The following is a 51644-nucleotide window of genomic DNA, read 5'->3' as shown; positions in this document are numbered from 1 at the left end:
GGGCGACCACGAAGCCGTTGAACGCCCCGACGGCGGCGCCCGCCGCGATCCCCACCAGCACGCCGATCGCCACGCTGCCGCTGGTGGATGTCACCATCGCCGCCACCACGCCGGAAAAGGCGACGATGGAGGCGACGGAGAGGTCCACCTCTCCCAACGCCAGCACCATCATCATGGTGGTGGCAATGGTGCCGATCAGCGTCACCGACAGCAGCAGGCCGACGATGTTGCGTCCGGTCAGGAAGTCCGGCACCAGCACCGAGAGGCCGATGAACAGCAGGATGAAAACGGCGATCAGCCCCGAAGTGTCCAGCAGCGTGCGTAGCGGTTTGGGAAGTCCCCTGCGCCCCTCGACGGGCACCGTCGACTGGGTGGCAGCTTTGTCGTTCATGTTGTGGAATCCTCTTGCGATTCAGGGCTCTCGTGGAAATCCGTGGCCAGTCTCAGGCCGGCAGCGCCAGGCCCAGCAACCTCTCGGGCGTCGCATCTTCACGCGGGACGATGTCGATGAGTTCACCGTCCCGCATCACCCCGATGCGATCGCAGATGGAGCTGACCTCCGCCAGGTCGCTGGAGATGACCAGTACACCCTTGCCCCGCTCGGCAAGGTCGTAGAGCAGCGAGTAGATATCCCGGCGCGCGCCGACATCGATCCCGCGGGTCGGCTCGTCCATCACGAACAGGTCGATCTCCTCCGCCAGCCAGCGCGCCAGAATCACCTTCTGCTGGTTACCGCCGGAGAGGTTGGCGATGGGGGTCTTGGGCCCCGGCGTCTTGATACGCAGCTGCCGGATATAGTCCTGGGTATTGCGGGTCTCGCGCGCCGGGTCGCGAAACCCTCCCCAGCGCTTGAAGAAGCGACGGCAACTGATATTGAGATTGTCGGACACGCTGGCCACGGGAAAGATACCCTGGGACTTGCGGTCCTCCGGACACATCGCGATACCGGCACGGATCGCCTGCTGGGCCGAGCCGAACCGGCGGCTGGTGCCAGCGAACGAGACCTGGCCGGCCGAGGCGCGCTCGACCCCGCAGACCAGCCGCATCAACTCGCTGCGACCGGCGCCGACCAGCCCGAACAGTCCCAGCACCTCGCCGCGATGCACCTCCAGACTGACCGGAGCCCTGACGCCCCGCCCCTCGATTCCCTCGAGGCGCATCAGCACATCGCCGCGTTCCCGCGGACGGTAGCCGTAGACGTCCTCGATCTCCCGCCCCACCATCTCGCTGACCAGGGTGTCGTGATCGAGTCCTTCGAGGGTGTCGTGGGTACGGATGTGGCGGCCATCGCGGAACACGGTGACCGCATCGCACATCTCGAACACCTCCTCCATGCGATGGGTCACGTAGAGCACCACGCGCCCCTCGTCGCGGAGCCGCGAGACGATCCGCTTGAGGTGCCGGATCTCCTGGACCGAGAGCGAGCTGGTCGGCTCGTCGAAGGCGATGATGCGGGCGTCGCGCAGCAGCGCCCTGCCGATCTCGATCATCTGCTGCTGGCCGATCGAGAGATCCCGCACCTTGGTCGAGGGGTGGATATCCCCCTCGCCCAGCTCCTCCAGGATCGTCATCGCCCGCTCCCGCAGCCGGCGCCGGTCGAGAAAGCCGCGCTTGACCGGCAGTTGCCCCAGCAGCAGGTTCTCCGCCACCGAAAGATTGGGCGACAGCGTCAGCTCCTGGTAGATGATCGAGACACCATGGCGCAACGCTTCCCGCGCATTGGCGAAAACGATCGGTTCGCCTCCGATCCAAAGCTGTCCGCCGGTGACCCGGTTGACGCCGCTCAACACCTTGAGCAGCGTCGACTTGCCGGCCCCGTTCTCGCCCATCAGGGCATGGACTTCCCCCCCGCGCGCCGCGAAGCTGACACCATCCAGCGCACGGACCCCGGGAAACTCGACGGTGATGCCATCGATGCGAAGATAAGCTTCCGCCATTCCAGCCTCCTCAGCGGTAGGGAGTGCGGTTTCGCGAGAGGGCCTTACAGGCCCAGGTCTTCGCGAACCTGCTGCCAGTTGTCACGCGTCATCAGCGTGCCCGTGGTCTCGGTATTGGCCGGCGGCTCCTTGTCTTCGGTGATCCAGGTATAGAGATTGTCGGCGCTCTGGCGACCGTGCATGGTCGAGCTGACGGCGATCGTGCCGTAGAAGCCGGTCGGCTTCTCGCGGGAGAACTCCGCGAACGCCGCGCCGGAACCGTTGATGCCGACACCGATCACCTGATCGGGCGACAACCCGTACTGCTCGCTGGCCCTGACGCCACCCAGCACGCTCTCCTCGTTGAGCGCGAAGATCACCCAGTGCTCGAAGCGGCCATTCTTGGACAGCACCGGCGACGCCGCCGCGAAGGCGCTGCTGGTGTCGGTGTTCTGCTGCGGCGCATCGAAGATGTTGCCCTCGACGAAGCCGGCGTCCAGCAGCGCGTCGGTGGCGCCGTCGGTGCGTTCCTTGGCGGTGGGCAACTCGTTGTTGCTGATGCGCAAGGCTGCCACGCTCTGCGGGTCCCAGCCCCGCGCCTTCATCTCCTTGGCGATGGTCTCGCCGACCTGTCGGCCGATCTTGTAGCCCGACATGCCCAGGTGCGGCACGGAGGCCATGGGTTTGCCATCCGCGCCGAGGAACTGGTCGTCGACGGTCACGACCTTCATGCCGTACTGCTTGGCGCGGTTGGCGATCGCCGGCCCGAGTCGCACGTCCGGCGGGCAGATCACGAAGCCCTGCGCGCCCTGGGAATTCAGGTTGTCGATGGCACTGAGTACCTGCTGGCCATCTTCACCGGCCAGCCGCACCACCTCGAACCCCTTCTGTTCGCCCAGTGCACTGGCGGCATCCTGTTCATTGATGAACCACGCCTGCTCGGGCTTCTTGACGATGAACCCGATCTTGACGTCGTCCTGGGCATGGAGCGGCGCGGAGGCGACCCCCAGGCCGGTCACGCCGAGTACGAATAGTGACGATTTCAGAAAGCGAATCATTGGCGGCCTCCAGCCCTTCAAGGGCCATCGAGTTTGTTATTGGATGACGTTTGCCACGTCACGGCTGTCGTGACATTAAGCGGTTGTTCGATAACCGGCTAATAACGATCCAGCGGCAAAGCGATATATGATTTGCTATCAGCAAACCGGGAGTACAACGCGCAGGCGGGGCGAACGCCAGCGGACTGGCCTGTCGGGCCGACTAAAGTCGTTTTACGACTTTGGTTAAAACAGCTGTTTCAAACCGCCAGAGCCGCCGCGATGGCGACTCTGGCGGAATCCGCAGGCTCTCGCTGCCGGCGTTCGCCGGGCGGGGTTCAGTCGGCGTGGGGCAGGTCTTCCGACGCTGTCGTCGAGAAGCGATAGACGGTCTGCGAGTGATAGGTCTCGTCGGGCTTCAGGATCGTCGAGGGGAAGTTCGGCTGGTTGGGAGAGTCGGGAAAGTGCTGCGTCTCCAATGCCAGGCCGGAACGGTGGGTGTAGGGGCGTCCGCTCTTGCCGGTGAGGCTTCCATCGAGGAAATTGCCCGAGTAGAACTGGAGTCCGGGCTCGGTGGTGGCCACTTCGAGCACCCTGCCGCTGCGGGGTTCGATGACCCTGGCCGCCAGTGTCGGCAGATCGCCCTGGCCGGGGGTCTTGCTCAGCACGAAGTTGTGATCGTAACCCTTGGCGTAGGCCAGTTGGGTATTCTTCTGGCCCATGCGTGCGCCAATGAGGGTCGGCTGGCGAAAGTCGAATGGCGTGCCGCTGACGTCGGCGATCTCGCCGGTGGGGATCAGGGTTTCATCGATGGGCGTGTAGGCGCTGGCATTGATCATCAACTCGTGATCCAGCACGCTGGCGCTCCCCTCGCCCTTCAGGTTGAAATAGCTGTGCTGGGTCAGGTTGACCGGCGTGGCACGGGTCGTCCTGGCGCGGTAGTCGATGGCCAGCTCATTGTCATCGGTCAGCGTATAGCTGACCCGCGTCGAGAGCCGACCGGGAAATCCCTGCTCGCCATCCGGGCTGGTGTAGGTCAGCACCAGTCCTCGCCCCTCGGCGGAGGAGAAAGGCTCGACGTGCCACAGCCGTTGGTTGAACCCGACATCGCCGCCATGCAGCGTGTTCGGTCCATCGTTGGTCGGCAGGCGGTAGGTTTCCCCGTCGAGCGTGAAGCGACCGTTGGCGATCCGATTGCCGTAGCGCCCGATCAAGGCACCAAAGTAGGGGTTGGCCTGACGATAGGTGTCGGAGAGATAATCGCCGATCGAGTCGAAGCCCAGCACGATGTCATCCAGCCGTCCGGTTCGGTCGGGTGTCTTCAGCGACACGATGATGCCGCCGTAGTTGATGACCCGCATCTCGATGCCGTTGTCGTTGGTGATGCGGTAGCAGTCGACCTCGCGGCCATCCGCAAGCCGGCCGAACGAGGAGCGCTCGATTCCCGGCGGCATGGCCGATGACGAGGTGGCGGACATCGTCTGTGCCTGAGCTTGAAGACAGGCCGGGCCGATCAGCACTCCCAACAGGCCGATGCCGAGACATCGAGGAAGAGAAAAGAGATGGCGAGTCATAGCGAACTCCTGTTTTTCGTTTGAGCTTCACGTTCCGATTGTCGTTCCTGACGTTCCGGCCGACTCCTCTCCGCCGACACGATCGTTTAAACCCTAGACCGGGCGCCCCGATCTGACTATGCGAGAACAGCGCAACATGCCTTATAAAAACGTCGAATCCATGAGCGGGACGGTCGCATGAAGTCTCACTCCACCGAGCTGCTGCCGCCGGACTGGTTCCTGCGCGTCAGGCTCAAGTTTCGCCATCTCCAGCTGTTCGTCGCCCTCGACGACTGCCGCAACCTTCATCGTGCCGCCGAACGGCTGGGCATGAGTCAGCCCGCGGCTTCCAAGCTGCTGGGGGACCTCGAGCACCTGCTCGGCGTCTCGCTTTTCGACCGGCATTCACGGGGGGTGACGCCCAACTGGTACGGGGAGAGCCTGATTCGCCATGCCCGCGGCATGTTGACATCGCTGACCCAGGCCAGCGAGGAGATCAACGCGCTCAACGACGGCAACGCCGGGACGGTCTCCATCGGCACGGTCCTCGCGCCGGCCGTGACGCTGCTGGCCAGCGCGGTGGAACGCGTACACCGCGACAGCCCTCACCTGGAGGTCAACATCGATGTCGACGTCAGCCGCAACCTGGTGCCGCGGTTGCGCGATGGCGAATTCGACTTCGCCATCGCCCGGATCCCCAGCGGCATGCCGGCCGGCGATTTCGTGTTCGAGGAGATCGGGGAGGAGGCGCTGTGCTTCGTGTGCCGGGCGGATCATCCGCTCACCGCCCGGGAGAGCTTCGACCTGACGCCGATGCTGGACTACCCGTGGGTGCTCCAGCCCCCGGGGGCGCTGATGCGTCAGCGCGTCGAGCACCTATTCCTGCACCACAAGGTCGCTCCCCCTCAACGCATCATCAATACGCCGGACATCTACATGGCGCTCGCCATGGTCGACAAGTCGGATTCGGTCACGGTGACGACCCGGGAGGTCGCCGACCTGCTGTGCACGCAGCCCCGTTTCGCGATCCTGCCGTCGACGGATGCCATCAGCGTGCAACCCTTCGGCCTGATCAGTTTGCGCGAACGACGCATGTCACCCGGTGCCGCGAAGCTGATGAGCACGCTTCATCAGTTGATCCGCGAGCGCAAGGCGGCCGATGGCGGCGGCCAGGCCAGGGAGCCGGCCCATTACAGGGACGTGACGCTGTGAGCGCCGCTCGAGCCCGCCTCCCCTTCCGCCAGCCGCCGTTGCCAACGCAGCGCCACGGTCCGGGCCCGCGAAAGATCCCTGCAGTAGGTCAGCGCCCCGTCTCTGCGAGTGCCTGCACGCCGGAGCTTGACGATGATGCGCGCCGGCAGGCCGACCAGAATGAGGGCAACCTGCTGTCGCTTCATCGCCTCGATCAGGGCCTGGAATGCCACGATGGCGGTGCCATCCATGCTCGGCACGCCCTCCATGTCGATGATGACGATGCGTACCTTGGGATCGACGCGATGCAACGAGGTCAGCGCCTTCTCGGCAACGCCGAAGAACAGCGGGCCATCGATGTCGTAGACCGCGACCTCTGGCGGCAGGCCAAGGGTCGCGGGATGGCTCTCGACATCGACACGATCGGTGCGCGTCAGCAGCGCCATGCGCCGAATGAACAGCGCCGCCGCCAGTCCGATGCCGACAGCCACCGCCAGCACCATGTCGAAGAGCACGGTCAGCGCGAAACAGACGACCAGGATGACGACATCGCCGGGGGGCGATGAGCGCAGCACCCGCAGGACGTGCCGGGCCTCGCTCATGTTCCAGGCGATGACGAACAGCAGCGCGGCCAGGGATGCCATCGGCACCAGCCCGAGCAGCCCCGCCAGTGCCATGACCGCGAGCAGGACCACCCCGGCGTGCACCAGCGCGGCGATCGGGGAGCGGGCACCGCTACGAATGTTGGTGGCCGTTCTCGCGATGGCGGCCGTGGCCGTGATACCGCCGAACAGCGGAGCCACGATATTGCCCATTCCCTGCCCGATCAGCTCGGCATTGGGATCGTGCTTGCTGCGGGTCAACCCGTCCGCCACCACCGCGCAGAGCAGCGACTCGATCGCACCGAGCATGGCGATCGCGAGCGCCGGCCCGAGCAGTGCGCGGATCAGGTCGAAGCTCATGTCGAGGGGTTCGCCGCCGGGCCCCGACAGCAGCCAGGGAAGCGCGAACGAAGGCGCGATGGGCGGGATCCCGGTTCCGCTCGTCCCGTTCGCTTCCCAGCTGAAACGCGATGCTATCGTCTCGACGTCGGCGCCCGCCCAGTGATTGGCGCAATAGGCCGCCAGCGCGCCGGCGACGAGACCGATCAACGGCGCGGGAACGGGAATCCTGGCGCGTGGCCACAGCAGCATGACCGCCAGGGTGAAGATGCCGATGCCTGTCTCCAGCGGGTCGAGACTCGGTAGCGAGAGGGCGATTCGGCTCACGTTGTCGAGGAAATGTTCGCCCAGCTCGGCGACGGAGAGTCCCAGAAAGTCCGGAATCTGCAACGCCGCGATCACCACCGCGATGCCCGCCGTGAAGCCCAGCACCACGGGATAGGGGACGAATTCGATCAGCCGTCCCAGGCGGAATATGCCCAGGATCACCAGCATGACGCCCGCCATCATCGAGGCGATCAGCAAGCCGCCCAGGCCATGCTGCTGAACGATGGGAAACAGAATGGCCACGAAGGCGGCGGTGGGTCCGGAGACGCTGAAACGGGCGCCCCCGGTCAGTGCAATGACGGCACCGGCGACGATTGCCGTGTAGAGCCCGTGCTGAGGAGGCACGCCGGTGGCGATCGCCAGCGCCATGGACAGCGGCACGGCCACCGTGCCGACGGTGAGCCCCGCCATCACGTCCTTGCGAAGGTCGGCGATGCCGTAGCCTTCACGCCAGACCGCACGCATGGCGGTGGCGATTCCGGGCGGGTCCAGCGCAAAACGACGACGAGCCATAAGGGATCCTTGAGTCGAATTCCCGCTACCGGGGCCCGATATCGGTGTCAACAGCGTGCGTTACAGTACGACGACCGACCGGCTCGGCTCACCACTCCAGCGCCTGTTTGACGAAGGGAATGGTCAGCTTGCGCTTGGCGGACAGCGAGGCGCGATCGAGCCTAGAAAGGATCTCGAACAGCGGATCCAACTGGCGCGGCCCGCGATGGAGGATATACCGTCCCACTTCCGCCGGCAGTTCCATTCCGCGAACCCTGGCCCGGAGCTGGAGGGCGGCCAGCCGCTGAGCGTCGTCCAGCGGCTGGACATGGAACACCATACCCCAGCTCAGGCGGGAGGCCAGGTCCGGCAGCTTGACCTCGAGTTGACGCGGCGACCGGTCGGCAGCGATCACCAGCCGTTTGCCGGCATCGCGCAAGCGGTTGAAGCCGTGGAACAGCGCCTCCTCCCAGCGCTTGCGCCCCACTACCAGTTGCAGGTCATCGATGGCCAGCAGGTCGAGACGCTCCGGCTCTTCGAGAATGTCGGGCGGGAAGTGCCCCAATGTATCCAGCGGGAGATAGAGCGCGCGCTTGCCCTGGGCATCCGCCTGGTGGCAAGCCGCCTGCAGCAGGTGGCTGCAACCCACGCCCTCGCCCCCCCACAGGTAGAGGAACGCTTCACCGCCCTCTTGCAGCTGCCCGGTCAGATGCGACACCAGCGACGCATTGTCGCCCGGCAAGTAGTTGGCGAGAGTCGCATCGTCGCGGAGACCGACACCCAGCGGGAGTTGTGACGGCCCGACGCTCATGCTGATACGCTCCCCCCGCGAGGGTCCCGGACGACGTAGACGCTTTTCGGCCGGCCACGAAACGGCAAGCAACCCCCCATGGCGGCCGCGACCACCCCTCCGATCGCGCCGACGGGGAACGGCGTCGCCACCGGCGCCGGCGGGGCAGACAGCCAGATCGCCGGTGCAACCCCGATCACGCTCCAGATTTGCTGTGTTGTCATCGCGCTCTCGTCGCCCTTCGGCTGTTCCCTCAATGAAGCAATGCTACAATGCGCCCCGCCGAACATCATCCCCATTCAGAAAGGTCCTCCCATGACGCGCTCCTCTTCCGACACACCGAACGCGCCCGGTTCGTCTGGCCGGCACTCCCTGACCTATCGTGACGCCGGCGTCGACATCGATGCCGGCAATGCGCTGGTCGAGAGAATCAAGGGCGTCGCCAAGCGCACCTCGCGTCCGGAAGTCATGGGTGGGCTCGGCGGCTTCGGTGCGCTGTGTGAAATCCCCAGCGGCTACCGCCAGCCGGTGCTGGTGTCCGGCACCGACGGCGTCGGCACCAAGCTGCGCCTGGCCATGGACCTGGGTCGCCATGACACCATCGGCATCGACCTCGTCGCCATGTGCGTCAACGACCTGATCGTCGCCGGTGCCGAGCCCCTGCAGTTCCTCGACTATTACGCCACCGGCAAGCTGGACGTGGATATCGCCGCCGACGTCGTCACCGGTATCGGCGAGGGCTGCAGCCAGGCGGGTTGCGCGCTGGTGGGGGGCGAGACGGCGGAGATGCCCGGCATGTACGAGGGCAGCGACTACGACCTGGCGGGCTTCTGCGTGGGCGTGGTCGAGAAGTCCGAGATCCTCGACGGCAGCAAGGTCGGCGCAGGCGACGTGCTGCTGGGGCTGGCCTCCTCGGGGCCGCACTCCAACGGCTACTCGCTGATCCGCAAGATCCTCGAAGTCGGTGGCGGCAAGCTCGACGAGACCCTCGACGGCAAGCCGCTGGCCGACCTGCTGATGGCACCGACCCGCATCTACGTCAAGCCGCTGCTGTCGCTAATCCGTTCCGGCGCCGTCGACGTGCACGCCCTCTCCCACATCACCGGCGGCGGCCTGCTCGAGAACGTGCCGCGCGTGTTGCCGGACGATCTGGCGGCCCGGATCGATGTCACCCGCTGGCAACGTCCGGCCATCTTCGACTGGCTGCAGCAGCAGGGCAATGTGGAAGAGCGTGAGATGTATCGCGTACTCAACTGCGGCATCGGCATGGTCATCGCGATCGATCGCGACCAGGCCGACCAGGCCATCGCCCATCTCGAGGCCAGCGGTGAAAAGGTCTATCGGCTGGGCGATATCGTCGCCCGCCGTGATGGCGCCGAGGCCGTGCAGCTGGAGAATCTGCCGGCATGAGCGGTGACTATCCTTCACAGCAGCACGATACGCTGAACGATTTCGAGGCCGCCGCGGCCGAAAAGCCGCGGGTGGTGGTGCTGATCTCCGGCAACGGCAGCAACCTGCAGGCCCTGCTGGACGCCCAGCAGCACGAGGAGCTCGGTGGCGGCGAGATCGTCGCCGTGGTCTCCAACAAGGCCGATGCCTACGGTCTCAAGCGCGCCAGGGATGCCGGCGTCGACGCCGTCGCCCTGCCCCATCGCGAGTATGACTCCCGCGAAGCCTTCGACGCCGCGCTGATCAAGGTCATCGACCGCCACGAACCTCACCTGGTGGTGCTGGCGGGCTTCATGCGCATCCTCACGCCCGCTTTCGTCGATCACTACCGTGGGCGCATGCTCAACATCCACCCCTCGCTGCTCCCCGCCTACCAGGGTCTGGATACGCACCGGCGCGCGCTGGCCGACGGTGTCTCGGAGCATGGCGTCAGCGTGCACTTCGTCACCGAGGAACTCGACGGCGGGCCGGTGGTGATCCAGGCCGTGGTCAACGTCGAACCGGATCAGGACATCGACGCCCTGATCGAAAAGGTCCATGCCCGCGAGCACTTGATCTATCCCATTGCGGTACGCTGGTTCCTGGAAGGCCGGATCAAGCTGTCGCCCGATGGCAAGGTGGCACTGGACAACATGCCGTTGCCGCCGACGGGCCTTCGTATGTCCCACGCCGACGCCGCCGAAGAGCTGGACGAGGATCTCGACGACTGACCCCTCGCGCGCCGGTTCCGGCGTACCGCGGTCGCGCCGTTGCCATTGGCCTCTCCCCTGGCTTGCCCTGACGCCAATCTTTGCCAGACTGACATGACGCAATCGCCCGGCGCCTCGCCGGGCGAATCGTTTCAGTCGGCCACTGTTTCGGCAAGCAAGGAGGAGAAGCGATATGGATTATCGTCCGCTGGGCAATTCAGGACTGATGGTGTCGACGTTGACGCTGGGTACGGTGCCCTTCGGTGGCGCCAACGGTTTCGAGAAGGCCGCGAGCGTCGACGTCAAGGGCGCCAGGAAGCTGCTCGACATCGCCTTCGATGCCGGCGTCAACCTGATCGACACCGCCGATCTCTACTCGATGGGCCTGGCCGAGGAGATCACCGGCAAGGCGCTGGGCGGCAAGCGCAACGACATCATTCTTGCCACCAAGGGAAGAAGCCCGCTCGGCGACGACCCCAACGCCAGCGGTGCTTCGCGATACCACCTGATCCGCGCCGTCGAGGCCAGCCTGGAGCGGCTCGGCACCGACCATATCGACCTTTATCAGTTGCACAACTGGGATGGCGTCACCCCCATCGAGGAGACGCTGGAGGCGATGCACCATCTGGTCTCCAGCGGCAAGGTACGCTACTGGGGCACGTCCAACTACACCGGTTGGCAGATGATGAAGACCCTCGGCAAGGCCGAACTCCACGGTTTCAACAAGCCGATCAGCCAGCAGATCTACTACACGCCGGAGTCCCGCGAGGCGGAGTACGAGCTGATGCCACTGGCGCTGGACCAGAACCTCGGCTCGCTGATCTGGGGACCGCTGGGCGAAGGCTTCCTGACCGGGAAGGTCCGCCGAGGCCAGAAGACGCCGCCGGACACCCGTCAGGGCAACGGCTGGCCGGAGCCCTATGTCCACGACATGGAGCGCGCCTACGACATCATTGAGGCGCTGGCCGCCATCGGCGAGGCCCACAACTGCTCGATCCCGCGGGCCTGCCTCGCGTGGCTCAAGGATCGCCCGGGCGTTACCTCGCTGATCGTGGGCGCCCGCAGCGAGGAGCACCTGCGCGACAACCTCGCCGCCGCCGACCTCGAACTGAGCCAGGAGGAGCACCAGCGTCTCGAACGGCTGACCCGTCCGGCACCGCTCTATCCCTACTGGCATCGGGTGGTCTCCGGCATGGATCGACTCGATCCGGCGGAGAAGCCGTTCTTGGACGGTTTCGGCGAGACCATCAGGAATCGTACCGACGACCGCTCGGCTTCATGATAATCAGCTAACTACCGAAGAACGTAAGCGAGGCAGGCAAGACAAGGAGAAAACGGCCGAAAAAGCGCAGTTTACGAGTTTGTAAATGAGCATTTTAAGGCCGTTTTTGACGCAGTATTGTCAACGCAGGTAGTTCTTTCAGGTGCGCGGTAGCGTTACACCGCGCTGCCCCATGTACTTGCCGCCGCGATCCTTGTAGGAGACGTCGCAGACCTCGTCGGATTCCAGAAACAGCATCTGCGCCACGCCTTCGTTGGCGTAGATCCGAGCCGGCAGATTGGTGGTATTGGAGAACTCCAGGGTGACATGCCCTTCCCACTCCGGCTCCAGCGGCGTCACGTTGACGATGATGCCGCAGCGCGCGTAGGTCGACTTGCCCAGACAGATCGTCAGCACGCTGCGCGGAATACGGAAATACTCCACCGTGCGCGCCAGGGCGAACGAGTTGGGAGGGATCACGCAGGCGTCGCCCTTGATGTCGACGAAACTCTTCTCGTCGAACGCCTTGGGATCGACAATCGCCGAGTGGATATTGGTGAACACCTTGAACTCGTCGGCACAGCGCACATCGTAACCGTAGCTGGACGTACCGTAGGAAATCACGCGCTGGTTGTTCACGTGGCGGACCTGATCGGCTTCGAACGGCTCGATCATGCCCTCCTGCTCCGCCATACGGCGAATCCACTTGTCGGATTTAATGCTCATGCAGGCGTCCTTGAGACAGGGGCAGACGTCGTCACGACGTCGTGAAATCATCGGGGAAACTTATCGGTGGGCGACATGATAGCGGCCCGCTTCCGTGAAGGAAACGACGCGCCCGAAAACGCCCGCCCAAGGGGAACCTCCACCGAAAATGGCGGGAAGGCGCGTCTGCCCGAAGCCGCCAGCCCCGACAGGACGAGGCAGGCGGCGGCTCGGGCGCCGAACGGGATCAGTCGCTGAATGAAATCGAGGGGCCAGCGGTGTCTTGCCCGGCGACACCGCTGGCGACCGTGCGGGCCATGGCACGAAACGTGGCGGCGACTTCGCCATCCGGCTCGGCCACCACGCTGGGCTTGCCACCATCGGCCTGCTCGCGGATCGACAGCCGCAGCGGAAGCTGGCCCAGCAGCTGGGTGCCGTACTGCTCGGCAATGCGCTCGCCCCCACCGGCGCCGAAGATCGGCTCGCTATGGCCGCAATTCGAACAGACGTGCAGGCTCATGTTCTCCACCACGCCCAGTACCGGCACGTTGACCTTGCGAAACATCTCGATGCCCTTGCGTGCGTCCAGCAGCGCGATGTCCTGCGGCGTGGTGACGATCACCGCGCCATCCACCGGCACTTTCTGGGCCAGGGTCAACTGGATGTCGCCGGTGCCCGGCGGCATGTCGATGAACAGGAAGTCGAGATCGTCCCACAGCGTCTGGTTGAGCAGCTGCTGGAAGGCACCGGAGACCATCGGCCCACGCCACACCATGGGCTGATTGATATCCACCATGAACGCCATCGACATCGCCTGGATGCCATGTGCCATCACCGGCTTCATGCTCTTCTCGTCGATCACCTCGGGGCGGGTGTTCTCCGGCAGCCCCAGCATCCGCGCCTGGCTCGGACCGTAGATGTCGGCGTCGAGAAGGCCCACGCGGTAGCCTTCCGCTGCCATCGCCAACGCCAGATTGGCGGTGACGGTCGACTTGCCGACACCGCCCTTGCCGGAAGCGACGGCCACGATATGCTTGATGCCCTCGATCACGAATCTCTCCTTGCAACGGTCACACCATGATTTGGCGCCCAGTATAACGAGACGTGCCGCCGATACCCTAGTGGCGCGGTCGGAATTACTGGCGCGCCACGCCAGCAGTACCGGCGGGCAGGTGGTACAGTAATCCGAGATCCGCCCGCGCTCGGGCGCCCCGTGACAGCCTGGAGACACAGGGATGTGCCCCACGACGCTCGCCGGCCAATCCGCGGCTCACGCCACCGCGATCTCTTCCGCCGTGATGCCCTCGCCCGCCACTCCCTGGTGGCGAGGTCCGTTCGCGGCGCCAAGGGCCGGCGGCCGGATCGACGCCATCGACCTGGCCCGCGGTTTCGCCGTCGTGCTGATGATCCTGAGCCACGGCATCAAGGGGCTGCTGCCATTCGATCAGTTCCCCGACTGGGGCATCGTGCCGATCCATCTGATCACCAAGTTTTCCTCCTCGCTGTTCGTGATCGTGTTCGGTATCGCCCTGGCCGTGGTCTTCCTGCCCCGCGTGGGAGAGCCGGACTGGCCGCGCCGACGCTGGGGCCTGATCAAGCGGGGCGTGGTCGTCTGGATCTGGTACAAGATCCTCACGATCGTCGAGATGAGCCATCTTTTTCCGACGGCGGATATCCTCGACGCGCTTCGGTACCAGCGCTTTCCCAGCTTCGTCGAGATACTCGGTTTCTACGCCATCGCCCTGCTCTGGATGCCGTGGTTCCTCTCCGCATGGAAGCGATTTCCCGGTTGGCTCCGACTGGCCAGCCCGGTCCTGATGGCCGGATTCGGCCTCTGGCTCGCTCGTGAGTTCGATTTCTGGGAGCTGCCGCAGCTCAAGGCGCTGGTCGTCGAGCACCCGGACTACTACGTCTGGGGACAACTGACACGCGGCCCCCTGGTGCTGCTGGGCCTGCTGATCGGGGAGTGGATGCTCTACGGCTTCGCAAGCCCCGCTGTCAGACGAGTCCTGATCGCCTCGCTAGTAGCCACCTCCGCGACGCTGTTCGCGCTGTTCTTCTGGCTCGCGCTGCCCACCCTCGACGACACCCTAGCGGCCCTGGCCCGTAACGTCGGGAAGCACCCGCCGGCTCTCGGCTTCATGCTGTTCAGCCTGGGAGGGGCCCTGGCGCTACTGGCAATCGCCGTGGTCGGAGGAAAGACGCTGGCGACATGGCTCAGGCCGGTGACCCTGATCGGCAGCGATGCCCTGCAGGCGTTCATCTTCCATATCAGCGTGATCTTCCTGCTGTTCCGCACCGCGCTCGGTTACTGGCACAACATCGACTATTCGACGGCTCTCGGCCTGACGCTGGCCCTGATCGCCGCCACGGCCGGCTGGATCCAACTGGTCCACTTCCTGACATCGAGACGGGGCGCTTCATGATCCGTCATCGCCGACGACTGGTACTGATCGGCTGCCTCAGCATCCTGCTCTGGGCGCCACCGACATTGGCCAACGCCTGGCAGGCTCGGCTCGAGAAGCAGCTGGCGGTGATCGATCAGCGCTATCGCGACCACACGGTCGCAGGGGAGATCGGCGTTCACGTTCGTCGACTCGATGACGGAGAACGAGTCGGATGGCGCGACGCGGAGCGCTGGTATTGGGCCTCGCTGGTCAAGGTCCCGGTGGCGGTGGAGTTGCTCGACCGGATCTCCAGTGACGGTGTCGATCTCGACGACACCATGACACTTCACGCCAGCGACTACGTCGACGGCGCGGGCGCCACCAACTGGGCCGCCCCCGACACCAGGATCCCCCTGCGGACCCTGCTCGAGCGAATGCTGATCGACAGCGACAACACCGCAACCGACATGTTGATGCGAAGGGTGGGAGTGGAAGCGGTCAATCGCCGGGCGAGATCGTTGATGGACGAAGGGATCGGCCCGATTACCACCCTGATCGACGTGAGACGACATCTCTACGGCGTCTTCACGTCCAAGGCGCAATCGCTGACCGGCAGGCAACTGATCGACCTGCGACAGGCCGACTTCGGCGAACCGCGCCTGACCCGGCTCGCACAGTTGACCGATAGCCGACGGGAGCAATTTCCACCGCTCGATCTCGCCGCAGCCTACCAGCGCTATTACGCCACCGGGCTCAATTCGGGTCGGCTGGATCGCTACGCGGACATGCTGGAGAGGATCGACAAGGGCGAGGCGCTACCCGCCGCGGCCACCGCCACCCTGCTGTCGATCATGCAGCGTGCCGACACGGGCCATCGGCGCCTATCCGCCGGGTTCCAGCGGCAGTGGCCCTTTGCCCAGAAAACCGGAACCCAGTATGCGCGCTTCTGCGACGCCGGCATTCTCGACCCCGGGACACCGGGAGCGGTCGTCGTCGTCAGTTGCCTGCGGGGCGCGCCCTCGCGGCGGGAGGCCGAGCGCACCTTCCAGGCCATCGGTCGCGCGGTCGAATCCAGCGGCGTGCTGGCGCACGACGACTCCGCGGAAGACCACTGAACGTCGGTCACCCCCGCCTCAGTTCGTCCTGCACCGCCAGCTTGGTGCGAATGAAATCGCTGTGGGTCACGTAGAGCAGATCGGCCAGACGGCGAATCCGGTGCTCTTCCAGCGCCGCCAGCTCATGATCGGCATAGGCCAGACGCCACATGGCGGCAATCAGCTCGACGCGCTGATCGTAGTCGTAGCGCTCGTTGAGCAGCGACACGTACTGGAAGTGATCCACCGCCTCGTCGACCTGCCGTTGCGCCTGCTCGACCAGTTCGTCGACGGCCCCCTCATCCAGCGAGAACTGCGTCATCAGCATCCGACGCAGCATGGCCAACTCTTCGGGATCGGTCTGGTAGTCGGCGCGCAGGATCTCGCTCAATAGCGCGGCGACCGCCAGCTGTGGCGTGATCACGTCCCGGCTGTCGGATTGCGGCGTGGCGAGAACGCGATGGAAGAACTGCTGAACGGTATCGAGCATCGGTCAATCCCCTGCGGTGAACGGCGAACAATCGGGTAACGTTTTGACACCGATTGCACCAAAGGTTCGTCCAAGTGGGTCGCGCCCACGAAAAAACCCGCAGCCAGGGCTGCGGGTCCGATATGTCGTCAGCACTGTCATGGCGGGCTGACATGGGCGCCGCGCTTCACGCCCCGTGGGCGGCGAGGAACTCCTCGGTCAGCTTGAGCTCGCTGTTGGAGTTGACACCGATACCGCGCGTCGTCACGTTCCTGGCGATCTGCTGCGCTTCGTCGAGGGAGTGCATCTCCGCCGTGCCGCACTGGTAGATGTTGAGTTCGGGGATCGACTTCTGGTCCGTCAGCGCCAGCACGTCTTCCATCGCGGCGTTCCAGGCTGCGCCCACGGTAGGTTCGTCGACCTGCCCGATCAGGCTCATGTAGAACCCGGTGCGGCAACCCATCGGCGAGATATCGATGATCTCGACGCCGTCGCCATTGAGATGCTGACGCATGAAACCCGCGAACAGGTGCTCGAGGGTGTGGATCCCCCGCTCGGACAGGATCTCTTCGTTGGGAATGCAGAAGCGCAGGTCGTAGACGGTGATATTGTCACCGCCCGGCGTCTTCATCTGCTTGGCGACACGCACCGCCGGTGCATTCATCTTGGTGTGGTCGACCATGAAGCTGTCGAGTAATGGCATGCCTTGCCTCCTTGTTGACGTGTCCAGACATGTGTCTACTTTAGCACGCTAACCGGCGCTGTCATGCGCCGACGCCGAATCGTCATCCGTCCAGTTCGGGGTAGTGACGGAACACGCCGCCCTCGTTGAAATCCAGCCGCCGGTCGGACGTGAGATAGGCGGCAAGCTTCGGTCGCTGACTGACACGATCGACCAGCGCGGTCACTTCGGGTATTTCCGGCTCCAGTCGCTCCATCGCCCGGGGGAAGGCATAACGCAGCCCCGTCACCACCTGAAACAGCGACAGGTCGACATAGCTGTGCGCCGTCCCCACCAGATAGGGCTCGTTACCGGCATTGGCCGCCAGCACACGTTCGAAATAGTGGAGGAACCTGGGCAGGCGCTCCTGCACGAAGACCCGGGCACGCCGCTTCGCCTCGTCCTGCTGATCCTCGTAGTAGAGCGAACTGCCAACCGGGTGGTGGGTGTCGTGGATCTCGGCGACGAAATCCGTCAGCGTCAACTGCAGTCCGTTGGCCCAGAAGCGGCCGGCCTCATCCTCCGGCACCAACCCCAGCCGGGGGCCGAGAAACTGCAGGATGTTGGCGACGTGGGAAATGACGAACCCTTCGGCCTTCAACACCGGTGGCGCGAAATGCGGCTGTCCCAGGTCGCTACCGTGGATGAATTCGCTGACGGCACCCGCGCCGCCCCCCTTGTCGGGGGACCGCTTGCCGACATCGATATAATCCGCGCAGGCATCCTCCAGCGCCAGGCGGACGAATTCGCCACGACCGGGAATGCCCGGCCAGTAGTAGAGCTCGTAGGTCATCCGTTTCCCTCCCCTTTTCGGCACCGTTCGCGTGCGTGCCAGCTGTTGGGTACATGGCGACGCGATCGTCGGCAGACAACCCCAGGCGAGCTTGATCCACCGATCGGACACGCCCCTCAGCATAGGCCAAAAAAAGGCTCGAACCCGTTACGGTTCGAGCCTCTTGTACCGTGCCGCTGGCGACGCCCCGCGGGCAGCCGACCGAAGGCCGAGGACTCAGTGGCTCAGCGACACGCCACCGCCTGGCGCAGCGTGCTCTTCACCCACAGACGCTGACCGTCCGGCGTCTTGCCTTGATCGTTCCATTGTTGGTTGGTCTGGACACAGAACGAGCCAAGATCCTCGACGGCTGGGGCTGCGGCATCGGGGCGCTCACCACCGATCCGCAGGACATCGGTATTGTTCGACTGGTAATTGGGCGCGAAGGTATTGGAGGCGCAGCCGGCCATCGCCACGACCAAACCAGACGCCATCAGAATACGGCGGAATGCCATCTTGCATGAATCCTCGAGGGGCACCCGGCACCGCGCACCCACGTGCCCGGTTGCCTGGCGCAGCACCGGCACGATTGCCGGCAGCGCGTATTTAGCACCGCGCCCGGAGGCTGTCAATCGGCAGGTGGCGTCAGTGGCGCCGGGATAGATCGATCGCGGTCATTCAGAAAAGCCCCAGCTGTCGACCGGTGATCTTTTCGAAATCGTCGCCCACGAACGGCAGGATGCCATCGGCAACCGGTTGGAGCTGCCGACTGATGTAGTGCTCGTAGTCGATCGCCGAACGCCGATTTTCCAACGGCTCCGGGCCGGCGACCGTGATCAGGTAGCGTATCCAGCCCCCATTCTGGTACTGGAGCGGGCGCGCCATCTGGCGGTTGAACTCGTCGGCCAGGCGCGCCGCGCGCACGTGGGGCGGGACGTTGCGCTGATAATCTTCCAGCTTGCGCCTGAGCCGTTTGCGATACACCAGTTGATCGTCGTTCTCCCCGGCCAGTGTCTGCTGCACGGTCTCGCGCACGTAATCGCGATAGGGTTCGTCGGCGAAGATCCGCCGGTAGAGTTCGCGCTGGAAAGCCTGGGCCAGCGGCGACCAGTCGGCACGCACCGACTCCAGCCCCTTGAAGACCAGTCGCTCGCTCCCGTCCGCCTCGCGGACCAGGCCGGCATAGCGTTTCTTGCTGCCCTCTTCCGTGCCACGAATGGTCGGCATCAGAAAGCGTGTGAAGTGCGTCTCGAACTGCAATTCCAGGGCGCTTTCGAGCTGTAGCTCGTCTCGCAGATGCCGCTGCCACCAGGCATTGACCCTGGCCACCAACCGTTTCCCGATCGTGTTGGCGGCTTCGGCCTCGTGGGCTTTGCCCAACCACACGAATGTCGAGTCGGTATCGCCATAGATAACGGTATAACCCTCAGTCTCGATCAGCTCTCGCGTGCGGCGCATGATCTCGTGACCGCGCATGGTAATCGACGAAGCCAGCCGCGGATCGAAGAACCGGCAGCCCCGCGAGCCGAGCACGCCATAGAACGCGTTCATGATGATCTTCAACGCCTGGGCCAGCGGCGCGTTGCCCTCGCGCTTGGCCGCCTCGCGCCCTTCCCACACCTGCTCGACGATCGCCGGCAGCGCATGGGCGGTTCGGGAAAACCTCGCCCCCAGGAACCCCGCCACCGAGTGTGCGTCATCCGGCGTGCGCAACCCTTCCACCAGGCCGACCGGATCGATCAGAAACGAGCGGATGATCGAGGGATAGAGACTCTTGAAATCGAGCACCAGCACCGAATCGTAGAGGCCCGGACGCGAGTCCATCACGTAGCCGCCCGGGCTGTCGTCGCCGTCGCGGCTGCCCAGGGTCGGGGCGACGAACCCGAGCCGGTGCATGCGCGGCAGATAGAGATGGGAAAATGCCGCGACGGAGCCACCGCTGCGATCGGCGGAGAGCCCGGTGACGCTTGCCCGTTCGAGCAGGAAGTCGATGATCCGGGTGTGCTCGAAGATGCGCGTCACCAGCTCGCAATCCTTGAGGTTGTAGCGGGCCAGCGCCGGCTTGTCCTCCGCGAACATGCGGTTGATATCCGCCATGCGTTGATAGGGGTTGTCGATCGCCTTGCCCTCGCCGAGCAGCGTCTGGGCGACGTTTTCGAGGCTGAAGGAGGGAAAGCTCCAGGTCGCCGAGCGCAGCGCCTCGATACCGTCGATCGCCAGCCGCCCCGGAATGGTGACGAAATAGTGATTGGGCTGGTGACCATGCGCCCGCCACTCCACCGGCGCTCCGCCTCGCCCCAGCCGCAAGGCGACATTCAGGCGATCTGCGTGACGCTGCAGCTGGCGCAGGTCGAACTGGATCACGCTCCAGCCGATGATCGCATCCGGGTCGAAGCGCGCGAACCAGCCGTTCAGCGCGTGCAGCAGATCGGCGCGGGAGTCGCAGTAGACGAGTTCGAAATCCCGCTCGCGATCGGCCTTGCTCCCGTTGCCCGCCAGCGGCCCCAGCATGTAGACGATGCGCTGGCCGCATCCATGCAGGCCGATCGAGTAGAGCTCGCCGCGCTCGCTGGTCTCGATGTCCAGCGAGCAGAGTGTCAGCTGCGGCCGATAGTCCGGCGCCGGCTTCAACTGGGCATCGACCAGGGAACCGTCGGCCGCCTGGGTCGCCATTGCCACGACCGGCGCGGTAATGAAACGCTCCATCAGATAACGGTCCGGCGGTCGGATATCGGCCTCGAGCAGATCGACACCGGCGTCGGCGAGACGTCGCTCCAGGTTCATCAACTGCCGATGCTGGCGACAGTAGAGGCCGAGCACCGGACGGAGATCGAAGTCCTTCAGCTCGAGTTCGCGCAGTTCGACATCGCGCTCATGGCGAATCGAGCGCTCGACGCTCTCGCGCTGATCAGCCGGGACGAAAGCCACCGATCTCTGCGGCGGCAGGCGCACCAGTCGCGGCCCGTCATCGGTGGCCAGCCAAAGCGATACATCGGTACCGGTCGGCGTGTCCTGCCATTGGCGGGTCAGAATGAAACCCTGTTGCGTCACGCTATTCGATTGCACGGTGGTCGACACCCGTCCCTTTCCGTTCGGAGAGCACTCAGAAGGAGAGCACCCACGGCAGCGCGAACCCGAGATAGACCGGTATCAGCAAGGGTGCGGCCAGTGTGGTGATCAGTACGGCGATGGCGCCCTTCTCGGGGCGAATCTCCAGCTCCATGGCGATGACCACCACATTGGCGGCCATGGGGACGGCGCCGATGAGCAGAAATGCCAGCGCCAGCGAGTCCGAGACGCCCACGCTCATCCGCAGCAGCAGCACCATCATTAGCGTCGCCAGTGGCCAGACGACGAAGCGCACCAGCACGCAGCCGGCGACGAAGCGCAGGTCGAACTCCCGCCACGTCACGCGCCCCAGCGTCATGCCGATGATCATCATCCCCAGCACCGTGAAACAGTACTTGAAGTAGTCGAGCCCATCCGCGACGACGTCCGGCACCTGCCAGCCGAGAGCGCTGACCAGCATGCCGGCCGCGAACGCGTAGATCAGCGGCAGCCTCGCCAGTCGGGTCAGGCTCTCCTTCACCGAGAAACGTCCCCTGGCGCTGACATAGAAACCGACCGTGAACTCGTAGAGCGAGACGCCCAGCATGCAGAAGAGATAGAGCGTGACCCCCTCCGGCGGCAGCAGCACCAGCGCGATCGGGAAACCGAAATAGCCCGTATTGCCGGTCCCGGCGGAAAAGGCCAGTAGCGCCCGTTCCTGTTCGGCAAAAAAGCGGCTGGCTACCCAGTTGACCGCAAGACAGAGGCAGGTCGCCAGCAGCAGCACGCTGAGCGTCAGTACCAGCTTGTCGGCACTGGGCTGCCCCTGGGTCAGGCCATGGAAGAAGGTCAGCGGTGAAATGATGTAGACGAGTAGCGTCGCTATCGGCCGAGGATCGACCCTCAATCGCCGCGCCGCCAGCCAACCCAACGCGACGAAGAAGAGCAGCATCCATAGTGACTGGGAAAGATCGATTTCGGCCATCCGGGGTTCCTTGAGCAACGGTCGGCGGTAACGGTTTGGCCGCTAACTGTAACACCCTAGAAGATGTGAACTGGATCCTAGTCTTGCGTAGATGCTGGCCAGCCGGGAAACCGGCGCTGCGTCGAAGCCAAGATGCACAGCAGCAGCAAGACCTGGAACGGCAATCGCCACAACAGCAGCCACTCGGGGACCTGGGGAAACCGCTCTGGATGGAGCCACATGTAGACATTGGCCGGCGTCACGCAGATGGTCAGCACCACCAGTCCCCAGCCTGCCAGCGCGCGAAAGCGCGGCAGCAAGATGCCGACCGCCCCCAGCAGTTCGAAGAAGCCGCTGATCAGCACCGCCGCGTCGGGCCAGGGCAAACCCGGCGGGATGATCGACGCGAAGGCGTCCAGCATCACGAAATGGCCGATGCCGCCGATGGCGAACCAGATGAAGACGACGGAGAGACCGGCGGTGCGCCAGCCATGACGATGGAGAGCGATGGGAATCACCTCTGTTCAGGGATGGGGGCCCACATGGGAGGAGAGATCGTAACCGGCAGCATAGAACATAAACGGTCCGGACCGCCCTGAAGGCCCTCGCCCGCGGCCAGCCGGGACAATGCCCATGACCCCGCTCGCACCCGACGCAAAGCCCCCGCCATCGGTGCTACAATCGTCGACCACGTTTACAGCCTATCCACCCGGCGGGGCCTTCGATACCGCGCCGCCTCGGGTTTCGTTACGGGAATGTTCCAGTCGCCATGTCGAACAACGCCTCGCTTTCGCGCCAGATCCTCGTCACCAGCGCGCTGCCTTATGCCAACGGCTCGATCCACCTGGGCCATCTGCTGGAGTACATCCAGACCGATATCTGGGTACGCTTTCAGAAGAGCCGCGGCCACGAGTGCCACTACGTCTGCGCCGACGACGCCCACGGCACCGCGATCATGCTGCGGGCCGAGCAGGAAGGCATCACCTCGGAGCAGTTGATCAGCAAGGTCAGCCAGGAGCACCAGGCGGACTTCGCCCGGTTCGGCGTGGCCTTCGACAACTACCACTCGACCCATTCCGAAGAGAACCGCCTCCACAGCGAGCGCATCTACACCGCACTGCGCGATGCCGGCCATATCAGCACCCGCGACATCGAGCAGATGTACGATCCGGTCAAGGGTCTGTTCCTGGCCGACCGTTTCATCAAGGGCACCTGCCCGAAGTGCGGCAGCGAGGACCAGTACGGCGACAACTGCGAAGTGTGCGGTGGGACCTACACCCCGGCGGAGCTGATCAATCCGGTGTCGGCGATCAGTGGCGCCACGCCGGAAGTGCGCACTTCGACTCACTACTTCTTCAAGCTGCCGAACTTCGAGGAGTTCCTCAAGCAGTGGACGCGCTCCGGTCGCGTGCAACCGCAGATCGCCAACAAGCTGCAGGAGTGGTTCGAGGCCGGTCTCAACGAGTGGGACATCTCCCGCGATGCGCCCTACTTCGGCTTCGAGATCCCCGATGCGCCGGGCAAGTATTTCTACGTCTGGCTGGACGCGCCGATCGGCTATCTGGCGAGCTTTCAGAACCTGTGCGACCGCGAAGGTCTCGATTTCGACAGCTACTGGAAGGCGGACTCCAACGCCGAGGTCTATCACTTCATCGGCAAGGACATCGTCTACTTTCATGCGCTGTTCTGGCCGGCAATGCTCGAAGGCGCCGGCATGCGCACGCCGACCGGCGTCAACTGCCACGGTTTCGTCACCGTCAACGGCGCCAAGATGTCGAAGTCCCGCGGCACCTTCATCAAGGCGCAGACCTACGCCGAGCATCTCAACCCGGAATACCTGCGCTACTACTTCGCCGCCAAGCTGACCTCCCGGGTCGACGATCTCGACCTCAACCTCGAGGATTTCGCGGCGCGGGTCAACTCGGACCTGGTCGGCAAGGTGGTCAATATCGCCAGCCGCTGCGCGGGCTTCATCAACAAGCTCGCCGACGGGCAGCTCTCTTCGACCTGCGCCGAACCGGAACTCGTCGCCAGGTTCATCCACGCCGGCGATGAGATCGCCGCCGATTTCGAGGCCCGTGAGTTCGGCCGCGCCATGCGCAAGGTGATGGAACTCGCCGACGAGGCCAATACCTACATCGCCGACAAGGCGCCGTGGGTGCTGGCCAAGGAAGGCGGTCGCGAGCAGGAAGTGATCGATATCTGCTCGGTGGGGATCAATCTGTTCCGCACCCTGATGGTCTACCTGCAGCCGGTGGTGCCGGCAATGGCCGAGCAGGCGCGACGGTTCCTGCAGGTCGACAGCCTCGCCTGGGCGAGCCGCCAGCAGGTACTGGAAGGTCATGTCATCGGCAAGTTCAAGCCGCTGATGACCCGTGTCGAGAGCGATAGGATCGAATCGATGATCGAGGCCTCCAAGGAGGTGCTCGAGGAGGAGAAGAAATTGACCGGAAAAGCCCCCTCGAACCCCGCCGAAGCGCTCCAGAATACGCCACTGGTGGACGAGCCGATCGGCGACGAGATCGCGTTCGACGATTTCATCAAGGTCGACCTGCGCATCGCCAGGATCGAGAAGGCCAGCTATGTCGAAGGCTCCAACAAGCTGCTCGAGTTGACCCTCGACCTGGGGGGCGAAACGCGCACCGTGTTCTCCGGCATCCGCAAGGCGTATGCGCCGGAGGCGCTGGAAGGCCGGCTGACGGTGATGGTCGCCAACCTGGCGCCGCGCAAGATGCGCTTCGGCGTCTCCGAAGGCATGGTGCTGGCCGCGGGCGATGAAGACGGAATCTATCTGATGTCGCCGGACAGCGGCGCCAAGCCCGGCCAGCGAGTCACCTGATTAGCCGGCGGAGTCATATTCGATGAACGCGCGGCCTCGGTCGCGCGTTTTGCTTGGGCCCAATTGCAGGCCAGAATCTCGAAGCGTACGTGGCAAAAGTCTATAATGCCGCGCTGTCCCTGCCAGGGGGCGGCCGTTCGTCCCGCTATTTCGGAAACCTCATGACAGCCGCTATCACCGTCGAACGTATCGATGCCGAACTGCCGCAGACCCAATGCGGCAAGTGCGGCCATGACGGCTGCCGCCCCTACGCCGAGGCGATCGTGGAGGGCGAGGCGATCAACCGCTGCCCGCCCGGTGGCGAGGCCACGCGTGACCGACTGGCAGCGCTCACCGGCCAACTGCCTCTCGAACTGATCGAGCCGCCCCAGACACCGTTGCTGGCCGTGATTCGCGAGGCCGAATGCATCGGCTGCACCAAGTGCATCCAGGCCTGCCCCGTCGATGCCATTCTCGGTGCCGCCAAGCAGATGCACACGGTCATCGAATCCGAATGCACCGGCTGCGAACTGTGTATCGCGCCCTGCCCGGTGGACTGCATCGATCTCGTCGCGCATCCGCAGTGGCAGAACGCCGCCGATACGGCCGAGCGTCAACGCTATCTCGACTGGCGGGCCGCCAACGGACGCCGACGCTTCGAGGCGCGCAACCGGCGACTGGCCGTCAGAGCGGAAGAGAAACGCCGCAAGCGCGAGCGACGCCGCGCCGCGGCGGCACGGCAGGTGACCGAGGCACCACCGGCATCACGTGAACGGCCCGCCGATGTGGACGTTACCGCCTTGAAGGCACAGGTGGCGACCCTGACTGCGCGTCGAAAACGCCTGCAACGCCAACTGGACAGAGCCGAGGAGGCGCAGCGCCCCGCACTTCTCGAGCGCCTGGCGGGATTCGACGATCAGCTCGACGCCTTGAACCGACGACTCGACTCCGCGCCGGCACCGGACCGGAGCGCCACGCGCGATCACCAGCATATCGCCGTGGCGGCAGCGGAGCAGGCAATGCGCAAGGCGCGCCAGGAGCTCGCCCATTTCCAGCGTCAGGGCGATCAGGCGGGCATCGGGCAGGCGTGGGACAAGATACACGAGGCGGAGCGGCTGATCTCCCTGGCCAGCCGAGCGCCCGCCAACTCGCCTGCCGGAGACGCGGGCGACCATCGGGGAACGACATCATGAACGCCACCAAGCGAGAGCAGATCTTTGCCCGCCTCAAGGCCAACAACCCCGAACCGACGACCGAGTTGAACTGGTCGACCCCGTTCGAGCTACTGGCAGCGGTACTGCTGTCGGCGCAGGCGACGGACGTGGGCGTGAACAAGGCGACCGCGAGGCTGTTTCCGGTGGCCAATACGCCGCAGGCGATCATCGATCTCGGACTCGACGGGCTGAAGGAGCACATCAAGACCATCGGCCTCTACAACACCAAGGCCGAGAACCTGATGAAGACCTGCCATATCCTGGCCGAGCAGTACGACGGAGACATTCCGCGCACCCGGGAAGGACTGGAGGCGCTACCCGGCGTGGGGCGCAAGACCGCCAATGTGATTCTGAACACGGCATTCGGCGAGCTGACCATGGCAGTGGATACGCACATCTTCCGCGTTGCCAACCGCACCCGGCTGGCCCCGGGCAAGAATGTGCTGGAGGTCGAGCAGAAGCTACTCCGCCATGTCCCCAGGGCTTATCTCAAGGATGCCCACCACTGGCTGATCCTGCATGGCCGCTACACCTGCCTGGCACGCAAGCCGCGCTGCGGGAGCTGCGTGATCGAGGACCTGTGCGAATACCCGGACAAGATCGATATCGCCTGATGTCGATGGCCGTTGTCAGGGGCTCGATTCCGGCTCCTGCCCGGCCTCTCCATTCTCGGGCTGCCGGGTCGGCACCGCGTCCTGGCCCATGGATTCCGGCGCGGTGGGCGTGGTCTCCGGCAAGCTGCTGCCATCACCGTTCGCGGCGCTGCCCGAGGCATCGGTGGTCGATGCCTCCTCTCTCGGTGGCGTAGCGCTCATTTCGGTCGCTCCGTCACGGCTGTAGACGATCTTGCGCGTGCCGCCATCACAGCTGCCGACCACTTCGGCGCCGGCAAAGGCTTCCCCCTCTCTCACCACGTCATCGTCGACCTGGGCGTTGTCGACGATCTCGAGCAGGAAATGCCGGGCCCCATTGTCACGGATGGTCTGGTCGATCTGTGTCTTGAGTCTTTCGCAGGCCAGGCGCGCCTCGGGTTGCTGGTCGAACGGCGAATCGCTCTGCTGCGCCTGGGCCCAGGCGAGAGACGATGCCAGGCCGGCACTACTCAACCCCATCACGACGGCGGACTTCCAGGTAAAAACACGCATAGACACTCCTCAATCCATGGCAATGCACGGATGACGGACAATGCCGCCAATTCGCGCGGGAAATACCGCTCCGATCCCCCCGCCTCGACCGACGTGGATTCGGAAGGCTTCACAACCGGAATTCCCCGCCCTTCTCGATCGCTCGTTGATAGGCCGGACGATCGCGTATCTGTTGCAATACTCTTTTGATATTAGGACGCTGGGCCAGATCGGCACGACTTTCCGCCGCCAGCAGCGGAAAGCTCATCTGAATGTCGGCCGCGCTGAATTCATCGCCTGCGAACCACGGGTGCTGACGCAGTTCACTCTCCCAGTAGTCGAGATGCAGCCCAAGCTGGGGGTCGAGGAATTTCTGGCGGACGCCATTGGCCAGCAGCCGGCCGATCGGTCGAATGACCGCGGGCACCGGCGGCTTGCCCAGCTTCGAGAAGACCAGCTTCATCACCAGCAGCGGCATGGCCGACCCTTCGGCGTAGTGTAGCCAGTAGGTGTAGCGCAGCCGCTCCGGCGTGCCGGCCTCCGGCACCAGGGCATCGCCACCGTAGCGGGAGACGAGATACTCGACGATCGCACCGGATTCGGCGACGGTGTGAGCGTCGTCGGTGATGATGGGCGACTTGCCGAGCGGATGGATCCGCTTCAGCTCCGCGGGTGCCAGCATGGTCTTGGGGTCGCGTCGATAGGTCCGAATCTCGTACTCGACACCCAGCTCCTCCAGCAGCCACAGGATACGCTGCGAGCGGGAGTTCTCGAGATGATGAACAGTGATCATGTCAGCGCTTCCTTGCCGTTTTTTCAACTCTCCTGGCCGCCAGGACATTCAGCGGCCGGCGGAAATGCCCTTAACCATAGGAAGTTATCGCTGAAGCCGCCACTGACGAAAACGGCGCCACCCAGGCGCCGTCCTCGAGTTCGACCGGTCGTCGTCAATGCTGCTGCTCGAACATCTCATCGCCGACATCGTCGATATATCGCTGGCTCTTGGCGATCGTCAGTTCCACGCAGGCATCTTCGCCCGGCACCACATCCGAACGCTCGAAGCGGCGCTCCAGGGTCTCGCCGCCCTCGACCGGTTTGCGAATCCAACCACTGACCCGATGCTGGCCTCCGACATCCTGCGGCTCGGGGACGATCAGGAACCCCTTGTACTCGACCGGCTCGCGCTCTTTTGTGGGCGTGGCGGGTTTGGCATTGCCACCGCCCAGCAGCCCGGAGAACAGTTTCTTCAGCATACGTTGCTCCCGATTCGGATGCCGACACGGCAGGTATCGGCATCAAGGGTTGGACCGGACGGCGCTAGCTCGCGGAGCGGCCCTTGCCTGCCGCGATCCGCAGACGCAGCGCATTGAGCTTGATGAAGCCTTCGGCATCCTTCTGGTCGTAGGCGCCGGCATCATCCTCGAACGTGGCAATCGACTCGTCGAACAGCGACTGCTCGGACTTGCGCCCGACCACCGTCGCGCTGCCCTTGTAGAGCTTCATTCGCACCACGCCATTGACGAACGCCTGGGTTTCGTCGATGGCGGCCTGGAGCATGCGGCGCTCCGGGCTCCACCAGTAACCGTTGTAGATGGTCTTGGCGTACTTGGGCATCAGTTCGTCCTTGAGATGCGCCGCCTCGCGGTCGAGCGTCAACGACTCGATGGCACGATGCGCCCGCAGCAGGATGGTGCCGCCAGGCGTTTCATAGCAGCCGCGGGACTTCATGCCGACATAGCGGTTCTCGACGATATCGAGACGGCCGATGCCGTTGTCGCCACCCAGCTTGTTGAGCCTGGCCAGCACCTCGTGCGGCTTGAGCGGCTCGCCGTCGATGGCGACGACGTCGCCATTCTCGTAGGTCAGCTCGATGTAAGTCGGCTTGTCAGGCGCGGCTTCCGGCGCCACGCTCCAGCGCCACATCTCCTCTTCCGCCTCGGCCCACGGGTCCTCGAGAATGCCGCCCTCGTAGGAGATGTGCAGCAGGTTGGCATCCATCGAGTACGGCGACTTCTTCTTGCTCTTGGAGAAGTCGACCGGGATGTCATTGTCCTCGCAGTACGCCATCAGCTTCTCGCGGGAGTTCAGGTCCCACTCGCGCCACGGCGCGATGACCTTGACCCCCGGCTTCAGGGCGTAGGCGCCCAGTTCGAAGCGCACCTGGTCGTTGCCCTTGCCGGTGGCGCCGTGGGAGATCGCGTCGGCACCGGTCTCGTTGGCGATTTCGATCAGACGCTTGGCGATGAGCGGCCGCGCGATGGACGTGCCCAGCAGGTACTCGCCCTCGTAGATGGTGTTGGCCCGGAACATCGGGTAGACGTAATCGCGAACGAACTCTTCTCGCAGGTCCTCGATGTAGATCTCCTTGACCCCGAGCGCCTGCGCCTTGGCTCGCGCCGGCTCGACCTCTTCGCCCTGACCGATATCGGCGGTAAAGGTGACCACTTCGCAAGCGTAGGTTTCCTGCAGCCACTTCACGATCACGGAAGTGTCAAGGCCGCCGGAATAGGCGAGGACGACCTTTTTGACATCGGACATGCGATAGCTCCTTAGCAAGTTTGAATTGACGGGCAAGGTATGTCGTTCTTTGACGTGCGGCAATCGGCGAACGGTGCAGCCCGAAATTATAACGCTCCCGGCCCGCCACGAACACCGAGCGACGGGACGGCAATGGCCGAAACTGCTAGACTCTACGCGGTTTCATGACCGCGGTTTCCTCTACACATTACCACTACCACACCAAGGGAATGGGAGTCATTGCATGTCGGACGCCAGCACGAAAGAGCTGATGGCGCAGCGTTTTCGCGGATATCTCCCGGTCGTGGTAGACGTCGAAACCGGCGGGTTCAATTCGGCCACGGATGCGATCCTGGAAATCGCCGCCGTGCCGCTGACCATGGACGATCAGGGCAACCTGCTGCCACTGGATACCATTGCCTTTCATGTCGAGCCCTTCGAGGGCGCCAACGTCGAACAGTCCGCCCTGGATTTCACCGGCATCGACCTCTCCAGCGCCTTCCGCAAGCAGATCGCCGTCAGCGAGCGTGAAGCGCTGGACGGACTCTTCAAGCCGATTCGCAAGACCATCAAATCCCACGACTGCTCGAGGGCCATCCTCGTCGGCCACAACGCCTCCTTCGATCAGGGATTTCTCAACGCTGCCGTCAATCGCTGCAATATCAAGCGCAATCCCTTTCACCCCTTTTCCAGCTTCGACACCGCGTCGCTCTCGGCACTGGCTTACGGCCAGACGGTGCTGGCGCGAGCCTGCCAGGCAGCGGGTATCGAATTCGACAACTCGTCGGCCCACTCGGCGAGCTACGATACCGAACGCACGGCGGAGCTGTTCTGCGCCATCGTCAACCGCTTCAAAGACCTGGGCGGCTGGAATCTGGCGATGAAGGAGCAGGGTCTCGACGATATCTGAACGCTGAAACGACAGACGCCCCGTCCTGGGACGGGGCGCCTCACTTCACGGCGGCTTGGACAGCGCCGGCTCAGCCGTCGCTCGGGGCTTCGGCGGACTTGGCCGCGGCAGCCTTGACCATGGGCTCCAGCTCACCGTTCTGGTACATCTCGACGATGATGTCGCAGCCACCTACCAGCTCGCCGTCGATCCACAGTTGGGGAAACGTCGGCCAGCTGGCGTACTTGGGCAGCTCCGCCCGGATGTCCGGGTTGTCGAGGATGTTGACGAAGGCGAACTTCTCGCCGCATGCCATCAACGCCTGAACCGCCTGGGCCGAGAAGCCGCACTGGGGCAGCTGGGGCGATCCCTTCATGTAGAGCAGGATGGCGTTGTCACTGATCTGCTGCTTGATCGCTTCGATGGTATCGCTCATGAGACGTCCTGTAGCGGGAAGAGAGAGCCGCTGGCCCACCCTTCGCGTGTGCGCGAATATAAAAGACCGTGACACCATTCTACTGATGACATCGGCCGAAAACACCCCCGCCCTCCTCTGAAGGTATCCCGCGGCGTTGCGCCGCTCACGGGGTCTGGTTAGGATGATTGGCTTTCGCACGGATCGACGCTGGCCGCCGACGCCCGCCCAGGGCGCGGCTCCCCATGGCATCGATCGTGGCGCCGCCTAGCGAAACGCCCCACCGGGCGCTTCGCCCGCGGCGCTTTTTTCTTTTTCTGGTGGCAGCCGCCATGGCGGGCACGGTCACCGATCGAGTTTTCAGTGCGGCGCGCCGGGATGATGCCGCATGCCTTGAAGCCCATGTCTCAACGTCAAGTCACGACAGGAATCCGCCCATGAGCGCACGCCACTTTCTGACCCTTCTGGACCTCTCCGCCGACGAGCTCGATTATCTGATCCAGCGCGGGATCACGATCAAGAACCGCCTGAAGACCAACGGCCCCGTCTACACGCCGTTCAGCAACCGCACCCTGGCGATGATTTTCGAGAAGTCCTCGACGCGAACCCGGGTGTCGTTCGAGACCGCCATGGCGCAGTTCGGCGGCCATGCGCTGTTTTTGTCATCGCGGGACACCCAGCTCGGCCGTGGGGAGCCAATCGCGGATACCGCGCGGGTGCTCTCGGAGATGGTCGACGCGGTGATGATCCGCACCTTCTCCCATGCCGGCCTGGAGGAGTTCGCCGCCGCCAGCTCCGTGCCGGTGATCAACGCCCTGACCGACGATTACCACCCCTGCCAGCTGCTGGCCGACGTCATGACCTGGACCGAATGCCGCGGGCCGGTCAAGGGCAAGACGGCCGTCTGGATCGGTGACGGCAACAACATGTGCCACTCCTGGATCAACGCCGCGCGCCGGTTCGATTTCCAGCTGCGCATCTGCTGTCCGGAGGGTTACGAGCCACGTCGGGACATTCTCGAGGCCGCAGGCGAGCACGCCGTCATCGTGCGCGATCCTGGCGAAGCCGTTCGAGATGCCGACCTGGTCACCACGGACGTCTGGGCGTCGATGGGCCAGGAGGAAGAGCAGGCCAAGCGCGAACGTGACTTCACCGGCTTCCAGGTCACCGAAGCGTTGCTGGATCTGGCCGGGCAAGAGGCTATCTTCCTGCACTGCCTGCCGGCCCATCGCGGCGAGGAGATCAGCGCCACCCTGCTCGACGACCCACGCGCCGTGGTCTGGCAGGAAGCCGGCAATCGCCTTCATGCCCAGAAGGCGCTGATCGAGTTCCTGTTGCTGGGGCGGGTCGCCTGACCCGGCGATGAAAACGCCGCGATCCGTCATGGATCGCGGCGTCTGGATTCTGCACCGCTCCTGTCCGGTCAGGAGCTTGCCGGGCGCGGGGCTCTGCGCCGCGCCCGGTAGCCCACCGCCATCTTCAGCGTCACGACGACCAGCGCCACCAACGCCATCGCGACGAGTATCTGGCCCACATCCCCCTCCAGCGCCGACTTGCCCAGCACTACGAACGCCACGGCATAGGGTCCGGTCGTCATCAATGCCACCGTCAGGTAGATCGACCGGGGGACGCCGGCGATCCCCAGGGCGTAGTGCTTGATGAACATCGGCACCCCGGGCACCAGCTTGATCAGGAAGGTGACTCGCCAGGCGTCGCCCCGGGTCCGGTCGAGACCCGCCAATGCCGGGAAGCGCCGCTCGATGGCACGGCTCAGAGCCGGCCGCAGGCGGCCGTGGGCAATGGCATAGCAGAGCAGCAGGTTGAGCAGCGTGGCGACGGCGGAGAACGCCAGCCCGGCGGGGATACCGAAACGCAGCCCGGCGATGACGTAAAATGGCGTCATCGGCAGGCCCAGCGCCGGCAGCAGCGTCATCGACATCAGCAGGGCCAGTGGGTGCAGCGTCTCCAGCGATTCGAGTGACAGCCCGCCCCAGACGAGGAGCCCTGCAGTCAGCGTGGCGAATCCGAGCAGCGCCGACGCCCACAGCCACCAGCGACGCAGGGGGCGTGGTGGCGAGCCGGCATGGAATCGAGGGGAGTTGGGGGGCGCGTGTCGCATGCCCCCAATCTAACCCGGTTTCGATGAAGGATCGATGACAGGTGCGGAAGGAATCGGTACCCCTTCCGCGGTCGCTCACTCGAGGTTGTCGAGCCCTTTCTCGGCCATCGCCACGGCGCGGAACAGCGCCCGGCGCTTGTTGAGCGTCTCGTTCCACTCATCGTCGGGGTTGGAGTCGGCGACGATGCCGCCACCGGCCTGGACGTGCAGCTCGCCATCCTTCAGCACCGCCGTGCGAATCGCGATCGCCATGTCCATGTTGCCGTGCCAGGAGAGATAGCCCACGGCACCGGAATAGACGCCACGCTTGACCGGCTCCAGCTCGTCGATGATCTCCATCGCCCGGATCTTCGGCGCCCCGGAGAGGGTGCCGGCCGGGAAAGTGGCCCGCAGCACGTCCATCGCCGACATGCCCTGGCGCAGCTTGCCGGTGACGTTGGAGACGATGTGCATGACGTGGGAGTAACGCTCGATCGCCATCCTGTCGGTGAGCTCGACCGTGCCGATTTCGCTGATGCGGCCGATATCGTTGCGTCCGAGATCGATCAGCATCAAGTGCTCGGCGATCTCCTTGGGGTCGGCCAGCAGTTCCTCCTCCAGCGCCTTGTCCTGCTCGGGCGTCGCACCGCGCGGTCGCGTGCCGGCGATCGGGCGGACCGTCACCTCGCCACCCTCCAGCCGGGTCAGAATCTCGGGGGACGACCCGATCACGTGATGGTCGTCGAGATTCAGAAAGAACATGTAGGGCGACGGATTGAGACTGCGCAGCGCCCGGTAGAGATCCAGCGGCGGCGCCTGGTATGGAATCGACATGCGCTGGGACGGCACGCACTGCATGACGTCGCCGGCCAGCACGTACTCCTTGATCGTCGCCACCGCGTCCTTGTAGCCCTGCTCGCTGAAGCTGGCGTGGAAGTCGTCCTCGGCGACATCCGCCCGGCCGGTGCCCGGACTCAAAGTGTTGAAGGTGGCACTGCGCAGCTTCAGCTCCAGCGTCTCGAGTCGCTCTACCGCGTCGGCATAGGCGTGGGGCGACTCCGGGTCGGCGTGAGTCCACAGCTGCAGGCGGCCGGAGAGGTTGTCGAAGACGACCAGGTCGTCGCACACCATCAACAGGATGTCCGGCACCCCGATGGGGTCCGGCTTCTCGGCGGCGAGCGCAGTGCGCAGCTTCGGTTCGATATAGCGAATGGTGTCGTAGCCGAAATAGCCCACGAGACCGCCATCGAACCGCGGCTGGTCATTCAGGTCCGGAACCTTGAATCGCGCCTGGAATCGCTCGATCCAGGCCAGCGGATCCTCGACTTCACTGACGCCAGCCTCTTCGCCATCGACGATGTGGCGAACGGTAAGGCCCCGCACCTCGATCCGCTCCCGGCTGGGCAGGCCGATGATCGAATAACGCCCCCACTTCTCGCCTCCCTGAACCGATTCGAGCAGAAAGGTCCAGGGCGCATCGGCCAGCTTGAGGTAGGTCGACAGCGGCGTATCCAGATCGGCCAGCACCTCGCGGGTGACCGGAATACGGTTGTAGCCGGCTTGCGCCAGCTCGGCAAAGCGATCGGAGGTCATCATGGGACCGGGCTCCAGCAGTGAAAATCAGCAATCGGCAAGCGAGGCAGTTCGGCTGACAATCACCATCGCCAACGCGTCACGTGGCGCATCAGCACGCTGGGACTGAAAAAGCGTTGGATATCCGGTCGCATGTGAAAGCTCGGTCGAGGGGAAACGAAAATATCGGGAAGGTGCGCAAGAACGACGCCACGATTACCGTGACGCCGGTTCGGAAACCCTAAACGAGTTCCCCCAGCGATTCAACCACGCCATCCGGGCGGCTCGAGGCCACCGGCTCGCCGTGGTTGTAGCCGTACGGCACCGCCAGGGTGCGGAAACCGGCCCGTCTCCCCGCCTCCACGTCGTGGCGCGAATCCCCCACCATCAGACACTGTGCGGGCGCGATGCCGAACTGCGCCGCCAGATGAAGCAGCGGCGCAGGATGGGGTTTCTTCTCCGCCAGCGAATCCCCGCCCAGCGTCATCCGAAAATAGCGACGCAGACCCAGTGCCTCGAGAATCGGATCGATGAATGCCGCGGGCTTGTTGGTGACCAGCGTCACGATGACGCCCCTAGCCTCCAGCGATTCAAGTGCTTCGCGGACACCGGGATACGCCCGGGTGCGCTCGCAGGGCGCCGCGTGATACGCACGCAGGAATTCATCATGGCTCGCCGTCAACCGGGCCGGATCCGGCACCTCGCCCAGGACGCTGGTCAACGCCCGCTCGACCAGCTTGTGCGAGCCGTTGCCCACCCAGTCACGCACCTTGGCCTCGCCTACCGGCACCAGGTGCTGCCCGCTCAGCATCGTGTCCACCGCCGCCGCCAGATCGGGTACGGAGTCGATCAAGGTGCCATCGAGATCGAAGGCGACCAGCCGGATGTCCTGAAGCGCCGGGTGCATGAGGGAATCCTCGCGTGAAAGGTTGAAAAGACGACACACCGCGCAGCAGCTTACCCAAAACGGCGTAAGTTTACGCAACCCACGGATGCCAAGTGTCGATGATCGGCGTATCCTCGGACACATCTTTCGTCGCATCGACGGTGCTCATTTCCGTGAACGTGCAGTCTCGCAATCCGATGTCGTCATCACTCGGCTCTCGGTGTGCCTGCCTGTCACCAGCCATCCTCCCCGAGCCCCCGCGATACGCCCGGACCGACGGTCCCGATTTCCCCGGCTGTACCCTTCTCATTTTTCTGATTTCTCGATTGGAGTTTCCCCATGACCACACCACGCATCGTCGTGGTCGGTGGCGGCGCGGGCGGACTCGAGCTGGCAACCCGCCTGGGTCGCAAGCTCGGCAAGTCCCAGCGTGCCGACATCGTCCTCGTAGACCGCAACCCCACTCACATCTGGAAGCCCCTGCTGCACGAGATCGCCACCGGCACCCTCGACTCCGGGCTCGACGAGGTCTCCTACCAGGGCCACTCCAAGAGTCACGGCTACCGGTTCCAGCGGGGTACGCTGAGCGCCATCGATCGCGACAACCGCACCCTGACGCTGGAGCCGATCCACGACCAGGACGACGCCGTCGTGCTACCGGCCCGTGAGCTCGAGTACGACTACCTGGTGCTGTCCGTCGGCAGCGTCTCCAACGATTTCGGCACGCCCGGTGTGTCCAGGCACTGCCACTTCATCGACAGCCCGCAGCAGGCGGAGAGTTTTCGCCGCAACATGCTCAACACCTTCCTGCGCTACAGCGATCCGGAGCGGCGGACACACCCCAAGCTGACCGTCGGCCTGGTTGGCGCGGGCGCTACCGGCGTCGAGCTCGCCGCCGAACTCTTCGGCGCCTCCCGGATGCTGCACAGCTACGGGTTCACGGCGCTGGACAGCGGCAAACTCGAGGTCCATCTGATCGAGGCGGCACCGCGTATCCTGCCGGCCCTGCCCGAGCGGATCAGCCGTGCGGTGCATGGCGAGCTGGAGCGACTCGGCGTCAAGATCCATGTCGACACCCGGGTCACCGAAGCCAACGCCAACGGCTTCATCACCGCCGACGGCGAGCCGCTGGAGACGGACCTCAGCGTCTGGGCGGCCGGCATTCGCGCGCCGGAATTCCTGTCGCAACTGGGACTCGCCACCGAGCGCAACCACCAGATCAAGGTCCACGAGACCCTGCAGAGTCTCGACGACGAGCGTATCTTCGCCTTCGGCGACTGCGCCTCCTGCCCGCAGCCCGACGACAAGCGAGTGCCGCCCCGGGCCCAGGCCGCTCATCAGCAGGCGACCCACTGCTACCACAATCTGCGTGCGGCCATGGACGGCAAGCCGCTCAAGCCGTTCATCTACCGCGACCGGGGCTCGCTGATCTCGCTGGCGCACTTCGAGGCGGTCGGCAGCCTCATGCGTGGCGCCTCGGCGCGCAGCCTGTTCATCGAAGGCCGGCTGGCCAAACTGTTCTACGCTTCTCTCTACCGGATGCACCAGATGGCGATTCACGGCATCTTCAAGACCGGCATGACGGTCATCGTCGATGGCCTCAACCGCTACATCAGGCCGAAGATGAAATTGCACTGAAGCATCGACCCCGAAACGTCAGCGGAGAGACACCATGGACCGTTTCTACAACGCCCCGGGCGACGTCGTCGACGAGACTTTACGGGCAACGGCAGTGACCGCCCAGGTACGTGTCGCCGAGCCGAAGAGCGGCCTGCGAATCCTGATCCGCCGCAATTGGGACAAGGCGGACCAAGGCCAGCGCCAGGTGGCGATACTGTCCGGCGGTGGCGCCGGTCACGAGCCGGCGCACGCCGGTTATATCGGCGAGGGCATGTTGACCGGGGCGATCTCCGGCAGCCTGTTCGCCTCGCCCAGTGTCGAGGCGGTACTCGCTGCCATTCGCGAAGTCTGCGGCGCGGCCGGCTGCCTGCTGGTGGTCAAGAACTACACCGGCGATCGCCTCAACTTCGGCCTCGCCGCCGAGCGTGCCCGAGGCGAAGGACTGGACGTCGCCATGGTCATCGTCGCCGACGATGTCGCCATCGACAATGCCCCGCAACCGCGAGGCATCGCCGGCACCGTGCTGGTGCACAAGCTGAGCGGTCATCTGGCGAGCCGGGAACTGCCGCTGGAGACCATCCGCGAGCGCGCCGAGGCGCTGTGCCGGCGCACGGGGTCATTGGGCATGGCGCTCAGCGCCGCGGCCCAGCCGGGCCAGGCGGCCGCCGAGCGCTCGCCGGAACTGGGCCTGGGGATTCACAACGAGACCGGTACGCGGGAGGTCGATCCGCAAAATGCCGACGACGCGATGCGCCTGGTGCTCGAACCGCTGTGCGAGGCGCTCTCCGACCGCAAGCTCTCCGGGCCCTGGATCGCGATGCTCAACGACCTGGGCAGCTGTTCCACCCAGGAGATGGGGGTGCTGGCCGCCAGCCTGCTGCGCCAACTGGGCGTCGATCAGGTAGCCCACCTGATCGGCCCGGCCCCGCTGATGACCTCGCTGGACATGCACGGCTTCTCGCTCACGCTGCTGCCGGCCGACGACGATGTCGTCGAGGCGCTGTCGGCCCCGACCACGGCGCCGGCCTGGCCCGGGTTGCACGCCGTCCAGGCGCCCGCCCGCTTTTCGCCGGAGACCCGACAGGAGCATGAGGCCCTGGCCGACGGCGCCCCGCAGGATCCCGGCACTTCCGCCCTTCTCCAGCAGGTCATCGAGACCCTGCGCCAATCGCGCCAGGAACTCGACGCCCTCGACGCAAAAAGTGGCGACGGCGACGCCGGCGCCAGCGTGGAGAGCGGCGCCGAGTCGATCGCCAGGGCGCTGTCGGCCAGCCGCCTCAACACCGAAGCCCCGCCATTGATGTTCGCCGGCATCGGCCAGCTGCTGGCGCGCGACATGGGCGGCTCCAGCGGCGTACTGCTGTCGATCCTGTTCACCGCGGCGGCAGCCACGCTGGACCAGCGCGGCGATCTGCAGGAAGCGCTGGCCGCCGGCGTCGAGAAGATGCAGGCCTACGGCGGCGCCAGGCCCGGCGACCGCACCATGCTCGACGCACTGGTGCCCGCCATCGAATCGCTGCGGCGGGGGGAATCGCTGGCCCAGGCAGCCCAGGCTGCGCGCGATGGCGCCCAGGCCACCGCCCGCCTCGTCCGCGCCAACGCCGGTCGCTCTGCCTACGTGCCGGAGAGCGCGCTCGAGGGCGTCGTCGACCCTGGCGCCGAGGCCGTGGCAAGAGTGTTCGAGGCGCTGGCCAATGAATGAGTTGCCTGAACTCGACCCGGAATCCGAGCGGGAGATCATTATCCCCCCGGGGATGGAACGACTGGCCGAGCGTGCAGGCTACGCGCCAGCCATACGTGTCGGTCGCACCCTTTACTGCGCGGGGCAAGTCGGCCGAACGCAGGCGCTGGAGGTGATACCGGATCCAGCAGACCAGTTTCGAGCCTGCTGGGAAAACCTGCGCAGTGTCCTTGCCGCGGGCGGTTGCACGTTCGATGACGTCGTCGATATGACGACCTACCACGTGGACCTGCATCGCCACATGGAGACGTTCCGAGAGGTCAAGGACGCGGTATTCCCCAAGGGTACCTGTGCCTGGACCGTCATCGGTGTCGTCGACCTGGCCCTTCCCGGGCTGCTGGTCGAAATCAAGTGTACCGCGGTGCAGCCCTCTCGCTCCGACGATTAGTCGAGACTGGCGGTTGGCCACCAGTCCGGCAGCAGCGCCCGGGCCTCGCGCCGGCCGAAGCGATCGTCGAGCAGGTGGATCACGCCCTCGTCCTGCGGCGAGCGAATCACGCGCCCGGCGGCTTGCACCACTTTCTGCATGCCCGGGAAAAAATAGGCGTAATCGTAGCCACGACCGTAGAGCGCCTGCAGCCTGACGCGCATCTGCTCGTTGACGGGGTTGACCTGCGGCAATCCCAGCGTCGCGACGAAGGCCCCGATCAGGCGATCGCCGGGGAGATCGATGCCTTCGCCGAAGATCCCGCCCAGGACGGCAAAGCCTACCCCCTCCCCGCTCGCATCGAACCGGGCCAGGAATGCCTCCCGGGCGGCATCATCCATGCGTGAGGCCTGCCGCCATGACGGCACGTCGGGATGGCGCTCGGCCAGACGATCGGCGACCCTTTCGAGATAGGCGAAGCTCGAGAAGAACGCCAGGTAGTTGCCGCGCCGCGCCCGGAACTGGGCGGCGACCCGGTCCGCCAGCGGAGTGAGCGAGGCCTCACGATCGGCATAGCGCGTCGACAGCGATGCGGCAACGTGTACCGCCAGCTGCGAGTCGTGGAACGGCGAATCCAGCGATAGCCAAGGCGCGTCCGGTGCCACGCCGAGCAGATCGCGATAGTAGGCTTCCGGGGTCAGCGTGGCGGAAAATAGCGCGCCGCCATGCGCCGCGGCGAATCGTGGCGCCAGGAACGGCGCCGGCACCACGTTGCGCAACGTCACCTGCGCCCCTGCACGGCGCTGGCGTCCGCGGGGCGCCTGGCGGGTCACGTCACAGATCGAATGCTCGCCGAAGACATCGGCGACGCGGCAGAAGTGCTGGGCGTCGAAGGCGAATCGCTGCAGTTCGCCGTCGAGCGCGATCGGCTGCTCGCTCTGATACTCGACGACCTGAGAGACCGCTTGCTGCAGCGCCCCGATCAGCTTGCCGGGCAGTGTCTCGATGACCCGATAGTCCGCTTCGCTCTCGTCCGCCAGCGCCTGCCAGATGGCGGCCACCCGCGAGAACGGCCGCTTGAGCGGCGCCGGCAACGTAGGCTTCAGGCGTCGGAAAGCGCCGTGGTCCAGCGTCGCGCTGTACATGCCGCGCCCGCGTTCCACCAGATTGTGAGCCTCGTCGACGAGCACGCCGACCCGCCACTGCTGCTGCTGGCTCAAGGCATAGAGCATGGCGTGAAAATCGAACCAGTAGTTGACGTCGCCGACGACGACATCGGCCCAGCGCGCCATCTCCTGGCCGAGGTAATAGGGGCAGATGTGGTGGGCGAGTGCCGTGTCCCGCAGGCCGGCACGATCGAGCCAGCCGCGTTCGACCGCCGCCGCGCGGGCCGCGGGCAGGCGATCGTAGAAACCGGCGGCCAGCGGGCAGGAGTCGCCGTGACACGCCTTGTCGGGGTGCTCGCAGCTCTTGTCGCGGGCCGTCAGCGTCAGCACCCGCAGGGGCAGCGCCCCGGTCTCGTCGGGCGCGGAGACACGCGACTCGGCACGGTGGCAACGGCCTCCTGCGCCCAGCGTCTGCAGCGCCTCGAGGGCGAGTCGCTGCCCGGTATTGCGCGCCGTCAGGAAGAGGACCTTGTCCAGCGGCTCGCCCGGCATCGCCTTGAGCAACGGAAACAGCGTCCCCAGCGTCTTGCCGATACCGGTGGGCGCCTGCAGCATCAGCCAGCGCCCGGTGTGGATGGCCTTGTAGACGGATTCGGCCAACGGACGCTGGCCTTCGCGGAAACCGGCATGGGGAAAGCGGAGCGACTTCAGGGCGTTGTCCCGGCGGCGGCGATGGGCCAGCTCCTGCTGCGCCCAGGCCAGAAATGCCTGACAGTGCGCCTCGAATTCGGCGCGCAGGGCATCGGCGGAGCACTGCTCGGCCAGGGGCGTTTCGCGCTGGCTGACGATATCGAAATAGACCAGCGTCACCGTGAGCCGGTCCAGCCCGCGTTCGGCGCACAGCAGATGACCATAGACCTTGGCCTGGGCCCAGTGCAGCGACCGCTGGTTGGCCGGCTGGCGGGCGAGGTCACCGCGGTGCGTCTTGATCTCCTCCAGCCGGTTGGCATCGGGATCGTAACCATCGGCACGTCCGCGCACGTCGAGATGGTGATAGCTGCCGCTCAAGGCAATCTCGCGCTCGTAACGTTCGCCGCGGCGAGCCGCGACGAGCTGATGGCCGGCGATCCCCTCCTGCGCCGAGGGCGACGGCGTGAAGCGCAGATCGAGATCGCCACGCTTGGCCGCGAACTCGCACAGCGCCCGGACGGCGATCCGGTAGCTCAAGAATCGCTCCCGGCAACGGCCGTATCGGGACCGGCGAGGCCTGCCACCTCGACATCGCCTTCGGGGGCCCAACTGACGTAGCAGACACTGACCGGCATGTCGTGTCGGGCGCAGAAGTCGAGCCAGCGCTTCTGGTTGTCCTGCAGGCGATCGCCTGGGCCCTTCACTTCGATCATGCGATAACGCGTCGCCTGCGAGGGCTCAGCGTCCTCCGGCCAGAACTGGATCAAATCCGGCATTCCGGCACGGTTGGCACGGACGTCGCCGAGCAGCCGCTCGAACCAGAGCCGCAGGTGACGCGCCGGGATGCACTGCAGGGCAAGCTCCAGCAGGTGCTCGTCGAGCGCTTCCCAGAACACGAAGGGCGACTGGATCCCCCACTTCTCGCGATAGCGTCGACGGATGATCGCGCCGTAGTCGCCCGTCTCGAGCGCCGCCAGGCAGCTGTCGAACCGGTCGCGCCGGCGCACTTGGAAATCCGCCTCGAACAGATCCACCGGCCCCGAGTGGAACGGATGGAAGAAGGCGCCGGGCAGTGGCGCGAAGATCGCTTCCCAGCAGAGCAGCCCGAACAAACCATTGACGAGCGCGTTCTCGACATAGCAGACCGGCGCCTCGTCACGACAGAGATGCCGGGCCACCGCCCGCTCGACGCTGGTGGCGCGGGGCAATACCAGGTCCAGACGCAGCGGCGGCGTTGCTTGCGGCCGACGCCCCGGCGCCAGGCCGAGCTTGCGACGAAGCCGGGGCAGCACCCGTTCCAGCGCCTGGCGTTCCGCCGCGTTGACGGGATCGGCTGCCGCCCGCTCGGCCAGGGCCAGCGCATCGCTGAATGCCTGCTGCGCCTCCAGCACCCGGATCCGGCGGAGCCGCGCCTCCGGTGCCGAGCAGTCTTGATAGAGCGTCAGGGCCTGATCGAGCTCGCCCTGGCGTTCGAGACGGTAGGCCAGCTTGTAGATCAACCGCCCCCGGCGACGCTCCAGCCACTCATTGGCAAACGGCAGGCGTGGAATATCGGCCAGCAGCGACTCCATCGCTTCATCGGCCTCGAAACGCTCCCGGCAGCGGTGCAGGTGTTGATAGGCCTCCAGTTCCTGGCGCCGGGAGAACGCTCGCGAGGTTGCCTCCAGCTCGATGGTCTCGAAACGGTAGACGCCGAGCTCCGCCAGCACGAACTCCGACCACTGCTGACGCAGATTGCCGAAGAACATCAGCCGGAAACGCTCGCACATCGCATCGACGCTCAGCCGGTAGTGACGATCCTCGAGTCCCGGCGCCCAATCGGCCAGAGGGCGGGGCTCGGGAGACTCTGCCTGCAGCGCCGCCAGCCATACCCCCTTGCCGGCCCCCCGGGAGAGACCGCATGTCGCCAGCCAGCCGCCCAGCTGCGCACCGAGCTCCGGCCGGGTCGTCAGCGCGAACAGCGCCTCCAGCGACAGCGGCGCGCCCTCCTCGATCCAGCCGGCCGCGATCAGCGGCTCGGCCGCCGCCCGTGTATCGCCAATCTCCGCATAGTCGAGGCGGCTGGCCCGAAAATCGACACCCCGGCGCATGATCATCCTGACCAGCAGCGCCTGGGAGGGCTGGGGCAGACGTTGGAAATCAGCGATGAAAGCGGCCTCGTCGACGCTCAGGAGGTCGGCGTAGCGCGACGTCAGCCAGTCGAGGACGCGGCGGAAGTTGGCGAGATAGTAGAGCGGATCTTCGAGCGTCGGCAGCGCCATGGCGTCCCCAGCGTAGACTCAAAACACTGGGTAAGTATACAGATCCAAGAGAGGCGTTCGAAGCGTTGTCGTGGCTATTCGCCCAGTTCCGTCTTGAGCTCCTGCCACAAACGGCGGTAGGCGTGGGTGGCGCGACTGCGTGGCGCCAGGTCGGCCAGCGGACGGCACTCCAGGCTCATGCGCTCGACGTCGCTGGCGTAGGGAATCCAGGTCTGCATCGGCGCCCCGATGGCAGCCGGCGGCGCCTCGAGCCACTCGCGGTGCAGCGTGCGCCGCCGGTCGACCAGATTGAAGAAGGGCGTGAGCCGCTGGCGCTGGCGTTTCTTGAGATCGAGATGTTCGATCATGCGCGAGAAGGCCTGTACCGACAGCGGGCTGGGGATGGTCGGCACCAGGATGCGATCGGCGGCACGGATCAACTGGTCGGCCAGGGTGGAGAGCCCAGGCGGGCAGTCCAGGACCATCAGCGCATACTCTTCGCTGAACGGTGCGATCAGCCGCTTGAGGTGCTTGTCGCCGTCGGCCTTGTCTTCGAGGATACGGTCGAGATCGCGCAGCCGGATATCCGCCGGCAACAGATCGAAACGCTCCCACGGTGTGTGCTGGACCTGCTCGCCCAGCGGGGATTTTCCCGCCAGCAGCTTGCCGACCTTGCGGCTCATGCCGTTCTCCCCGCCGAGTATCCAGGTGGAGGCACCCTGCGCATCGAGGTCCCACAGCAAAACCGGCAGGCCGTCGCGATTGGCTTCCCGGGCCAGGTTGACGGCGGCCGAGCTCTTGCCGACGCCGCCTTTGAGGTTGTGCAGGGCCACCACTTTCATGATCGAAACGTTCCCACTGAGTCGTCGGATAGTGCTCGAATTCTACGGCGTGGGGGGATCCGCCAAGATGACGTTTCGGTGACAAGATGATGACAGCGCCTGACGCTCGATCCAGCACCGCTTACCGGCCGCGCTGAGTCGCTTTATCGCCGCCTCGAGCCGGAGCGCGTCGCCGTGACTGCCGACCGCCTGGGCGTGCCGCAGGGTCAGCGGCCCCTTGCCGCGCAGCGCCCGCGCGCCCTTGCCGTTGGCGTGCTGGGCGAAACGCCGCTCGATATCGGTGGTGATGCCGGTGTAGAGCGCACCGTTGGCGGTCTCGATCAGATAGAGGTACCACCACCGTGGCTGCGCTCTGGCCGTCGGGTCGGCTGGCTTCGACACTCGGTTTCAGCTCCCGGCCAGCGCCGCGCGCATCCTGCCGATCACGCCCTCGTAGCGATGGGCATCGTCGAGGCTGCGGGCCTTGAAGATCGCCGAACCGGCAACGAAGGTATCCGCGCCCGCTCTGGCGATGTCGGCGATATTGTCCGGGTCGACCCCCCCGTCGACCTCCAGCCGGATCGGCAAGCCACTGGCGTCGATGCGTCGACGCGCTTCCCGTAGCTTGTCCAGTGCGGCGGGAATGAAGGACTGGCCGCCGAAGCCGGGGTTGACGCTCATGATCAGGATCATGTCGACCTTGTCCATCACATAGTCCAGGTAGGAGAGCGGCGTGGCCGGATTGAACACCAGCCCCGCCTTGCAGCCGTGGCTGCGAATGAGCTGCAGCGAGCGGTCGATATGCTCGGAAGCCTCGGGGTGGAACGTCACGTAGCTGGCACCGGCCTCGATGAAGTCGCCGATCAGCCGATCCACCGGCTTGACCATCAGATGGCAATCGATCGGTGCGGTGATGCCGTGCTTGCGCAACGCCTCGCACACCATCGGCCCCATCGTCAGGTTGGGGACATAATGATTGTCCATCACATCGAAATGGATGATGTCGGCCCCCGACGCCAGCACGTCGTCCACCTCCTGGCCCAGGCAGGCGAAGTTGGCGGAGAGAATCGAGGGGGCAATCTTGAAATCGCGCATGAGCGGGGATCCTTGTGCTGGCTGGCTTCTGTCGCCCATTCTAGCGCACGTGCCTCGATCTAGCGCACGTGCTTCGACGATGGGCAGGCCGGATGCAAAACCGCCCCGCTGGCAGCACCAGCGAGGCGGTTCGGCTTACCTTTAGCCGCGGTTCAATCCACGAAATCGGGCTTGCTGCTCTGGCGATCCTCCGGCAGTTCCTTGCGGACGTACGCGACCTGATCGGCGTGCTTAGCACGGGAATCAAATGCCCAGGGACGACATTCGTGACGAATAATTCCTATACTGCGCATGAGGTTAAGCCTGCCGCCAAGCAGGCTTCACGATTCAGACCAGCCACGACAACAATCGCATTTCGAGGGTAACCGCATGCCGAGACTCACCCCTGCCAAGCACACTCCTCGCCGGGTCGCCGGACTCTGCGTCTTCTGCCTGACATTCGCCTACTCGGTGACCTCGCTGGGCCAGTCCGCCATTCTCGAGGGCGAACGCTTCCATCCCCAGGTCGGTGAGCACGGCATGGTCGCCACCAGTCACTACCTCGCCTCGCAGATCGCCCACGAGGTTCTCGAGGAGGGCGGCAACGCGGTCGATGCCGCCGTCACCGCCGGTTTCGCGCTGGCAGTGACCCAACCCCGCTCGGGCAATATCGGCGGCGGCGGCTTCATGCTGATTTCGGACGAAAAAAGCGACAAGGTCATTGCCATCGACTACCGCGAGAAGGCCCCCGCCGCGGCTTACGAGACCATGTTCCAGAACGAGCAGGGCGAGGCCGTCTCCGAACTCTCGCGCTATACCCACAACGCCTCCGGCGTGCCCGGCACCGTGGCCGGCCTGGCGCTGGCGCTGGACCAGTACGGCACGATGACGCTGGCCGAGGCGCTGGCGCCCGCGATCAAGCTGGCGGACGAGGGGTTCATCATCCCGCCGCGCTTTGCGGAAGGACTCGAGCAGTCCCAGGATCGGCTAAAACAGTGGGATTCGACGCGCAAGGTGTTCTACAAGCCGGACGCCTCGCTCTATCGTGCCGGCGAGCGATTCCGCCAGCCCGACCTGGCCGCGACGCTCGAGCGCATCGCCGAGAACGGACCGCGTGAGTTCTACGAGGGCGAGACGGCACGCCTGATCACCGCCGAGATGCAGAATCATGGTGGCCTGATGACAGCACAGGATCTCGCCGGCTACCAGCCGACGATTCGCGAGCCGGTGCACGGCAACTACCGCGGGTTTGATGTCTATGCGATGAGTCCGCCCTCCTCCGGCGGCGCGCATATCGTGCAGATGCTCAACATCCTCGAGGGCTATGACATTGACGCCATGGGTTTCAACTCGGCGCGGACGATCCACGTCATGAGCGAAGCGATGAAACGCGCCTACGCCGATCGCGCCGAATACCTGGGTGACACCGATTTCGTCGATGTGCCCCTCGAAGGCATCACCTCCAAGGCCTACGCCGAGGAACTGCGCGGCCAGATCGACCTCGACCGGGCCACGCCCAGCAGCGAGATCGCCGCCGGCGACCCGCTCCCGTACGAATCCAACGAGACCACCCATTTCTCGATCGCCGACGACAGCGGCCTGGCGGTTTCCAACACCTACACCATCAACTTCAGCTACGGCTCGGGCATCGTCGTCGACGGCGCCGGTTTCCTGCTCAACAACGAGATGGACGACTTCTCCGCCAAGCCCGGCACCCCCAATGCCTACGGCCTGATCGGCGGCGAAGCCAACAAGATCGAGCCCGAGAAGCGCATGCTCTCCTCGATGACGCCGACCATCGTCAAGAAGGACGGCAGGAACTTCCTGGTGACCGGCAGCCCGGGCGGCTCACGCATCATCACCACCACGCTGCAGGTGGTGATGAACGTGATCGACCACGGCATGAACATTCAGAGCGCGGTCAGTGCGCCCCGAATCCACGACCAGTGGTTGCCGGACGAGATCCGCATCGAGGACGGTATCAGCCCGGATACCATCGCCCTGCTCGAAGCCATGGGCCACAAGATCAGCCAGCAGGAGGCGATGGGCGCGGCGCAGTCGATCCTGATCGAGGACGACGGCACCTTCACCGGCGGTGCCGACCCGCGACGCTCGACCTCTTCGGCGATGGGCATTTGAGCCATGAGAGATGCCAGGCCTCGGATCGGCTCCGTGCAGCATCGCGCGGACGACGCCGGGCGGTGGCCATGCTGACCGCACCCGTTCGGCACATCCTCTGCCTGCTGGTGATCGGCGGCATGCCACTCGGCGCCGTCGCCCAATCGACGGGCGGCGAGCGCATCACACTCGCCGCCAGCGAACCCGAGCGCGTGATCGAGGCTCGGCTAAGCGGCGACCAGACCGCCGAGTACCGCGTCGCCGCGCAGCAGGGTCAGATCCTGTCCGTGGATCTGAACGCCTCCCGCGACAGCGTCTACTTCAATATCAAGTCGGCCGACGGCGGCGAGTTCCTGTTTGCGGGGATGATGGCGGGCAACGTGGCGGATGTCGCCCTGCCAGCATCCGGCGACTATCTCGTTCAGGTGTTTCTGGTCCGCGCGGCCGCACGGCGTGACGAACAGGCGAGCTATACGCTGACCATCGCTGTCGGCGAACCGCGCGATGCCCCGACGGCCGATGCAAACAGGGGCAGCGCCGCGCCGGCAAAAGCCAACCGGCCCGATGAGATGGACGGGCCGAGATACTGGCAGGTCGAGCTGGACGACGCGACGACCAGGCTCAACGTGCGGTCGGGTCCTGGCCAGCAGTACGCCGTTGCCGGCCAGCTGGCCAATGGCGAAACGCTCGAGAGTCTTGGCTGTAGCCTGAACGGCGCCGACCGCTGGTGCCACGTTCGCGCCGCGGACTCGGGGCTCCGTGGCTGGGTCGCCGGGCGATTCCTGGTCGAGGGAAGCCAGCCGCCGGCATCGAGCCCCGCGAAAGGCAACACCGAACTTCAAGGCCTGAACAGCAGCGACCACGACTTCGATGCCACGGGTACGGTCGACTGCGAGCTGGAACCGGGCCAACCCGCACAGCTCTGCCCTTTCGGCGTGATTCGCGACGGGCCCGGCAATGCGGGCATTTGGATCGCCATGCCTCCAGGCCAGGATTCGGAAGACTCGCTGCATATCCTGTTCGAGACCGGCATGGTGACCGCAATCAATAATGGCGGTAATGGCAGCGCGGATTACATCGCCAGAAAAATCGGCGATCACTACCAGATCGATACGGGCATGCGCCAATTCGTGATTCCCGAGGCCGTCGTCTACGGCCAGAAGGCCAAAGCCAATGACGACACGGTTGACGAAGATGCGGTTGATGGCGACTCGATTGATGGCAGTGCCGGAGATGACCAGGCCGCCAATGATCCTCGAGGCGGCGACTAGCCGCTTCGGCAGGCGTCCCAGATGCCCATCGTCCTGATCGCCATTGCCGAGTGGTTCGGTACCGCGCTGTGGTTCACGCCCAACGCCGTGATCGGCGACCTCCAGACCGCATGGGATCTCGCGCCGGCCGACCTGGGCTGGCTGACCGGAGCGGTTCAGATCGGCTTTCTGGCCGGTACGCTCGGAATCGGCCTGAGCGGACTCGCCGATCGCGCCCCCGCCAGTCGCCTGTTCGCGCTGTCGTGCCTGATCGGCGCGCTCTCCAACGCGCTGTTGCCCTTCGCGGGCGGGCTATGGCCAGCCGTGGGGTTGCGCGTGATGACAGGGCTGTCGCTGGCCGGCATCTACCCCATCGGGATGAAACTGATGGTGGGTTGGGCACCAGGACGAGCCGGGCTCGGGCTGGCGTGGCTGGTCGGCATGCTGGTGCTGGGCACCGCGATGCCCCATCTGCTGGCCGGGATCGACTGGGGAGGCAACTGGCGGATGACGCTGTGGTTTGCCTCCCTGCTCGCGCTGCTGGCGGCGGCCATCGTCTGGCGCTTGGGCGACGCGCCTCCCCACGGACCCAATTCCCCACCCCCAAGATCACGCCTGGCCGGACTGGCCGCCTTCGGCATCGCCGATTTTCGCCGCGCCGCCAGCGCCTACTTCGGACACATGTGGGAGCTATACACGCTCTGGACGCTGATTCCGCTGCTGCTGGTGACGGCGAATCCCGAACTCTCCCCACGGGCGCTGTCGCTGTTGGCGTTCGCCCTGATCGCCGTCGGCGCCCCCGGTTGCTGGCTCGGCGGCTGGTTGAGCCAGCGCCTCGGGAGCCGTCGGGTCGCGACCCTGGGGCTGGCCGGCTCGGCGGTGGGCTGCGCGCTATACCCCTGGCTCGCGCCCCATCTCGGTTTCGTCGCGCTGGTGGCATACCTGGCGGCGTGGAGCCTGCTCGCGGTGATCGACTCCCCGCAGTTTTCCGCCCTCTCCGCCAATGCCTGCCCCGCCGCCTTGGTCGGTAGCGCATTGACGCTCCAGAATGCCATCGGCTTCGCCATCTCCGCCGTCTCGATCGGCCTGCTGGTGCCGTGGCTCTCCGCGCTGGAAGCGACGATTGCGTGGTGGCTGCTACCCGGCCCGCTGCTGGGTCTGGTCGGCCTGAAGCGTCTGGGGAAGCCACCGGGCCAGGGACGACCACGGTGACCAGCGGATCGTCCGACTTGCGGTCGTGGGAGCTTATAGAGTTACCGCGCAAGGTTATATAAATTTGTTCTAAGTAAACGAATTGTCATTCCATTAGGATTTATCTAGCCTTGCCGGCATCGCTAATAATCCGTAGGGAACAGACTCATGCTCGGGCTTTCCAGACCTCGCTCGCTATTCGCTGCCTCCGCCTTCGGACTGACCCTCGCTCTAGGCGCCCTGTCGCCTGCGCAGGCCCAGGACGAACCGCGGGAGCTGCTCAACTCCTCCTATGACATCGCCCGCGAACTGTTCGCCGCGGTCAATCCGAAGTTCATCGACTGGTGGCAGGCGCAGCACGACGAGAGCGTCAGCGTGAAGCAGTCCCATGGCGGCTCCTCGACCCAGGCGCGCTCGATCATGCAGGGACTGCGCGCCGACGTGGTGACGTTCAACCAGGTCACCGATGTCAACGTGCTCGCCGACGCCGGGCTGGTCGCCGAGGATTGGCAGGATCGATACCCGAACAACGCTTCGCCCTACTACTCCACCACCGCGTTCCTGGTGCGCAAGGGCAACCCCAAGCAGATCGAGAACTGGGACGATCTGGCCCGCGATGACGTCTCGCTGGTGTTCCCCAACCCCAAGACCTCGGGCAACGGACGCTACACCTATCTGGCGGCCTGGGGTTACGCCGATCAGGCCTTCGATGGCGACGAGACGAAGATCGAGGACTACATGAAGACGTTCCTCGGCAACGTCGAAGTGTTCGACACCGGCGGCCGCGGCGCGACGACGACCTTCGTCGAGCGCGGGATCGGCGACGTCCTGATCACCTTCGAATCCGAGGTCAACAACATCCGCAACGAGTACGGCAAGGACGACTACGAGGTGGTGGTGCCGCCGGTCAGCATCCTGGCCGAGTTCCCGGTGGCGGTGGTCGACGAGTACGCCCAGCGCAACGGCAATGAAGACCTGGCCAAGGGCTATCTCGACTATCTCTACACCGAGGAAGCGCAACGCCTGCTGGCGGGCTTCAACTATCGCGTCAACGACGAGAAGGTGGCCGCCGAGTTCAGCGACCAGTTCCCGGAAACCGAACTGCTGCGCGTCGAAGACGTCTTCGGCAGCTGGCCGGAAGCGATGAAGACGCACTTCGCCAGCGGCGGTGAACTGGATCAACTTCAGCGCCGATGATCGCCCAGGCCCTCTCGCGGAGCCGCGAACGCCGGGTGCTGCCAGGCTTCGGCCTCTCCCTCGGCATCTCGCTGACCTTCGTCTCGCTGATCCTGCTGCTGCCCCTGACCAGTCTGGTGGGGCAGCTGTCGCAGTTGAGCTGGTCGCAGTACTGGTTTCTGATCACCGATCCCCGCCTGCTGGCGAGCTACGCCGTCACGCTATTCGGCGCCGGGGTCGCGGCGCTGTTCAACGCCGCGTTCGGCTTGCTGATGGCATGGGTGCTGGTGCGCTACGAATTCCCCGGTAAACGCCTGGTCGACGCGCTGATGGACCTGCCCTTTGCGCTGCCTACCGCTGTTGCCGGCATCACCCTGGCAACCCTCTACTCCAGTAACGGCTGGATCGGACGGTTGCTGGAACCGTTGGGAATCTCGGTCTCCTACACCTGGATCGGCATCGCCCTGGCGATGGCCTTTACCAGCATCCCCTTCGTGGTGCGCACCGTGCAGCCGGTACTGGAGGACCTGCCCGCCGAGGTGGACGAAGCCGCGATGACCCTCGGCGCCAGCGACGGCCACGCCTTTCGGCGCGTTATCCTGCCCTATCTATGGCCGGCGCTGGTGACGGGTACCGGCCTCGCCTTCGTACGCTCATTGGGCGAATTCGGCGCGGTGATCTTCATCGCCGGCGGCAAGCCCTACGAGACCGAGATCACCTCGCTGATGGTCTTCGTCAAGCTGCAGGAGTACGACTACGCCGGTGCCTCGGCAGTGGCGTCGATCGTGCTGGCCACCTCGCTGGCGCTGCTGCTGGCGATCAATCTGTGGCAGGGCCGCTTCATCAAGCGACTGCATGGAGGGCGCGGCTGATGATTCGTATCGGTGACGCACCACGGGTCCGCCGCCTGC

General features: G+C 65.1%; 46 protein-coding genes and 1 pseudogene. 19 read left to right on the top strand and 28 right to left on the bottom strand.

Translation table 11 applies throughout. From position 1 onward, the window contains the following. The 4 genes and pseudogenes from araH to Q0602_RS06710 all read right to left on the bottom strand — a co-directional run. Positions 1–391: pseudogene (gene araH / locus Q0602_RS06725) on the bottom strand (L-arabinose ABC transporter permease AraH); the annotation flags it as partial. Between the two features lie 52 nt (positions 392–443). Next, entirely contained in the window at positions 444–1937 is a 1494-nt protein-coding gene (araG, locus tag Q0602_RS06720) for an L-arabinose ABC transporter ATP-binding protein AraG (RefSeq protein ID WP_298840616.1), read from the bottom strand. Positions 1938–1981: 44 nt separating this feature from the next. After that, positions 1982–2974, bottom strand: a complete 993-nt coding sequence (locus tag Q0602_RS06715; RefSeq protein ID WP_298840611.1) for an arabinose ABC transporter substrate-binding protein — start codon at positions 2972–2974, stop codon at positions 1982–1984. A 317-nt stretch (positions 2975–3291) separates the two neighbouring features. Then, positions 3292–4527 carry an aldose epimerase family protein gene (locus tag Q0602_RS06710; RefSeq protein WP_298840609.1) on the bottom strand — a complete coding sequence of 412 codons (1236 nt, stop codon included), beginning with the start codon at positions 4525–4527 and terminating at the stop codon, positions 3292–3294. A 177-nt stretch (positions 4528–4704) separates the two neighbouring features. On the opposite strand from Q0602_RS06710, the gene Q0602_RS06705 reads away from it, so the two are divergent. Then, positions 4705–5718, top strand: a complete 1014-nt coding sequence (locus Q0602_RS06705) for a LysR substrate-binding domain-containing protein (RefSeq protein WP_298840606.1) — start codon at positions 4705–4707, stop codon at positions 5716–5718. On the opposite strand, the gene dauA is transcribed toward Q0602_RS06705, so the two are convergent. Together dauA and hda are read right to left on the bottom strand one after the other, a co-directional pair. Further along, positions 5697–7478, bottom strand: coding sequence for a C4-dicarboxylic acid transporter DauA (gene dauA / locus Q0602_RS06700; RefSeq protein ID WP_298840603.1), 1782 nt, complete (start codon positions 7476–7478; stop codon positions 5697–5699). The genes Q0602_RS06705 and dauA overlap by 22 nt on opposite strands. Before the next feature lie 88 nt (positions 7479–7566). Further along, entirely contained in the window at positions 7567–8268 is a 702-nt protein-coding gene (gene hda, locus Q0602_RS06695; protein ID WP_149435644.1) for a DnaA regulatory inactivator Hda, read from the bottom strand. 294 nt (positions 8269–8562) lie between these two features. Between hda and purM the strand changes: the two genes are divergently transcribed. The 3 genes from purM (at position 8563) to Q0602_RS06680 (ending at position 11667) form a co-directional block, all read left to right on the top strand. Then, positions 8563–9657, top strand: a complete 1095-nt coding sequence (gene purM / locus Q0602_RS06690) for a phosphoribosylformylglycinamidine cyclo-ligase (protein WP_298840599.1) — start codon at positions 8563–8565, stop codon at positions 9655–9657. Further along, positions 9654–10406, top strand: a complete 753-nt coding sequence (gene purN / locus Q0602_RS06685) for a phosphoribosylglycinamide formyltransferase (RefSeq protein WP_295039858.1) — start codon at positions 9654–9656, stop codon at positions 10404–10406. Before purM ends, purN begins: the two co-directional genes overlap by 4 nt. Before the next feature lie 172 nt (positions 10407–10578). Then, positions 10579–11667: an aldo/keto reductase gene (locus tag Q0602_RS06680; RefSeq protein WP_298840595.1), complete on the top strand. Its 1089-nt coding sequence runs from the start codon at positions 10579–10581 to the stop codon at positions 11665–11667. 138 nt (positions 11668–11805) lie between these two features. Here Q0602_RS06680 and dcd read toward each other — a convergent pair whose 3' ends face one another. Then, the gene (dcd, locus tag Q0602_RS06675; RefSeq protein WP_110708720.1) at positions 11806–12372 is read right to left on the bottom strand and encodes a dCTP deaminase; all 567 of its coding nucleotides are present in this window, start codon (positions 12370–12372) and stop codon (positions 11806–11808) included. 226 nt (positions 12373–12598) lie between these two features. Beyond that, positions 12599–13444: an iron-sulfur cluster carrier protein ApbC gene (apbC, locus tag Q0602_RS06670; protein ID WP_295039862.1), complete on the bottom strand. Its 846-nt coding sequence runs from the start codon at positions 13442–13444 to the stop codon at positions 12599–12601. A gap of 142 nt (positions 13445–13586) precedes the next feature. On the opposite strand from apbC, the gene Q0602_RS06665 reads away from it, so the two are divergent. Together Q0602_RS06665 and Q0602_RS06660 are read left to right on the top strand one after the other, a co-directional pair. Further along, a complete protein-coding gene (locus tag Q0602_RS06665; protein ID WP_298840592.1) occupies positions 13587–14777 on the top strand; it encodes a heparan-alpha-glucosaminide N-acetyltransferase domain-containing protein in 1191 nt (396 codons plus the stop codon). Beyond that, positions 14774–15853 carry a serine hydrolase gene (locus Q0602_RS06660; protein ID WP_298840587.1) on the top strand — a complete coding sequence of 360 codons (1080 nt, stop codon included), beginning with the start codon at positions 14774–14776 and terminating at the stop codon, positions 15851–15853. Before Q0602_RS06665 ends, Q0602_RS06660 begins: the two co-directional genes overlap by 4 nt. A gap of 7 nt (positions 15854–15860) precedes the next feature. On the opposite strand, the gene Q0602_RS06655 is transcribed toward Q0602_RS06660, so the two are convergent. The 7 genes from Q0602_RS06655 to Q0602_RS06625 all read right to left on the bottom strand — a co-directional run bounded on the left by Q0602_RS06655 (position 15861) and on the right by Q0602_RS06625 (position 22324). Then, positions 15861–16322: a TerB family tellurite resistance protein gene (locus Q0602_RS06655; RefSeq protein WP_298840584.1), complete on the bottom strand. Its 462-nt coding sequence runs from the start codon at positions 16320–16322 to the stop codon at positions 15861–15863. A gap of 166 nt (positions 16323–16488) precedes the next feature. Then, positions 16489–17004: an S-ribosylhomocysteine lyase gene (luxS, locus tag Q0602_RS06650; RefSeq protein ID WP_295039839.1), complete on the bottom strand. Its 516-nt coding sequence runs from the start codon at positions 17002–17004 to the stop codon at positions 16489–16491. An 82-nt stretch (positions 17005–17086) separates the two neighbouring features. Continuing rightward, on the bottom strand, positions 17087–17815 hold the full coding sequence (locus tag Q0602_RS06645) for a glutathione S-transferase (RefSeq protein WP_298840579.1): 729 nt from the start codon (positions 17813–17815) through the stop codon (positions 17087–17089). A gap of 224 nt (positions 17816–18039) precedes the next feature. Continuing rightward, on the bottom strand, positions 18040–18309 hold the full coding sequence (locus tag Q0602_RS06640) for a hypothetical protein (protein WP_298840576.1): 270 nt from the start codon (positions 18307–18309) through the stop codon (positions 18040–18042). A 163-nt stretch (positions 18310–18472) separates the two neighbouring features. Continuing rightward, entirely contained in the window at positions 18473–20860 is a 2388-nt protein-coding gene (locus tag Q0602_RS06635; protein WP_298840573.1) for a DNA polymerase II, read from the bottom strand. Between the two features lie 37 nt (positions 20861–20897). Then, positions 20898–21827: an AEC family transporter gene (locus tag Q0602_RS06630; protein WP_295036199.1), complete on the bottom strand. Its 930-nt coding sequence runs from the start codon at positions 21825–21827 to the stop codon at positions 20898–20900. A 77-nt stretch (positions 21828–21904) separates the two neighbouring features. Then, complete coding sequence (locus Q0602_RS06625; protein ID WP_298840569.1) at positions 21905–22324, bottom strand: hypothetical protein; 420 nt, start codon at positions 22322–22324, stop codon at positions 21905–21907. A gap of 251 nt (positions 22325–22575) precedes the next feature. Here Q0602_RS06625 and metG point away from each other — a divergent pair, with 251 nt between their 5' ends. From metG to nth, 3 genes are all read left to right on the top strand, one after another. Beyond that, positions 22576–24645, top strand: a complete 2070-nt coding sequence (metG, locus tag Q0602_RS06620; protein WP_295036197.1) for a methionine--tRNA ligase — start codon at positions 22576–22578, stop codon at positions 24643–24645. Positions 24646–24806: 161 nt separating this feature from the next. After that, positions 24807–25817, top strand: a complete 1011-nt coding sequence (locus tag Q0602_RS06615; RefSeq protein ID WP_298840565.1) for an RnfABCDGE type electron transport complex subunit B — start codon at positions 24807–24809, stop codon at positions 25815–25817. Then, on the top strand, positions 25814–26452 hold the full coding sequence (gene nth, locus Q0602_RS06610; RefSeq protein ID WP_298840562.1) for an endonuclease III: 639 nt from the start codon (positions 25814–25816) through the stop codon (positions 26450–26452). The genes Q0602_RS06615 and nth overlap by 4 nt, the downstream gene beginning before the upstream one ends. A gap of 15 nt (positions 26453–26467) precedes the next feature. Here nth and Q0602_RS06605 read toward each other — a convergent pair whose 3' ends face one another. The 4 genes from Q0602_RS06605 to Q0602_RS06590 all read right to left on the bottom strand — a co-directional run bounded on the left by Q0602_RS06605 (position 26468) and on the right by Q0602_RS06590 (position 29500). Then, the gene (locus tag Q0602_RS06605; RefSeq protein ID WP_298840558.1) at positions 26468–26983 is read right to left on the bottom strand and encodes a DUF1161 domain-containing protein; all 516 of its coding nucleotides are present in this window, start codon (positions 26981–26983) and stop codon (positions 26468–26470) included. A gap of 109 nt (positions 26984–27092) precedes the next feature. Continuing rightward, positions 27093–27755, bottom strand: coding sequence for a glutathione S-transferase (locus Q0602_RS06600; protein WP_298840555.1), 663 nt, complete (start codon positions 27753–27755; stop codon positions 27093–27095). Between the two features lie 154 nt (positions 27756–27909). Next, on the bottom strand, positions 27910–28215 hold the full coding sequence (locus tag Q0602_RS06595; RefSeq protein WP_298840549.1) for an HlyU family transcriptional regulator: 306 nt from the start codon (positions 28213–28215) through the stop codon (positions 27910–27912). A 64-nt stretch (positions 28216–28279) separates the two neighbouring features. Then, positions 28280–29500, bottom strand: coding sequence for an argininosuccinate synthase (locus Q0602_RS06590; protein ID WP_295036192.1), 1221 nt, complete (start codon positions 29498–29500; stop codon positions 28280–28282). A gap of 223 nt (positions 29501–29723) precedes the next feature. Between Q0602_RS06590 and rnt the strand changes: the two genes are divergently transcribed. Beyond that, positions 29724–30389 (top strand): ribonuclease T, encoded by a 666-nt coding sequence (rnt, locus tag Q0602_RS06585; protein WP_295036191.1) that lies wholly within the window; start codon positions 29724–29726, stop codon positions 30387–30389. 70 nt (positions 30390–30459) lie between these two features. On the opposite strand, the gene grxD is transcribed toward rnt, so the two are convergent. Beyond that, complete coding sequence (grxD, locus tag Q0602_RS06580) at positions 30460–30804, bottom strand: Grx4 family monothiol glutaredoxin (RefSeq protein WP_295036190.1); 345 nt, start codon at positions 30802–30804, stop codon at positions 30460–30462. Positions 30805–31220: 416 nt separating this feature from the next. Here grxD and argF point away from each other — a divergent pair, with 416 nt between their 5' ends. Further along, a complete protein-coding gene (gene argF / locus Q0602_RS06575; RefSeq protein WP_295036189.1) occupies positions 31221–32138 on the top strand; it encodes an ornithine carbamoyltransferase in 918 nt (305 codons plus the stop codon). A gap of 68 nt (positions 32139–32206) precedes the next feature. Here argF and Q0602_RS06570 read toward each other — a convergent pair whose 3' ends face one another. From Q0602_RS06570 to Q0602_RS06560, 3 genes are all read right to left on the bottom strand, one after another. Next, positions 32207–32902, bottom strand: a complete 696-nt coding sequence (locus Q0602_RS06570) for a VTT domain-containing protein (protein ID WP_298840543.1) — start codon at positions 32900–32902, stop codon at positions 32207–32209. 75 nt (positions 32903–32977) lie between these two features. Beyond that, on the bottom strand, positions 32978–34474 hold the full coding sequence (gene trpE / locus Q0602_RS06565; RefSeq protein WP_298840625.1) for an anthranilate synthase component I: 1497 nt from the start codon (positions 34472–34474) through the stop codon (positions 32978–32980). A gap of 220 nt (positions 34475–34694) precedes the next feature. Continuing rightward, positions 34695–35360, bottom strand: coding sequence for a phosphoglycolate phosphatase (locus Q0602_RS06560; RefSeq protein ID WP_295036187.1), 666 nt, complete (start codon positions 35358–35360; stop codon positions 34695–34697). A gap of 318 nt (positions 35361–35678) precedes the next feature. On the opposite strand from Q0602_RS06560, the gene Q0602_RS06555 reads away from it, so the two are divergent. From Q0602_RS06555 to Q0602_RS06545, 3 genes are read left to right on the top strand one after another with little or no spacing between them, the layout of a single operon-like run. Next, positions 35679–36977, top strand: coding sequence for an NAD(P)/FAD-dependent oxidoreductase (locus Q0602_RS06555; RefSeq protein ID WP_298840540.1), 1299 nt, complete (start codon positions 35679–35681; stop codon positions 36975–36977). Positions 36978–37011: 34 nt separating this feature from the next. After that, the gene (locus tag Q0602_RS06550) at positions 37012–38661 is read left to right on the top strand and encodes a dihydroxyacetone kinase subunit DhaK (RefSeq protein ID WP_298840537.1); all 1650 of its coding nucleotides are present in this window, start codon (positions 37012–37014) and stop codon (positions 38659–38661) included. Beyond that, positions 38654–39088 (top strand): RidA family protein, encoded by a 435-nt coding sequence (locus Q0602_RS06545; RefSeq protein WP_295036184.1) that lies wholly within the window; start codon positions 38654–38656, stop codon positions 39086–39088. Before Q0602_RS06550 ends, Q0602_RS06545 begins: the two co-directional genes overlap by 8 nt. On the opposite strand, the gene Q0602_RS06540 is transcribed toward Q0602_RS06545, so the two are convergent. The 5 genes from Q0602_RS06540 to rpe all read right to left on the bottom strand — a co-directional run bounded on the left by Q0602_RS06540 (position 39085) and on the right by rpe (position 45019). Beyond that, a complete protein-coding gene (locus tag Q0602_RS06540) occupies positions 39085–41400 on the bottom strand; it encodes a helicase C-terminal domain-containing protein (protein ID WP_298840534.1) in 2316 nt (771 codons plus the stop codon). The genes Q0602_RS06545 and Q0602_RS06540 overlap by 4 nt on opposite strands. Beyond that, positions 41397–43124: a VRR-NUC domain-containing protein gene (locus tag Q0602_RS06535; RefSeq protein ID WP_298840532.1), complete on the bottom strand. Its 1728-nt coding sequence runs from the start codon at positions 43122–43124 to the stop codon at positions 41397–41399. Before Q0602_RS06535 ends, Q0602_RS06540 begins: the two co-directional genes overlap by 4 nt. 74 nt (positions 43125–43198) lie before the next feature. After that, positions 43199–43945, bottom strand: coding sequence for a ParA family protein (locus Q0602_RS06530; RefSeq protein WP_295036181.1), 747 nt, complete (start codon positions 43943–43945; stop codon positions 43199–43201). Between the two features lie 42 nt (positions 43946–43987). Further along, the gene (locus Q0602_RS06525; protein ID WP_367276930.1) at positions 43988–44326 is read right to left on the bottom strand and encodes a GIY-YIG nuclease family protein; all 339 of its coding nucleotides are present in this window, start codon (positions 44324–44326) and stop codon (positions 43988–43990) included. 6 nt (positions 44327–44332) lie between these two features. After that, positions 44333–45019 carry a ribulose-phosphate 3-epimerase gene (gene rpe, locus Q0602_RS06520; RefSeq protein WP_298840528.1) on the bottom strand — a complete coding sequence of 229 codons (687 nt, stop codon included), beginning with the start codon at positions 45017–45019 and terminating at the stop codon, positions 44333–44335. Positions 45020–45388: 369 nt separating this feature from the next. Between rpe and ggt the strand changes: the two genes are divergently transcribed. The 5 genes from ggt to cysT all read left to right on the top strand — a co-directional run bounded on the left by ggt (position 45389) and on the right by cysT (position 51605). Then, positions 45389–47137, top strand: a complete 1749-nt coding sequence (gene ggt, locus Q0602_RS06515) for a gamma-glutamyltransferase (RefSeq protein WP_295036179.1) — start codon at positions 45389–45391, stop codon at positions 47135–47137. A 68-nt stretch (positions 47138–47205) separates the two neighbouring features. Then, entirely contained in the window at positions 47206–48387 is a 1182-nt protein-coding gene (locus Q0602_RS06510) for an SH3 domain-containing protein (protein ID WP_298840619.1), read from the top strand. Between the two features lie 21 nt (positions 48388–48408). Further along, positions 48409–49578, top strand: a complete 1170-nt coding sequence (locus Q0602_RS06505; RefSeq protein WP_298840524.1) for a nitrate/nitrite transporter — start codon at positions 48409–48411, stop codon at positions 49576–49578. A 147-nt stretch (positions 49579–49725) separates the two neighbouring features. Beyond that, positions 49726–50754, top strand: a complete 1029-nt coding sequence (gene cysP / locus Q0602_RS06500) for a thiosulfate ABC transporter substrate-binding protein CysP (RefSeq protein WP_149435613.1) — start codon at positions 49726–49728, stop codon at positions 50752–50754. Further along, entirely contained in the window at positions 50751–51605 is an 855-nt protein-coding gene (gene cysT / locus Q0602_RS06495; RefSeq protein WP_295036177.1) for a sulfate/thiosulfate ABC transporter permease CysT, read from the top strand. Before cysP ends, cysT begins: the two co-directional genes overlap by 4 nt. The last annotated feature ends 39 nt before the right edge of the window (positions 51606–51644 follow it).

The organism is uncultured Salinicola sp. (assembly GCF_937921195.1).
In the GTDB taxonomy this organism is placed as follows: Bacteria; Pseudomonadota; Gammaproteobacteria; order Pseudomonadales; family Halomonadaceae; genus Salinicola.
This window is presented reverse-complemented; position numbering and strand designations above follow the sequence as displayed.

Bases quoted from the DNA above. Each gene is read 5' to 3' on its own strand.
- Q0602_RS06510 (WP_298840619.1), top strand. From the start codon at position 47,206: ATGCTGACCGCACCCGTTCGGCACATCCTCTGCCTGCTGGTGATCGGC.
- Q0602_RS06665 (WP_298840592.1), top strand. From the start codon at position 13,587: ATGTGCCCCACGACGCTCGCCGGCCAATCCGCGGCTCACGCCACCGCG.
- Q0602_RS06630 (WP_295036199.1), bottom strand. From the start codon at position 21,827: ATGGCCGAAATCGATCTTTCCCAGTCACTATGGATGCTGCTCTTCTTC.
- ggt (WP_295036179.1), top strand. From the start codon at position 45,389: ATGCCGAGACTCACCCCTGCCAAGCACACTCCTCGCCGGGTCGCCGGA.
- Q0602_RS06590 (WP_295036192.1), bottom strand. From the start codon at position 29,500: ATGTCCGATGTCAAAAAGGTCGTCCTCGCCTATTCCGGCGGCCTTGAC.
- Q0602_RS06660 (WP_298840587.1), top strand. From the start codon at position 14,774: ATGATCCGTCATCGCCGACGACTGGTACTGATCGGCTGCCTCAGCATC.
- grxD (WP_295036190.1), bottom strand. From the start codon at position 30,804: ATGAGCGATACCATCGAAGCGATCAAGCAGCAGATCAGTGACAACGCC.
- Q0602_RS06570 (WP_298840543.1), bottom strand. From the start codon at position 32,902: ATGCGACACGCGCCCCCCAACTCCCCTCGATTCCATGCCGGCTCGCCA.
- dauA (WP_298840603.1), bottom strand. From the start codon at position 7,478: ATGGCTCGTCGTCGTTTTGCGCTGGACCCGCCCGGAATCGCCACCGCC.
- Q0602_RS06600 (WP_298840555.1), bottom strand. From the start codon at position 27,755: ATGATCACTGTTCATCATCTCGAGAACTCCCGCTCGCAGCGTATCCTG.
- nth (WP_298840562.1), top strand. From the start codon at position 25,814: ATGAACGCCACCAAGCGAGAGCAGATCTTTGCCCGCCTCAAGGCCAAC.
- Q0602_RS06555 (WP_298840540.1), top strand. From the start codon at position 35,679: ATGACCACACCACGCATCGTCGTGGTCGGTGGCGGCGCGGGCGGACTC.
- Q0602_RS06640 (WP_298840576.1), bottom strand. From the start codon at position 18,309: ATGGCATTCCGCCGTATTCTGATGGCGTCTGGTTTGGTCGTGGCGATG.
- Q0602_RS06715 (WP_298840611.1), bottom strand. From the start codon at position 2,974: ATGATTCGCTTTCTGAAATCGTCACTATTCGTACTCGGCGTGACCGGC.
- dcd (WP_110708720.1), bottom strand. From the start codon at position 12,372: ATGAGCATTAAATCCGACAAGTGGATTCGCCGTATGGCGGAGCAGGAG.
- Q0602_RS06645 (WP_298840579.1), bottom strand. From the start codon at position 17,815: ATGACCTACGAGCTCTACTACTGGCCGGGCATTCCCGGTCGTGGCGAA.
- metG (WP_295036197.1), top strand. From the start codon at position 22,576: ATGTCGAACAACGCCTCGCTTTCGCGCCAGATCCTCGTCACCAGCGCG.
- Q0602_RS06705 (WP_298840606.1), top strand. From the start codon at position 4,705: ATGAAGTCTCACTCCACCGAGCTGCTGCCGCCGGACTGGTTCCTGCGC.
- Q0602_RS06605 (WP_298840558.1), bottom strand. From the start codon at position 26,983: ATGCGTGTTTTTACCTGGAAGTCCGCCGTCGTGATGGGGTTGAGTAGT.
- cysT (WP_295036177.1), top strand. From the start codon at position 50,751: ATGATCGCCCAGGCCCTCTCGCGGAGCCGCGAACGCCGGGTGCTGCCA.
- rpe (WP_298840528.1), bottom strand. From the start codon at position 45,019: ATGCGCGATTTCAAGATTGCCCCCTCGATTCTCTCCGCCAACTTCGCC.
- Q0602_RS06655 (WP_298840584.1), bottom strand. From the start codon at position 16,322: ATGCTCGATACCGTTCAGCAGTTCTTCCATCGCGTTCTCGCCACGCCG.
- Q0602_RS06595 (WP_298840549.1), bottom strand. From the start codon at position 28,215: ATGCTGAAGAAACTGTTCTCCGGGCTGCTGGGCGGTGGCAATGCCAAA.
- hda (WP_149435644.1), bottom strand. From the start codon at position 8,268: ATGAGCGTCGGGCCGTCACAACTCCCGCTGGGTGTCGGTCTCCGCGAC.
- cysP (WP_149435613.1), top strand. From the start codon at position 49,726: ATGCTCGGGCTTTCCAGACCTCGCTCGCTATTCGCTGCCTCCGCCTTC.
- purN (WP_295039858.1), top strand. From the start codon at position 9,654: ATGAGCGGTGACTATCCTTCACAGCAGCACGATACGCTGAACGATTTC.
- araG (WP_298840616.1), bottom strand. From the start codon at position 1,937: ATGGCGGAAGCTTATCTTCGCATCGATGGCATCACCGTCGAGTTTCCC.
- Q0602_RS06615 (WP_298840565.1), top strand. From the start codon at position 24,807: ATGACAGCCGCTATCACCGTCGAACGTATCGATGCCGAACTGCCGCAG.
- purM (WP_298840599.1), top strand. From the start codon at position 8,563: ATGACGCGCTCCTCTTCCGACACACCGAACGCGCCCGGTTCGTCTGGC.
- Q0602_RS06535 (WP_298840532.1), bottom strand. From the start codon at position 43,124: ATGGCGCTGCCGACGCTCGAAGATCCGCTCTACTATCTCGCCAACTTC.
- Q0602_RS06550 (WP_298840537.1), top strand. From the start codon at position 37,012: ATGGACCGTTTCTACAACGCCCCGGGCGACGTCGTCGACGAGACTTTA.
- luxS (WP_295039839.1), bottom strand. From the start codon at position 17,004: ATGCCATTACTCGACAGCTTCATGGTCGACCACACCAAGATGAATGCA.
- Q0602_RS06680 (WP_298840595.1), top strand. From the start codon at position 10,579: ATGGATTATCGTCCGCTGGGCAATTCAGGACTGATGGTGTCGACGTTG.
- Q0602_RS06560 (WP_295036187.1), bottom strand. From the start codon at position 35,360: ATGCACCCGGCGCTTCAGGACATCCGGCTGGTCGCCTTCGATCTCGAT.
- trpE (WP_298840625.1), bottom strand. From the start codon at position 34,474: ATGACCTCCGATCGCTTTGCCGAGCTGGCGCAAGCCGGCTACAACCGT.
- argF (WP_295036189.1), top strand. From the start codon at position 31,221: ATGAGCGCACGCCACTTTCTGACCCTTCTGGACCTCTCCGCCGACGAG.
- rnt (WP_295036191.1), top strand. From the start codon at position 29,724: ATGTCGGACGCCAGCACGAAAGAGCTGATGGCGCAGCGTTTTCGCGGA.
- Q0602_RS06545 (WP_295036184.1), top strand. From the start codon at position 38,654: ATGAATGAGTTGCCTGAACTCGACCCGGAATCCGAGCGGGAGATCATT.
- Q0602_RS06505 (WP_298840524.1), top strand. From the start codon at position 48,409: ATGCCCATCGTCCTGATCGCCATTGCCGAGTGGTTCGGTACCGCGCTG.
- Q0602_RS06530 (WP_295036181.1), bottom strand. From the start codon at position 43,945: ATGAAAGTGGTGGCCCTGCACAACCTCAAAGGCGGCGTCGGCAAGAGC.
- Q0602_RS06710 (WP_298840609.1), bottom strand. From the start codon at position 4,527: ATGACTCGCCATCTCTTTTCTCTTCCTCGATGTCTCGGCATCGGCCTG.